At 41.1% G+C, this 43,065-nt stretch carries 56 protein-coding genes; 4 read left to right on the top strand and 52 right to left on the bottom strand.

The genetic code is table 11. The features are described 5' to 3' along the window. From BUA78_RS17625 to BUA78_RS17535, 20 genes are all read right to left on the bottom strand, one after another. The coding region (locus tag BUA78_RS17625) for a S24/S26 family peptidase (RefSeq protein WP_175549068.1) at positions 1 to 361 on the bottom strand (361 nt) is incomplete at its 3' end. A gap of 8 nt (positions 362 to 369) precedes the next feature. Continuing rightward, positions 370 to 732: a hypothetical protein gene (locus BUA78_RS17620; RefSeq protein WP_072917176.1), complete on the bottom strand. Its 363-nt coding sequence runs from the start codon at positions 730 to 732 to the stop codon at positions 370 to 372. Between the two features lie 243 nt (positions 733 to 975). After that, positions 976 to 1,113, bottom strand: a complete 138-nt coding sequence (locus tag BUA78_RS20355) for a hypothetical protein (RefSeq protein WP_175549067.1) — start codon at positions 1,111 to 1,113, stop codon at positions 976 to 978. Then, on the bottom strand, positions 1,113 to 1,400 hold the full coding sequence (locus BUA78_RS17615) for a hypothetical protein (RefSeq protein WP_072917174.1): 288 nt from the start codon (positions 1,398 to 1,400) through the stop codon (positions 1,113 to 1,115). The genes BUA78_RS20355 and BUA78_RS17615 overlap by 1 nt, the downstream gene beginning before the upstream one ends. A gap of 12 nt (positions 1,401 to 1,412) precedes the next feature. Beyond that, positions 1,413 to 2,705: a tail fiber protein gene (locus tag BUA78_RS17610; RefSeq protein ID WP_072917172.1), complete on the bottom strand. Its 1,293-nt coding sequence runs from the start codon at positions 2,703 to 2,705 to the stop codon at positions 1,413 to 1,415. An 11-nt stretch (positions 2,706 to 2,716) separates the two neighbouring features. Continuing rightward, positions 2,717 to 3,514, bottom strand: a complete 798-nt coding sequence (locus BUA78_RS20505; RefSeq protein ID WP_207650515.1) for a hypothetical protein — start codon at positions 3,512 to 3,514, stop codon at positions 2,717 to 2,719. Positions 3,515 to 3,526: 12 nt separating this feature from the next. Further along, on the bottom strand, positions 3,527 to 3,850 hold the full coding sequence (locus BUA78_RS17600) for a hypothetical protein (RefSeq protein ID WP_072917170.1): 324 nt from the start codon (positions 3,848 to 3,850) through the stop codon (positions 3,527 to 3,529). Further along, positions 3,843 to 4,391 (bottom strand): YmfQ family protein, encoded by a 549-nt coding sequence (locus tag BUA78_RS17595; RefSeq protein ID WP_238456865.1) that lies wholly within the window; start codon positions 4,389 to 4,391, stop codon positions 3,843 to 3,845. The genes BUA78_RS17600 and BUA78_RS17595 overlap by 8 nt, the downstream gene beginning before the upstream one ends. A 35-nt stretch (positions 4,392 to 4,426) precedes the next feature. Beyond that, positions 4,427 to 5,539 (bottom strand): baseplate J/gp47 family protein, encoded by a 1,113-nt coding sequence (locus BUA78_RS17590; protein ID WP_084082490.1) that lies wholly within the window; start codon positions 5,537 to 5,539, stop codon positions 4,427 to 4,429. Next, complete coding sequence (locus BUA78_RS17585; RefSeq protein WP_072917166.1) at positions 5,536 to 5,985, bottom strand: DUF2634 domain-containing protein; 450 nt, start codon at positions 5,983 to 5,985, stop codon at positions 5,536 to 5,538. Before BUA78_RS17585 ends, BUA78_RS17590 begins: the two co-directional genes overlap by 4 nt. Then, complete coding sequence (locus tag BUA78_RS17580) at positions 5,986 to 6,393, bottom strand: hypothetical protein (protein WP_072917164.1); 408 nt, start codon at positions 6,391 to 6,393, stop codon at positions 5,986 to 5,988. Further along, positions 6,380 to 7,381 (bottom strand): XkdQ/YqbQ family protein, encoded by a 1,002-nt coding sequence (locus BUA78_RS17575; RefSeq protein WP_072917161.1) that lies wholly within the window; start codon positions 7,379 to 7,381, stop codon positions 6,380 to 6,382. Before BUA78_RS17575 ends, BUA78_RS17580 begins: the two co-directional genes overlap by 14 nt. After that, complete coding sequence (locus tag BUA78_RS17570) at positions 7,378 to 8,010, bottom strand: LysM peptidoglycan-binding domain-containing protein (protein WP_072917159.1); 633 nt, start codon at positions 8,008 to 8,010, stop codon at positions 7,378 to 7,380. The genes BUA78_RS17575 and BUA78_RS17570 overlap by 4 nt, the downstream gene beginning before the upstream one ends. A 53-nt stretch (positions 8,011 to 8,063) precedes the next feature. Continuing rightward, positions 8,064 to 9,503, bottom strand: coding sequence for a lysozyme family protein (locus BUA78_RS17565; RefSeq protein WP_072917157.1), 1,440 nt, complete (start codon positions 9,501 to 9,503; stop codon positions 8,064 to 8,066). 163 nt (positions 9,504 to 9,666) lie between these two features. Further along, entirely contained in the window at positions 9,667 to 10,074 is a 408-nt protein-coding gene (locus tag BUA78_RS17560) for a phage tail assembly chaperone (RefSeq protein ID WP_072917155.1), read from the bottom strand. 11 nt (positions 10,075 to 10,085) lie between these two features. Further along, on the bottom strand, positions 10,086 to 10,496 hold the full coding sequence (locus BUA78_RS17555; RefSeq protein ID WP_072917152.1) for a phage tail tube protein: 411 nt from the start codon (positions 10,494 to 10,496) through the stop codon (positions 10,086 to 10,088). Between the two features lie 12 nt (positions 10,497 to 10,508). Further along, positions 10,509 to 11,960 carry a phage tail sheath family protein gene (locus tag BUA78_RS17550; protein WP_072917150.1) on the bottom strand — a complete coding sequence of 484 codons (1,452 nt, stop codon included), beginning with the start codon at positions 11,958 to 11,960 and terminating at the stop codon, positions 10,509 to 10,511. Next, entirely contained in the window at positions 11,960 to 12,145 is a 186-nt protein-coding gene (locus BUA78_RS17545) for a YqzN/YkzM domain-containing protein (RefSeq protein ID WP_072917147.1), read from the bottom strand. Before BUA78_RS17545 ends, BUA78_RS17550 begins: the two co-directional genes overlap by 1 nt. Beyond that, positions 12,145 to 13,125 carry a hypothetical protein gene (locus BUA78_RS17540; RefSeq protein ID WP_072917146.1) on the bottom strand — a complete coding sequence of 327 codons (981 nt, stop codon included), beginning with the start codon at positions 13,123 to 13,125 and terminating at the stop codon, positions 12,145 to 12,147. The genes BUA78_RS17545 and BUA78_RS17540 overlap by 1 nt, the downstream gene beginning before the upstream one ends. A gap of 262 nt (positions 13,126 to 13,387) precedes the next feature. Then, a complete protein-coding gene (locus BUA78_RS17535; RefSeq protein ID WP_072917143.1) occupies positions 13,388 to 13,912 on the bottom strand; it encodes a hypothetical protein in 525 nt (174 codons plus the stop codon). Positions 13,913 to 14,305: 393 nt separating this feature from the next. On the opposite strand from BUA78_RS17535, the gene BUA78_RS17530 reads away from it, so the two are divergent. Then, positions 14,306 to 14,968: a helix-turn-helix domain-containing protein gene (locus tag BUA78_RS17530; protein WP_072917141.1), complete on the top strand. Its 663-nt coding sequence runs from the start codon at positions 14,306 to 14,308 to the stop codon at positions 14,966 to 14,968. 76 nt (positions 14,969 to 15,044) lie between these two features. Here BUA78_RS17530 and BUA78_RS17525 read toward each other — a convergent pair whose 3' ends face one another. From BUA78_RS17525 to BUA78_RS17390, 30 genes are all read right to left on the bottom strand, one after another. After that, a complete protein-coding gene (locus BUA78_RS17525) occupies positions 15,045 to 16,346 on the bottom strand; it encodes an FAD-binding oxidoreductase (RefSeq protein ID WP_238456864.1) in 1,302 nt (433 codons plus the stop codon). Positions 16,347 to 16,590: 244 nt separating this feature from the next. Continuing rightward, positions 16,591 to 18,933 (bottom strand): EAL domain-containing protein, encoded by a 2,343-nt coding sequence (locus BUA78_RS17520; RefSeq protein ID WP_072917139.1) that lies wholly within the window; start codon positions 18,931 to 18,933, stop codon positions 16,591 to 16,593. Between the two features lie 716 nt (positions 18,934 to 19,649). After that, the gene (locus BUA78_RS17515; protein WP_072917137.1) at positions 19,650 to 20,051 is read right to left on the bottom strand and encodes a nuclear transport factor 2 family protein; all 402 of its coding nucleotides are present in this window, start codon (positions 20,049 to 20,051) and stop codon (positions 19,650 to 19,652) included. Between the two features lie 226 nt (positions 20,052 to 20,277). Continuing rightward, positions 20,278 to 20,625 carry a hypothetical protein gene (locus BUA78_RS17510; RefSeq protein ID WP_072917136.1) on the bottom strand — a complete coding sequence of 116 codons (348 nt, stop codon included), beginning with the start codon at positions 20,623 to 20,625 and terminating at the stop codon, positions 20,278 to 20,280. After that, positions 20,622 to 21,314 (bottom strand): zonular occludens toxin domain-containing protein, encoded by a 693-nt coding sequence (locus BUA78_RS17505; RefSeq protein WP_072917134.1) that lies wholly within the window; start codon positions 21,312 to 21,314, stop codon positions 20,622 to 20,624. Before BUA78_RS17505 ends, BUA78_RS17510 begins: the two co-directional genes overlap by 4 nt. Before the next feature lies 1 nt (position 21,315). Next, a complete protein-coding gene (locus BUA78_RS17500) occupies positions 21,316 to 21,654 on the bottom strand; it encodes a hypothetical protein (RefSeq protein WP_072917133.1) in 339 nt (112 codons plus the stop codon). A gap of 151 nt (positions 21,655 to 21,805) precedes the next feature. Further along, a complete protein-coding gene (locus tag BUA78_RS17495; protein WP_072917131.1) occupies positions 21,806 to 22,150 on the bottom strand; it encodes a hypothetical protein in 345 nt (114 codons plus the stop codon). A gap of 299 nt (positions 22,151 to 22,449) precedes the next feature. After that, complete coding sequence (locus BUA78_RS17490) at positions 22,450 to 24,507, bottom strand: Kelch repeat-containing protein (RefSeq protein WP_072917130.1); 2,058 nt, start codon at positions 24,505 to 24,507, stop codon at positions 22,450 to 22,452. Positions 24,508 to 24,773: 266 nt separating this feature from the next. After that, on the bottom strand, positions 24,774 to 25,226 hold the full coding sequence (locus BUA78_RS17480) for a hypothetical protein (protein WP_072917127.1): 453 nt from the start codon (positions 25,224 to 25,226) through the stop codon (positions 24,774 to 24,776). A gap of 55 nt (positions 25,227 to 25,281) precedes the next feature. After that, positions 25,282 to 26,439, bottom strand: a complete 1,158-nt coding sequence (locus BUA78_RS17475) for a hypothetical protein (protein WP_072917126.1) — start codon at positions 26,437 to 26,439, stop codon at positions 25,282 to 25,284. Between the two features lie 142 nt (positions 26,440 to 26,581). After that, complete coding sequence (locus tag BUA78_RS17470; protein WP_072917125.1) at positions 26,582 to 27,604, bottom strand: fibronectin type III domain-containing protein; 1,023 nt, start codon at positions 27,602 to 27,604, stop codon at positions 26,582 to 26,584. Between the two features lie 12 nt (positions 27,605 to 27,616). Beyond that, positions 27,617 to 28,225, bottom strand: a complete 609-nt coding sequence (locus BUA78_RS17465; protein WP_072917124.1) for a lytic transglycosylase domain-containing protein — start codon at positions 28,223 to 28,225, stop codon at positions 27,617 to 27,619. Positions 28,226 to 28,236: 11 nt separating this feature from the next. Further along, entirely contained in the window at positions 28,237 to 29,763 is a 1,527-nt protein-coding gene (locus tag BUA78_RS17460) for a fibronectin type III domain-containing protein (protein ID WP_072917122.1), read from the bottom strand. Positions 29,764 to 29,871: 108 nt separating this feature from the next. Beyond that, positions 29,872 to 30,138: a hypothetical protein gene (locus BUA78_RS17455; RefSeq protein ID WP_072917119.1), complete on the bottom strand. Its 267-nt coding sequence runs from the start codon at positions 30,136 to 30,138 to the stop codon at positions 29,872 to 29,874. A gap of 185 nt (positions 30,139 to 30,323) precedes the next feature. Then, positions 30,324 to 30,482, bottom strand: coding sequence for a hypothetical protein (locus tag BUA78_RS20350; protein WP_175549066.1), 159 nt, complete (start codon positions 30,480 to 30,482; stop codon positions 30,324 to 30,326). A 734-nt stretch (positions 30,483 to 31,216) separates the two neighbouring features. Continuing rightward, a complete protein-coding gene (locus BUA78_RS20345; RefSeq protein ID WP_175549065.1) occupies positions 31,217 to 31,372 on the bottom strand; it encodes a hypothetical protein in 156 nt (51 codons plus the stop codon). Positions 31,373 to 31,561: 189 nt separating this feature from the next. Then, the gene (locus tag BUA78_RS17450; RefSeq protein ID WP_072917116.1) at positions 31,562 to 32,062 is read right to left on the bottom strand and encodes a hypothetical protein; all 501 of its coding nucleotides are present in this window, start codon (positions 32,060 to 32,062) and stop codon (positions 31,562 to 31,564) included. Beyond that, a complete protein-coding gene (locus tag BUA78_RS17445) occupies positions 32,055 to 32,456 on the bottom strand; it encodes a hypothetical protein (RefSeq protein ID WP_072917114.1) in 402 nt (133 codons plus the stop codon). The genes BUA78_RS17450 and BUA78_RS17445 overlap by 8 nt, the downstream gene beginning before the upstream one ends. A 25-nt stretch (positions 32,457 to 32,481) precedes the next feature. Beyond that, the gene (locus BUA78_RS17440) at positions 32,482 to 33,654 is read right to left on the bottom strand and encodes a hypothetical protein (RefSeq protein ID WP_072917112.1); all 1,173 of its coding nucleotides are present in this window, start codon (positions 33,652 to 33,654) and stop codon (positions 32,482 to 32,484) included. A gap of 665 nt (positions 33,655 to 34,319) precedes the next feature. Continuing rightward, complete coding sequence (locus BUA78_RS17435) at positions 34,320 to 34,730, bottom strand: single-stranded DNA-binding protein (protein ID WP_072917109.1); 411 nt, start codon at positions 34,728 to 34,730, stop codon at positions 34,320 to 34,322. After that, a complete protein-coding gene (locus BUA78_RS21125; RefSeq protein WP_084082489.1) occupies positions 34,724 to 34,894 on the bottom strand; it encodes an aspartyl-phosphate phosphatase Spo0E family protein in 171 nt (56 codons plus the stop codon). Before BUA78_RS21125 ends, BUA78_RS17435 begins: the two co-directional genes overlap by 7 nt. Positions 34,895 to 35,183: 289 nt before the next feature. Further along, a complete protein-coding gene (locus BUA78_RS17425; RefSeq protein ID WP_072917107.1) occupies positions 35,184 to 35,408 on the bottom strand; it encodes a hypothetical protein in 225 nt (74 codons plus the stop codon). Between the two features lie 98 nt (positions 35,409 to 35,506). Then, positions 35,507 to 36,586, bottom strand: a complete 1,080-nt coding sequence (locus BUA78_RS17420) for an NAD(P)/FAD-dependent oxidoreductase (protein WP_072917104.1) — start codon at positions 36,584 to 36,586, stop codon at positions 35,507 to 35,509. A gap of 113 nt (positions 36,587 to 36,699) precedes the next feature. Next, a complete protein-coding gene (locus BUA78_RS17415) occupies positions 36,700 to 36,912 on the bottom strand; it encodes a hypothetical protein (protein ID WP_072917103.1) in 213 nt (70 codons plus the stop codon). Between the two features lie 405 nt (positions 36,913 to 37,317). After that, entirely contained in the window at positions 37,318 to 37,572 is a 255-nt protein-coding gene (locus tag BUA78_RS17410) for a hypothetical protein (protein WP_072917100.1), read from the bottom strand. A 3-nt stretch (positions 37,573 to 37,575) separates the two neighbouring features. Then, positions 37,576 to 38,217, bottom strand: coding sequence for a MerR family transcriptional regulator (locus BUA78_RS17405; RefSeq protein ID WP_072917098.1), 642 nt, complete (start codon positions 38,215 to 38,217; stop codon positions 37,576 to 37,578). A gap of 76 nt (positions 38,218 to 38,293) precedes the next feature. Beyond that, positions 38,294 to 38,605 carry a hypothetical protein gene (locus tag BUA78_RS17400; RefSeq protein ID WP_072917088.1) on the bottom strand — a complete coding sequence of 104 codons (312 nt, stop codon included), beginning with the start codon at positions 38,603 to 38,605 and terminating at the stop codon, positions 38,294 to 38,296. Between the two features lie 17 nt (positions 38,606 to 38,622). Continuing rightward, positions 38,623 to 38,781, bottom strand: coding sequence for a hypothetical protein (locus BUA78_RS20340; protein ID WP_175549064.1), 159 nt, complete (start codon positions 38,779 to 38,781; stop codon positions 38,623 to 38,625). Positions 38,782 to 38,806: 25 nt separating this feature from the next. After that, complete coding sequence (locus BUA78_RS17395) at positions 38,807 to 39,067, bottom strand: DUF7678 domain-containing protein (protein WP_072917085.1); 261 nt, start codon at positions 39,065 to 39,067, stop codon at positions 38,807 to 38,809. An 84-nt stretch (positions 39,068 to 39,151) separates the two neighbouring features. Further along, a complete protein-coding gene (locus BUA78_RS17390) occupies positions 39,152 to 39,376 on the bottom strand; it encodes a helix-turn-helix domain-containing protein (RefSeq protein WP_072917083.1) in 225 nt (74 codons plus the stop codon). Positions 39,377 to 39,537: 161 nt separating this feature from the next. On the opposite strand from BUA78_RS17390, the gene BUA78_RS17385 reads away from it, so the two are divergent. Both BUA78_RS17385 and BUA78_RS17380 read left to right on the top strand, forming a co-directional pair. Continuing rightward, positions 39,538 to 39,891, top strand: a complete 354-nt coding sequence (locus BUA78_RS17385; RefSeq protein ID WP_072917080.1) for a helix-turn-helix domain-containing protein — start codon at positions 39,538 to 39,540, stop codon at positions 39,889 to 39,891. Between the two features lie 164 nt (positions 39,892 to 40,055). After that, complete coding sequence (locus BUA78_RS17380; protein ID WP_084082487.1) at positions 40,056 to 40,652, top strand: restriction endonuclease; 597 nt, start codon at positions 40,056 to 40,058, stop codon at positions 40,650 to 40,652. Positions 40,653 to 40,699: 47 nt separating this feature from the next. Here BUA78_RS17380 and BUA78_RS17375 read toward each other — a convergent pair whose 3' ends face one another. Next, positions 40,700 to 40,987, bottom strand: a complete 288-nt coding sequence (locus tag BUA78_RS17375) for a helix-turn-helix domain-containing protein (protein ID WP_072917078.1) — start codon at positions 40,985 to 40,987, stop codon at positions 40,700 to 40,702. Further along, positions 40,984 to 41,343 carry a type II toxin-antitoxin system RelE/ParE family toxin gene (locus BUA78_RS17370; protein ID WP_338011634.1) on the bottom strand — a complete coding sequence of 120 codons (360 nt, stop codon included), beginning with the start codon at positions 41,341 to 41,343 and terminating at the stop codon, positions 40,984 to 40,986. Before BUA78_RS17370 ends, BUA78_RS17375 begins: the two co-directional genes overlap by 4 nt. 119 nt (positions 41,344 to 41,462) lie before the next feature. Between BUA78_RS17370 and BUA78_RS17365 the strand changes: the two genes are divergently transcribed. Beyond that, on the top strand, positions 41,463 to 43,022 hold the full coding sequence (locus BUA78_RS17365) for a recombinase family protein (RefSeq protein ID WP_072917074.1): 1,560 nt from the start codon (positions 41,463 to 41,465) through the stop codon (positions 43,020 to 43,022). Positions 43,023 to 43,065 lie beyond the last annotated feature (43 nt).

Below are 43,065 nucleotides of genomic sequence, written 5' to 3'. Positions count from 1 at the left end.
CACCGGTATTTACATCAACATCATAGGCACTCCAGTTATAATTACCATCTACACTCACAACCCTTAATTTATTACTCGTTATGGCCTCTGCAGACTGTAACAAATGGTCATTTGTTGGACAATGTAATTTTTTTTCAATTCTTCCTAAAATTACAGCATCACAGAGCTTAAATATAGCACTTACCTTGATGTTATCGCCGACTAACTTATCCCCAACCACTCGTTTAGCTACATTTCTAGACCCTACTCGTGCAACTACTATATCCCCATTCTGCCACTGATCAGATACGATCTCAATAACATCCCCATTATCTAACGTCGGCATCATTGAACTACCACGGACTTGATATAACTTATCCATAACAACACCTACCACAAAACAACATATTTAAATGATGTTGTTGCTATACCCGAACATTTTACAGAAAAGCTATTTGCCGCCTGTTCAACCCAAACCTCACCCAAATATCCAGCAGGGTTGGCAACTGGGGTTACCCCAACGAAATAGTTTGTATCTCCTTTTGTGTGGGGTATAACGGTTCCAATGGCACCATTAAAATTAGCTGTACCATTCAGTTTAGGATGTATAACCTGAGCCAAGTGTTCCGATAAATCAGTTCTTTTAGCAGCATGTTGGTCTACAATATCCAGGTTTTCAACATATGCTTGCCGACTAACTATTTCATTACCTAATGGTTTAATAAGGCCTAAATTAGGTGTTACATTAGGCATTTAGTCACCTCCAGTTTTAAATCAATCCGGGTTAACCCCTTTCGCAATGAATAACCTGTGTAAAGTCAATCCCTTTACACCCGCCAAGATGTGAGGCTACTGAAAAAGCCCTGATTTTACTAATACATACTACATTTAATTTCAACATGACAAAGGAACCACTAGATTTGTAGTGGTTCCTTGATTTTTTTAAGTTTCCCTTTTTCAATGGCCTCTATGGTGTTAGTGCACACTTTAAGTCTGTTATGCAATAATTAAATCCGCTTTCTCTTTTTCTGTTAGGTAGGTATCAATACCTGCCTTTAGATCGGGACGTTTATTAATAACATAATCATAGGTATAAGCACCATCAATAATACGCTGTGCCATGTATGCTGCCATTATAAAGCACCTCCTAAGATAAGTTCATCAAGTGCAGCTTGCATTAACGCTTGATTTCTTCTTGCTTCTTGTAATTTCTGAACTAGGTAACTAGCATATGGTGCTTGCCTAACAGCAGAGAAAATAGGTTGTTCGCCTTCAAAGGTGACCTTTATGCTGTAAGTTAATTCGTCACCTTTGGCAAACATTTCAGTCTCAATAACATCATTTCCCAACGGAACTTCAGAAGGAACCACATCATGAATTGACAACACCAAACCGGTAGCCTTATCAAACTCTAAATACACATAAATACCCCCTTATTTCATTATAAATCCACCAAGGCGAACATCTACAGCACTATAGGTGCTTGGTTGATAAGCATGTAGGCGAATATAATAATAGCCAGATAAAGCAGAAACGTCTAATTTAACAAGTTTCATAAAAGTAGAAGTATTAGTAACTTCAGACGTTGTATATGCTATTTTTAGCATAGCATCATATTCAGTATATTCACCCATTTTATTAGTAGATGCAATAAAGTAACAATCTCCATTACACTTCATTAAAACACCTACTTTATTGATTCCAGTTAAATTGACAGGTAAGTCTGTTACAACAGCATTATCATAACCTTTGTTAGAATAGATACTTATAACTTTATTTGAACCAAGCCAATCAGCGGGATTGTTATTAGAAACGTTAAAGTTAACAGAGCCAGTTTGGGTCTGACCACGAACTAGAGGTATTGCAGCCCAATCACTAAACCATATTGTTTGTATGTCAGCAGGTGGAAGTGTACCAGTAACACCAAATATATTTAAACCTTGTTTGATGTTTTCTGGTATTAAATCATTACTTTTAACATAGACATATGAATCAGTAGCACCATCATAATAACCAGCAGGTGGTTTAATTAATGTACCAACAGTAGGGTTGTTACCAATAAAAGTACCAATGTGCCAACCACCACTTCTATTTACCATAGTACCTGCCGTTCCTGCAATGGTAGTGCCAGTAAGAACATTGGCCGCAGGAACAACAACTGCTGATACCTTGCCAGCCCCACTATGATAACCAGCAGTAATATTCTGGTCAGTGGCACTTGGCGTAATTGTAATTGCCCCACGGTTGACCATGGTACCCGTCAGCACAGTACCGCCACTGTTAATAAAGGTCTTACTTGCGAGAACATCGCCAGCGACCGCCGTACCAGCAGGAGTTACACCCGTGTTAATCTGACCAATTTTAGTCGCCAACTGGGAAAAAGTATCGCCACCGGTTGCCGAAACACCCTTGCCAGTAATAGCGGTAGCGACTTGAGTCTTACCATCACTGGCTTGCGTAAAAGCCTGTTCAGCCTTGTCATACGCCTTCTTCACTGCATTTGCAGTTGCGGCTGTGGTTGTGCTAGTGCTGTTTACAGCATCATTTAGTTGGACATGTCCATTTTTAACAGTTGACGCAGTTTCAGCCAAATGTTCACTAACTTTTTGTTCAACTGACTTACCATCCTGCATTACCACATTAGCTGCTTGAGTTATGGGATATAGACTATCCCATCCGGTGTTGGCAGTATTTCGTTTTTTAAGTTCAATATTGTAATTGGCCATTTTCTCACCACCTAACTAAGTATTTCAAAAAAAAGTTCACCTGCAGCAGGTGAAACTGGAGCCGTGTTGCTAATTGTTATAGCTTTTTGTTTGGTATTCCATCCTGCCTTTTCAGTATCCGTTACGAACCGATTATTAGCATCTTGGGTAATGATTGATGCTGGGTGATTGGCTGGATGGGTGTAGTTATTCGCCCCGGTAGCTACGCTGTCTAGTTTAGACTTGTCAGCCTTGGCCATTAATCCATCGGCAGATGCTGTAGCAACCGGAATGGCATCAGAACCACCGGTCAGGTGCGTGTCTTTGTGGGCAGTGGGGGTGCCAGATGCGTGCGAGTGGAAGCTAATAACACCGGTTAAAACAGCTTCTATCTCTGCTTTCGTATGAGCGTGGCTTGCTGGTGCAGCGCCCACATCAGTAGCCGTTAGTGTACCCCAGCTTATACTCCCTGCTGTGGCCCCGGCCTTTAGGACTTTTCCATTATTCGTAGTACCAGTTGCTGCTACGTGCAGGTTTCCATCCCCTGTAGGATGCGTATAGTTATTTGCTCCGGCAGCAATACCATCTAATTTAGCTTTATCAGCCTTGGCCATCAAACCATCGGCAGCCGTCGTAGCTGTTGTTTTTTCCGCCTTATTCTGCCAAGCGGTTCTTTCTGCACCAGTTATATGTTTTGCCGAGTCTGCAATATGCTCAGCCACAGTACTACCGCCAGTTTCTACAAGCTCCGCCTTTGTCTTTGGATATAAGTTATCCCATCCGTCATTGGTTTCATTCCTTTGTTTTATCTGGACATTTTTATCCGCCATTTCTACCCCTCCTTATATTTTTTGAAACCAGTAATCAGTTGCGGGTGGACTATCACCGGTGGTTGCATTTGCTATAACAACACCTCCTCCCCCGCCTGAACTAAAATTTACCGGAGCTTCTCCATGGTTTACCAACCACAAGGTATTTTTATTGGGGTTTATCGGCTCCTCAGCACTTAAGATTATTTTTGCTTCTTCGGCCAGAAGTGCAGTAAGGTCAGCCTTTTTAGCAACGTTTTGGTCAAGCAAATCCAGGTTTTCATTGTAAGCTTGTCGGCTAACATTTTCGTTTCCTAATGGTTTTTTTAGTCCCAAATTGGGTGTTAGATTAGGCATTTAGCCACCCCCCTGTTTCAAATTCATTCCAGGTTACGTTCTTATTGTCTAGTTGATCCCAGGTTAGGTTTTTGGCATCCAGCTCATCCCAAATCAAGTATCTAAACTCATACTTAACTGCCAAATGGGCCGGTTTAATGGCCTCGATGGCTGCCTTAAGATCATCAAGATTTGGCGGGATACCTCTGGTATCAACAAACTTGACGGTAAATTGGTATAACGCTGGCTGATCGATGACTTCTACGGTACCGCCATCATAGCTCTCAGCGACATTTTTAACGAGGTTGATAGTAACAGTCCCGATGCCGCGAATGTTGGATTTGATTACGGCTCTGCGCTGGTCAGCCGGTTTGCCTACAGACGATCGAATACCTAGTTCCTGTTCCCAAATGTCTAGACCCCAGGTAGCCGTGTTTACAAAAAACTGCTCTAATACCTCATTCATAGCTTGCCGAAGGTTATCAAACTCGGTTCCTTCTGCTTGCAGAAGGGATTTCATGACCTTCGAGGTCTCATAAAAACGGGGCAGGTATGTTGCCATTTCCTGCCCCCTGGTGCTGGTTATTGAATGAATACTCATGCCAGCACCACCGTCCTTTTTACGGCCACCTGACTTTGATCAATTGCGACATTGGCGGTGCCATTGTTTACCGTCAGCTGGGTGTAATCCTGCACACCTTCTGTGTCCAGCAATAAAGAGCCAATCCGTACGTAGCGAACCGTTGGCTCGGTCGCAAAGGCAATGCTGCCTAGGTATTCGTCCAAGGCTTTGACAAAGGAATTCTGCACGTCTACCATTGTTTTTGTGCCCGTCAAGGTTACTGTGGCGGATACATCAATCTCGACAGCTGTAGCGGGTGTTACCGTTACTTTTGCCCCAATAGGTGCCTTGCCGTTACCCATTTCCGGGTCGGGTGCAATATAGTCCTGTACTTTACCGACAGTGGTTTCATTAGCAGGGCGTTTATCTGTACCCAACAAAACCACCTTCACGGTTCCCGGGCCGTCCCACAGGGGAATAACCTGCACCCCGCCAACCCCCGGCACATCCAAAGCCCAGTTAACGTAATCGGCTTTGTTGCCACTGGTTCCCGGTGTCCGTACTTTGGCATAATATCTGGTCAAAAGAGCTGCATCATCTTCTGTATCATCTCCACCGTTTAAGGCATTGGCATTGAGTACGGCGGATACTCCACCCAGCGGGGTAATCATAATGTTAATGGTTGCCGCCCCTACATTGCCTTCCTTACCTGCTTTAATAGCTTCAATATTTGCATAACCCACACCGGTTTGGTCTATGGTTACATCAGTTGTTGTTATAAATTCCGTTGAGGGATTATGGGTAGTTGGGTCTGCCGGTGTGGCCACCACCGTTCCGGTGGGGATAACAGTTCCTGCCACTCCCGTAAAAGTAACTTGCCCGGTTGCCTTGACAGCTTGCCGCCGACTAAGGCCGTGCTCATCACATCTTAAATCTAGGTAGGTTCCAAAGGTAGTGCCAGCAAATCCCCTTTGCAAAACATCCTGGGCCCATAAGGCGGCTAGAGATAGCTCGATGGCAGCAGGAGATAGGGTGTCCCAAATAAAACTACCCTCGGACTTGTCTATATCCGGGGGTAGCGATTCCAGCATTCGCTGTCTAATAACATCTAAGGTCTGATCTGTTAAATAATTCGGTAATGTTGTCACATTTTCACCTCCCCGTTAATTTGACCGTTTTCTCCTCTCACACTGAGGACCTTGCAGGTAAAATAAACCCTGTCATCCTCCCAATGAAAGGTAAAATCCTGTACACTGGCAGTTCTCGGATCAACCAAAAGGCACTCGGTGGTCATCCTGGTAATTTCGCTCTCATTACCTTCGCGAGTTAAGTGACTGCCAATCAGATCATCATATTCCTGTCCGAAACTCCTGCTATAAACTAAGTAGCGATACCGTTCGGTATTTAACGCCTTTTGACACCACTCCAACCAGGCATCTAGATCAGTACTCTGGGCTATTTTCCCTGTGGGAGTCATGATAAACTCCCCTGAATTAAAATCAAAGCGAACACTTCGGCCAAATTGCACTTGTTTTTGCTTGGTTTCTGCCATTGCTAAAGGTTCAGCGGGAATGGTTGGAAAAATACTCGGCATTTATATCACCACCTTGGCCAGGATAATTGCCTCCTGGCCATTATTAACGGGAATTGCCAGGACCCTGTCTCCGGCTTTCAGCCCCGGTTTTAATTCAAGCCGCACTTCTTGAACTTCTCTGGCAAAAAAATCGTACCGGGTTTTTGGAGAAGTAGTGGCTCCGGGCAAATTTTTGCCGTCATTGTCCACTGGGCTTGTGGCGGTACCCACTAAAGAAAAAGCCGGGAAGTGCACTTTTACCAGCCAATCGGCAAGCAGGTAATCCTTTATTTCATGTTTAAAGGTGTCCAGTTTTAAACCGGTGGCTGTCATGGTTCCTAGCTCACTGGGAATACCCGACAAGGCTTGGTTGGCCTGGCCCTTTATACGCATATCCAGTAAGGTTGCTAATTCTTTATAGGGATCCATAATATCGCCTCCTTACATAATCAGGAAAGGCCAATTGTAAGGACATCTTGCCGGGATTACCTAATTCGTGACTTACGGATGTTACAAGCAATTCCATTTCGTTTAGCAAAACCTTGTCTCCAGCCCGCAGAGTATTGATATCAATCGCGGTTACCGTAAAGGTTTCCTCCAGACCAGCAAGGTGCTTTGTACCCTTCTCTTTGGCCTGTCCTGCATTGGTAATGGTACTGTCTTTAAGTACCTTTTGCAGGGTACCATACTTGTCAGTTTCCCCCTTGACAATTGACAGTACGGGAGCACGTTTTTCTTCGGAGGCATTACCCAGGACCTTGACCTGGGTTACGGCCCTGTCGATGCTTCGCCGCTGGTTTATTTCCTGAACGTTTTGATTCAGTTCCAATACCCATACTTTTTGATTACTGCCCAGTTTAAATAACTCCAGCCCATTGGGAGTCATGCGAGGCTGGTACATCTCGCCGCCCTTTTCCACCGTCTCCTTCAGGTCGGACATGATCATATTGTAGATGGTCATTTCCCGATAGCGACTACCCGTTTTTGCCAAGGGGATACCCGTATCGGGTACGTTGGCAAGTGTTATATCCCAATCGCTAGCATACTGCCTAAGTCTCTGACTGGCTGTTTGTCCCGCTGGAAACACATAATCATCTTGGGATTTTGAGAGGTAGATCGTTCTATCGTATATCGTGACTGTCAGTTGCTTTAATCCCCCGGTTGTACTGTCTACTTCCCAGACTACGCCGGGCTGTAGCAGATAAACCATACTGGTTTCACCAAAGGGAATCCCGGATACTCTAATTTCCTGCCCCGGTGCAATGCCTGGAAAATCAGGAGTAACAACCATCTTCACATCGGCGCTGTAGGCCATGTCATCCAGTGATTCCTTTAAGGTGATACTTTCAATAATTTCCCGCAAAAAATGTTGGTTAGCCAACACCACTTCGTAGGAAGTAAGTCCGGGGTTGATCATAGGGGCATCACCAACTTCATACCGGGCTGGATCAGGTTTTTATCTTTACCAATTAAGGCTTTGTTGGTTTCGTAGATCGCATCCAATTTGCTGGCATTTCCGTACTGTAGCTGGGCAATTTTCCATAGGTTATCTCCCGGTTTTACGGTGTATATCTTAGGTAGCGGTTTTTCATCGGCCCGGTTGCTTTGCTGTGACCCTGCTACAGCTGAAGTAAGCTGCTGCACCGTTACACTGCGATAGGTTCGACAAGTGAGATCAAAATAGATGTCCCCCGGCTCACCGCCTTTAAAGGTACTGGTATGTGCCGCCAGAAGGACCGCTACGTTAATGGGCCTGCCTACTAATAAGCGTAAAACGGTACGGCCCGTAGTCCAATCTGTAAGCTTTTTCATCGCCACTTCGGGGTCTAGAATATTAGGATACCGGCAGTAAGATGAATCGTATTCTTTGGGAAAAAAAGAGGAGAAAGTAATTTCTTTTACCTTCTCCTGGTTGGGAAAATCAATTTCACCAAGTTGAATGATATTCACCGTCTCAAACTGTTTTTCACTCCTAATTTGTATTTCCTCCGGATTTACCGGGAACTGGAATTGCTCTCCTCCCGGTTCACTGAGGAAAATGTCCATCCTGCATCACCTCCACAACTCCTAACAGGAGTAAAATTACTATAAACAACCCACTAGCCAACTTTGTTTTCCAGGGCATTTTTAACACTTTTAGCGATTCTCCAACCCACTTCATTCTTGATGGTTTCGTAATCGATATTTTCACTGCTAACTTGTAAATTTACATTTACAGGAACCGTCACATTTACTCCACCGCCAGCCACAATAGGAGTTGGCATTATCCCGACCAAGCCGCCTGTCGCATAGGGTCTTACGCCTAGGTATTCACCGGCTTGTTGCCAAAGCCCCAAAGCCCGGCTACGCATGCGTGAAGACAAAGGAATAATGGCCTCGGGCCCAGCCTCGGCCACTAAACCAAGATGGGGCCTGTATAATATTCCGCCGTTGGCATGTCCATCTACCTCTTTAGGTAGAAGTTGAATACCTGAAAAAGCGATTAATTTGGCACTGGCAAAATCCACGGCCTGAACAAGGGTGGTGAATGCTTGCATAAGGTTATCCTGGCTATTAATAACAAAGCCGTTCGAGGTAGTGATCTTATTCTGGCTATCAAGATATACCTGTCCGACAGTTGCCATAGTTTCCTGTTGCTTGGAAAGCACCTTCTCAGATACCTGTGTCGTAGCTATACTGCTACTCTTCTGGGCGACATCATCAGTTAAATTGCCTCTATCAGTAGATTTTTCAATTTCGTCCTTCTTTCCAAAAACCTTATCATACACAGATCCCGCAAGGAAAATGCCCGCAGCATTACCACCAACTACGCCTGCGGGAACGCCAATACCCGATGTGAAAAATCCGGCAGCGGCACCTCCCAGGCTTGCTCCGATAATTCCACCAATAAGTTCTGCTGTAGCTTTTCCTTTATCATCGGATCGGACAATATTCATCCCTCCCAAAAGTAACCCTGCAGGCCCAAATAACTTTAATCCTGGGCCAAACCGTCCCAATTTAGGTGCTATTTTTTCTATCAATGAATTAAAGGCTATAAAATAAGGGGGGGCTGCAACCAAATACGCCAGGTTCTGTCCAGTTTTCTCAGATATAATTTCGGAATTTCCGCTGGTTTTCGGGGTTGGTCTTCCTACACTACCTTCCCCCTTTTTCTGAACTTCTCGAACTTCTTCCGTCTGAGCAGCGGAATCGAGGACGGAAAAATGGGGTAAAACACCCATAGTGATGTCTTTCATTCTTTTTTCAACGTTGTCAGCTAGTTTGGCAAATTCTTGTTCCACCGCAGACAAATCGATTGTAACCGGCAACAGAGACAAACTTCTTTTTACTTGGTTACTTAATCCTTCAATCCATTTTAAAGCATCCGTTGCGTTATCTGTAATCCCTATTTTAGGGTTTATTTTTAACCTGTTAAAGGTATCCAGCCGCTTTTTATATTGATCCATCAACCGATCTAATGTCTTGGTTGTTTTGGTTAGGACAGACTGAAATTGAGAGGTATCCCCCTTGACCTTAACCAGCGTTTCAACGGTCGTCATCTTTTAGCCACCTCCCTCCGGGCTTTTTCCATTTGTTCTAATTCAATATCTGTAAAAGCTAACAAAAGTAGTTGTTCTCCTCTGGGTAATTGCCAAAACAATCCGGGGCGGAGGTTATGCTGTACCCACATGGAGTACAGCATACCTGTTAAGCCGCCGGATTTTACGCGTTTTTTAGTTCTTCAAGGTCAATATTAAAGCCGCTCAGGTCAAGCACTACATCACCTACAGCGGCTAATTCTCCGGCTAAAAGGATACGTCTGACCACTTCCTCCGGGCCGGAAGCCTTGAACTTAGACAGCAGTTTGGCATCTCCCCAGTTCGGTTTTACGGTGGCTGCGGCTATGAGAGCTGCATTAAACTGCTCTTCATCCAGTCGCTCAACGACCTTGCCGCGCTTTTCGCTACGCTCGGTACAACGTTCCCGGATATTGGATACTTTTTTGCCCGTTAATCCCTGCAGTGTTACCGGAATCCCCAGGCGGGGTAGGGTAACCGTTCTCTCAGGCAATTTGTCAGCATCCAGCAGCCTATTTAGTATTTGTTCATCGGTCAAATTCTGAATATCCATCGGTTATCCCCCTATTTTTCCACGATTGGGTCTAGCAGTTCATAGCCTTCAAAGGTAAAGGGAATTTCTTCCTTTACTTCTTCTCCGGAAGTCCAGTTAGCCAGTTGGAGCTCATCCACCATCACATTCTTTAAGCGGACTCTTTCATGTCCATAGGATTCAGGATCTGCCAGCTTGCTAACCAGCTCAAATTTACTGAAACCCCGCTGCAATAGGTCACTGGTTACTTTAAAACCACTCATGGTCCCAGTACCTTTTTTAGGGCCCATCTTATGACGTACCCAATCGTCACCGGATAAATTTAATTCGCGTTTTTGGACAGCAACTTTCGCTTCTAAGTGGTTGATGTTCGTTTGCCATACACCGTCGATGAACATCTGGCCATAGGTACCTAATATTACTCTACTTGCATCAAGAGCCATTTTCTCTCCTCCTTATTTCACCATAAAGGTGCCAAAGATTTTTTCCATACCGTCAGTAATTCTGGCTTCCCACTTAGGGTACACCTCATCCGGCGCAGCCAACGGGGGATTGCCGTGGTAAGCAGGATTTAAATAGACCACATAGTCATTTTCCACAATGCCACCCTGAACCAGGGTATCCATGTACTGCTTGAAAGCATTGATGAGCGCCACTTTACCGTCATCGTTGTTATTGACCTTACCAATATAGTTGTCACTGGCGGCTTTCAGCAGATCATTGTTAATGGCATCCATGGTCCGAATAGCCCGAATCTTTTTCCACTGGTTATTTTGACCCTGACGCAAACTGCTTAGCGTGTTGATGCCCTGTTCAACTTTAACCTTTTCGCCATCGTGAACCAGCACCAAAGACCCGGCCTGCAGAGCGGCAATTACCTGATTATTGGTGAGACGGGGATAAACATCTTCAAAGGGGCATTGAGCATAGGTAATACTCTCGCTCAATTTTTGGGCAGCGATCAGACCAGCCACAAAGGGCGCCACTTCAGCGCTGGCATAAGTCTTGCCACCCAGCACAGCACCAACCATAACATTCACCAGACCCTCATGGTTAAAGCTGATAGACCTCTGATTCCCCAAATTAGGATCGGCATCGTCCGCAGCAGATCCGCCAAAGACGCCGATAACACCGTTCCCTTCATTGCGTAAACGCTCAATCCAGGATTTAAACGAAATCTGCAGGGAGCTATTGGTCATGCCATCAAGGGTAAATAAATTCCAAACCCGTGCCTCAAACATAGCCTGGGCTGCAATATAATCGGCATTCACTACGCCTTCTATCCCATGGTTACCACCGGTAAAATCCCGACTAGTAATAAGGACCAGGGTACCGTTGCCATCCGCTAGCTTACTGGCTGTTACCCATTCGTTCCCGGCATCGTTGTTAATAGCCGCTACAGCATTGTTGACGCCACCTGCACCGGAAGTAAAGGTAAATGTCCGCAATAAAGTGGACCCATTGTAAAGCAAGATATCTTGCTTGGTGGAATCTACCAGGTTTGTCCTTGTTGAAACCTTAAAGGGACGGGTGGTTTCGTATTTGGTTTCCAGTTTCAGTACATTAACGGGGCTACCTGCCGCATCTTGCAGCGTGATGCTGGCTTTGGTCGCATTGCTGTCGGCCAAGCGATAGGCTAACACAGTCTTTGCTCCCCCCAACAGGGCCATGCGAATGGTCTGGTAGGCAGTTGCTCCGGCTACGGTGTCCTCGCCATAGGCGGCCAGCAGTTCCGCTTCGCTGGTGATTTCCTTAAAAGTTCTCACCGGACCCCAGTCTGCTTTCACTGGGCAAGCCACAATGCCGCGGGCTCCCGGTTTAATTGCAGCCAATGCTGCGGCCTCAAAGTTTAGATAAAATCCAGGTCTTACTTTTTGCTCGGTAGGGCTCCATGTTCCTCCTGCCATTATTTAGCTACCTCCTCTAAAAATAATGTAACCGCCTGCTTTACTTCGCTGACGGTTAGTTCTTGGGCACTGTTATGATGCAATGCCCCAAGGATAACTTCAGGTTTTACCTGAAATAGTATTTCAGAATGATCAATCAGTTCCTGTCTGGGATAACACTGCTCTTGTTTTATTTTTGCAGCCATTATTGCCAGCTCCCTTCGGTTTTTATTTTCATCATTAAGGCGATTTCTTCTTGAGGTCGACTGGTTTTTTCAGTTAGGGTTACTGTAACCTGCCCTTTACTAATCGAATTTAGGGGAATTTCCATCTGCGGGGTAACCACAGTGGCATATTTTTTGTTAATGGTATCCAGGGCTATTTTGACATCCCTGCTTAACCCCTCCATAATTGCCCGACAACCACTACTATGCTGGTTGGGCAAAAGACCAAAAACCTCGGCGGTAAACTTTTTGCTAACTTCAAACAATGAACTGGTTATTTGTTTGGTGCTTATGCCAACCAAGCTCCAAATTACCGCCGGCCTTTCAGATACTTGCGGGTAAGCACTATCACTTACTGCCCATCCCTCACCCAATTCGGATTTTGTCCATAATCCGAGTGCCTCCAGCCACGGGTCACTCTCCCTAACTTCCGGTGTTGGTGACGATATCCACCAGTGTACATTATAGGTAAGCAGGATGGATTTATTGGCCGGATCATTTGGATCTTCCAGTATTTCCTCCACAGGGGACGTGGCAGGATTCACCTCAAACCAGATCTCACCGGCCTTTACTGGGTTTTCTGGCTGGGTCCAATCATACCGGGGAAGCACAAGCCCACTTTGTTGTGAACCTTTTAAGGCGTTGTAGACTTTGTCTCTAAACTGTTGTGCGGTATCCCATAAAAAATCATTATTGCTATCCGGGGATCTGGTTTTGACTTCAAACCGCATCTGAGTCAGAAAACGTTCCATCTTGGCACCCGTTATCAAAAAGCCGCCAAACAGGCCATCACTTGGATTGTTAGGAACTGTTTTGATTGCATTGATGATTAGCCATTTGGCACCATCGGGCAGAGTTTGTTTGGTCTTTCCTATCACCTTAAGATCGTCCGCAGACGCTAAACCAAATGTGGAAGCATGATTCACAACATAGTTACGGATTGAAGTCATTGTGTTATACATTAGATCACCTCCTTTATTTGATTTGCTTCTTCCATTCTTTGACTAAATAATGGATGTTATTTATATTTTCAGAAGCCCCTTCTTCTAGAACATAAATAACAAAACCGCCACTTGTTAGGGCGGTTCATTCTTTCTCTAATACCATTATATTTTTTTCCTACTACATTAACAGGACAGGAAAGGGACATTTGGGGGCTGTGGTTTTGAAATTAAAAACCGCCTCTCCTGGCGGTCTTAGTTTTTAAAACTAGATTAAATTTTCTTAGGCAGTATCTTTAAACCCTAAAATAATTTTAGCCATGTAATTAAGTGCTTTATCCCTAACCCGTTTACAATGTCGTTCTTCATACATAACTAATTCTGCTACTTCAAACCACTTAAGATTCTGAATATAAAAGCTCTTAATAATCTGTTGTTCTTTTTCTGTTAACGAAGCGATTGCATTATCTATCTTTTTTAATACCCTGACCAGATTATCTCGTTCTGCCTCTGCCATCATTTTATCTTGGGCTCTTAATGATGCAAAATCATAGTTAATTCCCTCGTTATCCTGTCTGTAAGTTACTGCCACATTGGACGTACGATCACTTACTACGCCAAATGAATATGATCTATTTTCTAAGGATCTCGCAAAGTATAGCGCTTCGATGGTTTCCTCCGGCGTCTCTCTTAAAATGGGTGCATTTAGCTGTTCAATGTCAATCTCTAGGTTTTTCACCCTCGCCCACATCGAGTTATAATCCTTTAGTAAAGTCTCTACTTTTTCAAAGAAAGGATGCTTTGCCAAAAAAATTACCTCCTTACAATCTCTCTTTCTATTGAAACAATGTTCTCCCATTCTAACCGATAAATTTAAAACCACTCTCCTTCTATTTTTCTCTTTTACTTATTGACATTTGTGGACCTAAAGTATATATTACGGGTGGCAATTCTTATTATTTTCAGAAGTCATATCTACTTAAGGTAACCATTACGGTTTTCTGTCCTGGCCAAATAGTCTTATTCTAGGTTTGAGACAAAAAATATGTACTAAAATGTACTCAATTGCCTTGTCTGTGCTTAAACTATATACTATAAGTACACGTGTACACAAGGTACATATTTGCCTGCATTTTAGCAAAAATCTAATTTATATCTCCATTTCTTTGGAAATTACATGTTTTTAAAGTGAGGGAAAAGAATGAATAGTATTGGTAAAAAAATTGACCAGATAAGACAAGGCCTAAGTTATGTGGATTTCTCGAAGAGAATTGAGGAAAAAACAGGATATGAGATTAGTCCATCCAGTTTACATAAATATGTTACAGACCAAAGAAAGCCATCTTATAAAATGCTCGAGGTAATTGCTACCTATGCCGATTTACCAATATCGTCCTTTTTTGAAGAGAATGATCAACTATATGCAAAAGTAAAGAAGCTTGATACCTTTAAACTTTTGCAAAAGGAATATCATGAAATAACCAAGATTAAAGAAATACCGATTATTGATGCAAAGCTGCTACAAACATTAAAAAGTGTAGAGACACACGAATTTGAAATATTCTATCCCATGCCGTTGGCTGTCTTTAATGGAGAATCTTATGGAGTAAAAATTGACAACAACTCCATGTCCGACATTGGTATGCAACCGGGAGATTTAATTTTTATTCGCTCAGAAGCGAACCCTAAAATTGGCCAAACCATTTTAGCCAAAATAGGCTCTGACCTGGTCTGTAAAAGATTTTATTTGAAAAATAATTATGTCGTTCTTGAACCCATTGATCCAAAATATAAAAACCTTAGCCCTCATGAGGTAGAGATTCTAGGAACTGTCACAAAGTTAATTCGCGATTTTGAATTATAAACATGAACAGATTAGAAAAGCTAAGCCTCCGCCAGTCTTTAGCTACCGGCGGAGGCTTAGTTTATGCAGGTACGGATCAACAGCAGCCAGGTTTAATACTCTGTGGAAAACTGAATACATTACAGGGGTCATATTTTTTCTTAACACACGCCAACCTTGCAGCATAGTCACCATAATAAGCTACTTCATAGTTAGTTAACCTATTATACGGAAAATTTACATACGAGCCTGTGGTTATACTTTTTATATATTTAAACCCTTTGGCTACCCATGCTTTGTGAATCGAAGCCTCTTCTTCATTTTCCCAGTCCGATGTAATGGCCATAATGTAATTCGCAGATCTGTAGAAAAAAGTTGTACTACTCTGTTCCAAATCCCTAACCGCTCCACCTAATGAATACACCGAGATATATGAATCATGATTAGTAGGAGCTTCATCCATTATATTGATCAGCTCCTTTAGCTCACCCTTGGAAAAATGATGCTCCACAAATCTTCCTGTAGCTTGAAAGGCGGTGCGTTCATATGCTCGTCCGATGATCGTAACGGCCTCTATAAAATCAATGTATTCAATATTCCTCAGGGTTAATCCGGGTATACTCAATAGGGGTTCTAGTATTTCTCTAGCCTCTTCGGGTTTCCCATAAAAGAAGGCGTTTACCGAAGCACCTTGTTTATAAATCCGGCCAAATGCACTTATCCTTCTATCTAAATTTACCAGCCAATCCTGCCATCTTCTTAAAAATTCAAATCTGGCCGGCTTATTGTTATTCCACGCCAGTTGAATGAGCGTTATTTTATCTACCTTCTTTTTCAATTTAAATTTATAGGAGGTTACAACGCCAAAGTTGCCTCCGCCCGCTCCCCTTAACGCCCAGAATAGGTCCGGGTTATGGCACTGGTTTACTAGTAACTGGTTGCCATCAGCATCTACCATTTTTGCTTCTATTAAACTATCTGCCGTAAGTCCTAGATAACGCATAGATAAGCCTATCCCGCCTCCTAAAACCAATCCCGATATGGCTACAGTGGGACAAGTTCCTCCTGGGAACGCATAGCCAAATTCATAAAGGGTTTCGTATAAATCTTTTAGTCTTGTTCCGGCCTGAACCTTTACTATATCCTGCTCAGTATCCACTTTTATACCATTCATAAGTGTAGTGTCAATTACCAATTTACCAGTACCGGTTGAATATCCTTCGTAATTATGTCCCCCGGAACGGATACGTGGTACTATACAGTTTTTTCTTGACCAATGTATTGCGTTCGCCACATCTTGAGAAGTATAGCAGTATACAATCGCTATCGGAAATTCATCTATCGCTTTGTTATACTCCTGTCTGGCCTTTTCATATTCAGGATTAAAGGGTGTTATCACTTTGCCCGTTAGCCCTTCATATCCCATAAAATCACCTTCTTTTTTACTTTTGTTATTTTATGGGAATTATCTGACGGTTGTGCCCTAAAATCCCACAAAAAAGCCCGCTCCCTCCGTTTTCGGACGGGACGAACTTTTTGTACAAGAAAACCGGACGTAAGCCAAAGAATAATTGGCTTACCATGTCGGGAAGAAAATTGAATTCCTCACTCCGTGACAGGGCCGTTTTCCCACTCTTGCCCGGTTATATCAAATCTCGGATTTCTGCCTCCGGCACCGGCCTGCTAAAAAGATATCCTTGGATGGCATTGCAACCGCAGGCGGTCAGATAGGTCTGCTGTTCCTTTGCTTCCACGCCTTCGGCGATAACCTTCAGCCCGATTTCCCGGGCCAGGGATACGATTGTTTTCACGATCCGCCCTTCGACCCCATCTGCAGTAATGTTATCGATGAAAGACTTGTCGATCTTCAACACATCGATGGGCAGATTTTTCATATAGTTGAGTGAGGAATAGCCCGTACCGAAATCATCTAGATAAATCATGATGCCGTGGGCTCTCAATTCTGCTAGCTTCGCATAGGTATCGCCGAAAGACTCCACCAGGCAGGATTCTGTGATTTCCAACGCCACGCTGCCTTTTCTGAGGCCAAACCGATCAAAGGCCTCAATAACATCCTCCACAAAGCTACTTTGCTTCAACTGCATCGAAGATACGTTGCAGGAAACGCATATCCCCTTATCCATCAAACTCTGAGCAAAGGCAAAGCTGCTCTCTATGACCCATTTACCAATTTCATTGATCAGGCCCATTTCCTCTGCCACAGTAATAAATTCACCCGGAAAAATAAGCCCATAGGACGTACTGTTCCAGCGGATCAGTGCCTCAATGCCTACAATTCGGCCGCTTTCTGCGGCGATTTGAGGTTGATAGTGCAATATGAACTCGCTGTTTCTGTAAGCCTCCCGCAAGCGCTTCTCCAAATTTGTCCGCTGGGCTAGCTCGGTTACCATGCTGCTGTCATATAGAACATATTTATCTCTGCCCCGACTTTTCGCCTTATACATTGCCAGATCGGCGTGCTTCAGGAGCTCCTCCACCGTCCTGCCGTCCCGAGGGTAAACGGCGACTCCTATGCTACAGGTAATATAGAAACTGACATTTTCGATGCTGATAGCCTCCTTGAACAATGCAAGGATTTGATCCCCCAGTTCCAGAACCTCCGCTTCTTCGGTCTTGGCGGAAAGGACTAGAAATTCATCGCCGCCCAGCCTTGATAAGGTCAGGTGCAGAGAAGACAGCGTACTCAACCGCCCGGCAATCTCAACCAGCATCCGATCCCCAAAGGAATGTCCATGGGTATCGTTGATGACCTTGAAATTATCCACATCGATGAAGAAGACGGAGCCGATGGTGCATTGATCCAACCTTTCCTGCAATTCTTTCATAATGTAAGCTCTGTTAGGAAGGTTCGTTAGGCTGTCAAAATAAGCAAGGTGATGAATCTTTTCCATGTACTGCTTCCGCTCCGTAATATCCCGCACGGCTGCTACATAGACGTTCCTGCCGGACCATTGGGTTTTTCGGAGCGCAACCTCTACGTCCAAAGTCGTTTCTTCCAGCGGCCTCACCGATTTCCACTCAAAAATGATGAAGCCCTGGTCTGCAATTTGTTCATTCACTTTTTCACGCCACTGCTTTGCCATAGCCGGATCCGCTGATATGTCTGCTACCCTGTAATTTAGCATATCCTCGCGGCTCAGCCCATACATAATGCCTGCCTGCTTGTTTATATGCAGAAACCTACCGGTCTCGTCGTGAATTATAATGGCGTCGTGGATAGTGTTAAAAATGGTCCACAAATTTTTCTCCGCGTAGATGCGTTCCTGAATCTCCCTTTGCAGGCGTTGGTTGCTCTTCAGGAGCATCCACACATAGAACAGTAATGACGCCAGAATAAAAACTGTCATGGCTAGATAACCACTGCTTTGTTTCTGGAGAATTGCTTCGAGCATCCTGTAAGTACTTTCAACATACATGCCGGTACCTATGTAGGCCTCAATTTCCGGTATCCCCATGACAAAAGAGAGCTTTTCTTCCGCAGCCGACCGGTCCGGCAGATAATAAGCATAGGTCACGAAGGAACCCTCTGGCTTTGCTTTTGCGGCATGCACCAGCTCCTGTATTATATATCTGCCGCTCGCGTCCCGAAGCAGCCATTGATTGGTGCCTTCCTTTTCCTGCTCGTAAGGCTGAACCAGCATAGACCCGTCGTAGGTACTCATAAAAATATAATTGGGACCGAATTCATCCTCGTAGGTCATTTCCCTGACAAGATCGCTGATCTTCCTTCTGGCTTCTTCGCGGCTCACTTCACCCTTTTTCAATTGGTTAACCAAGGGTTCGACGGCGTTGTAGCTCAGGTGAACCATTCTACTAACAGAGTTCTGTCTTTGCTGTGCCATATGCCGCTTAAAATCCGATGTGATGCTTTGGGAAAATACTAACGGGAAAAGTACAATCAGCAAAGAATAAACGGCCAGAACCACAACCCAAGCCCGTATTTGTTTCTTCGATACATTTTCCATCCTTGTGGCCTCCGTCTAAATCCCTATCTATATTTAAAGTCCTGGACAAAACGAGGTTTATCCAAAATATGGGAAGTCCCCATATTTTGGATAAGTTCATTATAACAAACATTTCGACATTCTTATAGAACCATTTCCACGTATTCCTGTTAGGCCACCTCAGGCATCAGGCTTCCGTCGGAGAAAACCCGGATACATTTCAAGTTCGCCTTTACTGCCTGTGAATCAAATTCAAAAATATCCAACATTTTGTCCTCCGGAATAGAAGGAGCATGGTGGCAAATGTTCTTGGGAGTAATGCGCCAGTAAAAGCGCTGCATTTACAAATTAAGAGGCCACTCAGTACATCCTTGGAGTAGTACTGGGTAGCCTCGTTTATTACTGTCCTCATTAATATTTATGGCGCTTTCCTTTTTTAACCCGTACCGCAAAGCAACCATCAAAACTGACGATTCCGTTAAAATACTTTTAGGTAGGCTACTTTTGAGTAAGCCCCATGTTTTTTATTGAGTCGATTATGGCTTGAATGATGTTATATCTATAAAGAAATTATCCACAATTACCTTGAGAAAGGAATTGTGGATAAGGAGCTATTACTATTTACTTACGCTTCATATACTGTGGATATGTATGGAAAGTTAGGTCAAAAAAGATGCCATAGCTAATTCGTATTATATAAAAATGCGCAATACCAAATTACAAGATTATCGAAATTATTAAAAAAAGTTTTCGAAGCAATCATAATTTCGTTGCTTTACAATTTTACCATCTCTGAATTCAAAAAATTGCGCAAAATATGCCTTCATTTCATCACCGGTTTTCAGCTTTCCTAATGGAATTGCTAGCCTACCAGTCCAAATCGCTTCAATAACAACTGTATCTCCACAAGAATATGTTTTTATAATCTCGTAGTTTTGAATTGAAATAACCTGCTGCCCTTTTATTGATGCATCCTTTATAGCATCCAGGTTTCTCTCAACAATCTTTTTTGTTAATAAATTAGGATACTCAATTTGATTTGCGGATTTATCATAAAAATTATTAAGTTCCTCTCCTATTTTTCCTTCACTTACTGCCTTAATAAATTCGATTGCCAATTCAACATTTTTGTTTTCCACTTTCATCCCCCCTTTGAAAACTTCAAACATCTGTAATACTGCACAATATCATACTAATACGTAGAATATTAATCCACATTTATACTTTACCATATAATATAGAAAGAAGCCCACCGCAACAGCAATAGACTTCTTTTCGACAAATGGTGGAGGCGGGGCGTACCGTGCCATATCCACAGTACCTAAGCGGACGTAACACACGTGCATAAAAAGGATACTCACCTTCTTAACGACGAGTATCTTTTTCGTGTTGTTGTTTCATCTCTAAAATTTCCTTCTGCTGCCGGTGGACTGAATCCCACCACTCTTGTCGGGCTTTTTTATCCGCTTCTCGCTGCTGAATATAACGCTCATGGGCTTCCTTCACCACGTCCCTTGGGGGTGTAGGTGTTGATTGATTATCTAGAGGGGTGGGGACTATTACAACTGGCCTTTGTTGTGTCTTTTCCTCGGAACCTTTACTAGGACTCTCAGTTGTTGCGCTTGGTGTCTTTAGAGGTTCATGGTGACCTGTACAGCCTACTACTAGCAACAATACCAAGGATAACATTACCATCATGCTAACCTTTTTCATATGGCTACAACCGTTTTCTCTAACTCTAAAACCTCTGGCATTTCTTCGAGTAGTTCACAAATCATTTCATCTTCCATTTCCCTTTTTTCATCGTAGGTTTCCGAACGAATTTGAACAACCTTTTCCAGGAAAGAATCGAAAGCCCTTTCGTTGTTCGGAAATTCTACATTTCGTACGATCGCATGACTATTGTAGATTTTGCACTTGAATATCTCCTTGGCAACATGCCGGGGCATGTAGGCTGTTCGTAGAAGTCGCTCTCCTTGCAAATCCCAAAACTGGTACCGAAACCCGCCTCCCCATTTATTACAAATTACCAGAATATTGGTAAGCATTCGCATCCGGCTGTCTAGATTACGAATGTTTGGAGTGGTCATGAAGAGGCTACAGCATAATTTCCTTAAATAGAAAAAAAACTGGGTCATATAGATATTCGATCCCTTGCCAAAAAGTCTACTATCCAGATTTACATGGGCTTCGTCCAGCACCACGATGCTATTGGGAGACTTGGCTACTCTGAAAAAATCTTTGTAGCTTTTAAGCTCTTTGGAGTCCTGCAGACCGTAATTGCTGTATAGGTCAACTGGAACACCTAGTCTTTTTGCTCTGGATGCAAAATAGTGTGACAGTACGCTGGCACCAAGTGTTTTCCCCTCACCCAGATTGCCCTGAAATAGCCAGACAAACACGTTACTTACCCCCGTTCTTTATCGCGTTATTTAGCATACGTTTATCCACGATCTGCCCGGTAAAAAAGCTGTTTATGACATCCAGGAATACTCTTGGTGGCGTTAAATCCTTGGCCATTTTTGTCAATGTGGTAATAATCGGTTTGAATTCTTTGTGTCCTCTCTTGGCTCCAAGATATTCCAGTAGGGCAATATTTTGCACCTGCATTTCTGTAAGAGGGGTTCCGTGGTGCTCCATAAATTTTAGGGTTCCAACCAATTCCCCGATTTGTGGATTGGAGCTAAATAATTCCCCGGACATGATATCTTGTAATGATTTTCCATCGTCTCTTTCAGCCATTACCTATACCTCCTGAAAGTACATTTCATATCTCCACCTAGTTCCCTAGCAAATACAATATTTAGGCATTGCTTACATAGAGGTTTAGAGGTGCCCGGCAAAATTATAGCACCGGGTTTACGGCACCAAGAGCAATATACTATCATCCTCTTTACCCCCTTAAAAGGAACACAGTTATAATTAGCGCAGCCATCATCACATAAAACTGTATATTGGTTGCTCGTGATGAACTACCGAAGTTAAACATACTTTTCAGGGCTACACTTTTTTCTAATTGGGCTATACTCTCGCTCTCGGCCAGGTAATTACCTTCCCACCCATAAATAAAGGCTCGACCACCTTCTGGATAATACTTTATCTCTGCATCTGACCTTGGTAGAGTTAAATCTCCGGTTTTAACCGATTCTTCGGTTAGTTCCGTGATAGGTATAACCCGAATTTCCTGCTCTGATATAAGGATTACATCATCTATGACAGATTTTTTTTTGCCAAACATTAACTCCTATTCCTCCCCCCGAAAAATCTGTTGTAGATGTAAATGGACGGCAATACTGCACAAGCAATGCCAGCTGAAATACCAAAGGCCGTGGCGAAGAAAAAACTCACAACCATTCAATCCCCTCGCTTCCTAATATTTACCTACTTAAATTTTATAGTTTACTGGACCGAATGGTAATGTACAAAAACTGCAAACTTTTTGCAAAAAAGAAAACTCCCAGGGGATATCCCAGGAGTTTTAAAAATAATGCAAATCTGCGGTTCTGCTGCGTCTTTGCGGAACTGCGGTTTTTGTAGTTACTGAACAGTTAATATGCCAGACCATTGTCCTCTACTGTGGTTACCAGCTTTTACACGGCAGAGACAAGGTTTCGGTACCGTTGCTGACGTGCTCGTCACAGTGGATTTTTGCCATGTGGCACCGTCATCTACACTCACCTCGATCTGGTAGCCGCTAGCTACTCCTAAAGGGTTCCAACTAATAGTTGCAGTGTTACTATTACTACTTATTATTCTTAGCCCACCTGGGGCCTGATATGGTCTTTCCAATCCCGCCCAGTCAGACTCTGCTATTACCTGCCAATCCCATGTACTCGGGTTATATACTCTTATTTGATATTTGTAGTTAATACCCACCGTGACGTTTTTATCAACCCAACTAAAGTATTTTTTTTCTCCATCTGATATGTCTTTGACCTGCATCCATGTATCTAATGATGTATCCTTTTTCCACAGTTGTACCTCGCCTGATAAGTCCTTGTCACCCTTCGTCCAGTCAATCCTGACATTTCCTTCGTCTTTTGGCCAATACACACTAAATATAGTTGGTTCTGGCGGCTTAATGTTTATAGTAACTACGTTTGAGTATGGTGAATGTTGGTTGCCAGATACAGCTTTAACCCTGTAGTGATACGTTCCTTTTGGTAAGTTTAAGTCCTTATATGATGTGGACGTGGACAATATTTCAGCCAAAGTTGTAAAGGTAGCTCCATCAATTGATTTCTCTAATACATAGCCTGTAGCATTATCTATGGTTGTCCATGATAAGGATACGTTAACATCACTATTCATATTCCCAATTAATTGAGGTTCCTTCAAAGGCGGTTGAATATTTATTGTAACTACATTTGAGTATGGCGAAGCTATGTTACCAAATACAGCTTTAACCCTGTAGTGATACGTTCCTTTTGGTAGGTTTAAGTCTTTATATGATGTAGTTGATATTTCAGCTATCGTCGAAAAATTTACTCCATCAATGGATTTTTCTAATACGTAGCCGGCCGCATCATCTATAGTTGTCCATGATAAGGCTGCATTGATATCATTATCCACATTTATACTTAATTGAGGTTCCTTCAAGGTATTCAGAGGCGTATATCTTAAGATTTGTTTTATAACACCACTACTTAAATTTTTCCCCCCAATAATGTAGATACTATCATCTAAGGAAACCGAAGATGTATAATACCTAGCCGTTGGAAGTGCTTCGGTCATTTTCTTAATATCGTAGCTATTTGGGTTAAATTCAACTATGCTATCATATTCAAGGGCCGTTCCGCTCATAACTGACGCCCCCCCAAAAAGATAAATTTTACCATTCAACAAAGCACTAGACATACAATATGTTGGGTTAGGTAATTTTTGTATTAGATTTGTAATAGTTTTTGATTGAGGATCAAATTCTAGAATACTATCAAACGTTACTGTATAATCGTATCCACCAAAAATATAGATTTTACCATTAGGAGCTGTTTCAACGGATGGATATGTTATTTTACTAGGCAACTTTGTTGATATTATCGTAACTGTTTTATTTTGAGGATCAAATTCTAAGATATCATCATACATAACAGCTGATCTATCATTACCACCAAATATATACACTTTCCCATTTGGTGCTACCGCGCTAGCCATGCCTAGTATGGGCTTAGGTAGTTTAATATTAAGCTTTATAAGTAATTCGCTTGTTGGATCAAATTCATATATGTCGTCTACTGCACTATAGACAGACCCGCGTAGATAATGACCACCAAATAGATATATTTTATTATTAGTAGCAACTGCCGACATGTGAGAAATAGGGTCTGGAAAAACAATAGGGAGTACCGTTTGTATTAGTTTATCGCCGCTCTTTTCTATTTTAATAATATTATTACTGAACCCCGAGCTTAAAGCACCACCAAAAACATAAATTTTATTATTAATTACTACCGCTGGTGCATTACTTTTTGCTGGAGACAATTCTCCAGCGGTGGTTATTGTTGCATGTGCTGGTTGACTGTATCGACTAATTAATATGACAGCAATAAGTATTATAGATATTACTTTACTTTTATTTTTTAATCTTACCACCATTTAACACCATCCTTTAAAGCCAAGTAAATACCATAACACTTTCTCGTTACTAACACGGTCAGTATTATAAATGCCCCCATAACAACAGATGTAATTAATAATCTCCATTGAGGCCCCAACATTGACACTGGCCCTAAAAAATAGTCAAGATTTAATCCCCTTGCAGCCATGTGAGAAGCGTAATCTAACCTATCTCTTGTTGCTAAAAGAATACTTATTACTGGGCTTAAAAATGTGTCCACTATCCTCTGAAACAATTTATCTCACTACCTTTCTGACCCAGCTATGCGTATTATCGCATATGCTGTAGCCATCCAAACAAACACTGCTATAATAGCCGCCAAAGTGTTAAAGCCTGTCTTTGATAACAATTTTATAACCTCATCCCATCCACTTTGATAAGCATGGGGAAGGTAATAGTAATCTGTACTACCGGAAAAGCCCATTAAAGAAGAAAAGGTTTGGAAAATCCCTGCCACTACTCCCCATACCAATTTGAACAATCCAAATATAACCTGTACAACTAGCACAACTATGTCAAAAACCTTTGCTATTAAATACCATACCCCTTGAAAAAATAAGATTACTGTTTCAAATAACTTAGACAAAAAGTTTTTTAACGCTATCCAAATATCTTGAATGATGCCACTAAAAAAATTAGCTATAGAGACAATGGCATTGACTATTTCCCTTCCAAGACCACGAAAAAATTCATACATGTCTAATTTCCCCTTTAACTGGTCAGCTATCTAATTAGGGAAGCTGATCTTACTATTATATGGGCGGTGTTGGTGTGAGTGGTGGATCAGGTCTTAATGGTGTATCTCTAGCTATTGGATTATCTCTGTTTATTGGTTCATCCCTTGTTATCGGATTATCCCTTATAACTGGGTCACGAATTATAGGTCTATCTTTAATAACCGGATCTTTGTTTAATGGATTATCCTTTATTACTGGATCACGGGTTGCTGGGTCATCTTTTATGACAGGCTCCTTCTGTTTTGGTGCATCTTTATAGACAGGATCTTTATCCAATGGGTTGTCCCTAATGGTTGCTGGATCGTGAGGCATAATAGTTGGATCTGGATTTATAGGTAAAGGGCTTGGGCTGTCAATAAAAGATGGTAAATCTTTTTCAGGTCGATTGTAGTTATATGGTTGCTGCGGAGGGTCATTTAATGGTGGTAGTGTTGCATCAAAAGTTGGCCTATTTAAGCCAGTAACTCCGATAGGTTCTACACTTCTAGGAGTCGTAATATATCCTTTTAACTGCCCTAAATCGCCTTGAATCACATTTAAGTGCGAATTTGATGTATCTAATCTATCTATAACATTACTTAGTCTGTTATTTGCAGTATCTAACCTATTTATAACATTGCTTAGATTGCTATTCACAGTATCTAACCGATCTATAACATTGCTTAGTCTGTTGTTTGCAGTATCTAACCTATTTATAACATTACTTAGCCTAGTATCTATATTATCTAAAGCTGTTAATGTATGTTCTTGATTTCTTGTAACCTTACTAAAATTAGTCGTCATAGCATATACAGCATCATATTGGTTACTAATAATTCTCTTTAGTAATTTTATTTCTGTGTCGCCCGGTTCCGGTTCTGGGTCTGGGCCTGGATCTATTCCCCCGCCAGCATCTGATGTATTCGGTTTATCAAGGAAAACTGTGTAGTTATTCGTGTTGGTACCAGAATTAAACCAAGCATATCTAACCCCGGTTGAACTACCTGTTGTCAGTTTGATGTAGGCAAAGAAAGCATTCCCAGGAGCTGTTATATTGCCACCTGTCGTAGTAACTTCGGAAAGTAAGGTAGTGTTATCAGAGGCGTAAAAAACAACTTTAACATTATCACCGGGCCTTAAACCCGCTGTCTCTGTATTAACAGTTGCTAGGTAGGGTGGCGGTGGCCCATTCATGTTTGCCCTAATACAGTTAGCACCAAATACACTACTATTAGGTATGTCTAATCTAGCATAAGCACTATCTGCTAGGGCTGGTGATTGAATACCTAATGTTAATAATATTGCTATTAAAATTATTACATGCTTTTTGATACAATCACCACCTTACTCTACGTACAAATGATAGTTTCAACAACGCAGTTATAGCAAAGGTGCAAATAACGACAAAAAGGATTTTTATATTAGGCATGATATTTTGCACTTCTGCAAAGATATCTTCTTTAATTGAATCAAGCGTTAGTGGTACCGGAGCGGGTAAGGTTTTTGCCATAAGATTGGCTTCTAGGCTTTTATTGCCGTCTGCAAGGTTGGCGCAGACACTTAGGGTATAGACGGTATTTTCTTGCAATTTATTGATCTCAAATTTTGTTTTAGCGGTATCTATAATTAAATTTCCGTCAACAAAAACACTGTAAGTGGTAGCATTTTTCACTGGTTCCCATTGTATCCATATTTGGTCGGCTGAATGGTTGGTCATTGTAAATCCTGCCGGGGCGGTTATTTCGGAGCAGGTAAACTCCAATACCGTGGATAATGGACTTTCATTATTTTCGTTTAAGGCAGATACAGCCACCGCATGTCTACCAGGGGAGAGGTTAACTAAATCAGCCGCCTGGATGCCTTCTTGTGGTTCAACGTCGGCGACGGCTCGCCCATCAACGTACAGCCGATAAAAAAATATGTACTCTTCCGGTTGATTAGGTACCCAGCTTAATTTGACATTGTCCTTTTTTACCTCGCTTACCTTAATTCCCCTTGGTGCCGATGGAGCTGGTGGTAAGGTATTAAAGGTAACGATGGAGGACTGGCCGCTGTAGCCACTAGAGTTGTGGGCTACTACATAAATGTCATGCACCATAAATGGTCTTAGTCCGGTCAGTGTGGCTGCTGGGGAGCTGCTGGCTGTATACTGCTCCCCGTTAACGTACACGCTGTACTGGGTAGCTGTGGCCACGGGTAACCATGTTACTGTGGCCGTGGCATCGGTTATGCCGGACACTGTAATGTTAGTAGGGGTTTCTGGTTGTAAAGTTGGTATACTACTTTCTTCCTGCGATTCTGCCCATGCTGGCACTGACAATAATAAGCAAAGCATGATTGCCAAGATTATTTTCCTCATCCCTTAATCCCCCTATCTAATGCTGGTCATGATGGAGTGTACATATTTTTGGGTTTCCTTGTATGGTGGAATTCCATTATATTTATCTACCGCCCCAGGGCCAGCGTTATAGGCTGCCAATGCTTTTGGTATATTCCCCTGGTAACGATCTATTTGCTGTTTCAGATACGTGGCCCCACCAAAGACATTTTCTTTGGGGTTATATGGATTGACCCCCAAGGCTTTGGCAGTGCTGGGCAGCAGTTGCATAACCCCCACAGCTCCTTTAGGTGACCTAGCTGCTTGGTTCCCAGATGATTCCGCATTAGCTACAGCACCCAATAGTCTAGGGGATATACCTACTTCGTTGGCTGCCCAAATGATTAATTCATGGATATCATGCCTAAAGACATTTACTTTGCTTAAGATTCTTTTTGAAACCTCTGGTACATAGTTTAAAGACTGTTCCTTTGCATTAACTTCCGCAGGTTTTACTAAGGTTTTATTGAGACTGATACAATCAACGCTGGCAACTTTACCTATACTAGGACTTATGACTCCACAATCAATTTGATTTGCAAATGCTACATTGCTTATTGCTAAAGTAACTATAATTGAAAGGATGAATACCTTCCCCCTCATAAATTGCCTCCTTATAACCTAAGAAATAGACTTCGTGCTAGACTTATCAACAAAGGACTTGCCTTCAACGCCAATCCAAAAGCAATAATACTACCTGCCGGTTTTACCATCTCACTAACATTTTTTACAATTTCCGAAACACTTACATCGGTTAAAATTATTGGCGAAAGTCTAATTTCCACTTTATTCGAAGGGATTAGATATTCTTCGATAGAAGCTACAACTTCAAAGGTATAAGATACCCCTGCCTTCCCTATGTAGGTATAATTTTTACCATTAGTAGTACCTATTTCTTCCCCATTTACATTTATTAGGTAATAATCTGCTACTCCTGACCAAGATAAATTTATATTGTTACCCTTTGCTGACGCTCTTAATTCTGGTTTAGGATAAGCTTCTGTAATTACCATTTGCACTGGACTCATAAGACTCTTTTCGCCGTCTGAATTATAGGATTGTATGGAGTAGGAATAGATTGTGGCTGGGGTTAGTTTTGGGTCAGTGTACATCGTTTGTGATCCATTAACCCAGGCAATTTCCTGTCCGTTACGATAGATAATGTACCCCGCTAACCCAGGATCGGAGCTGGCTTCCCATGATAGTTGTACTTCTTCATGGGAGTTTGGTATTGCCATAAAATTTTCAACCGGTGATAGCATAGTTTTTGCGGAAACTGGATCACTGCTTTGGATGTCTTGATCACTAAATATGGCCTTGATGGTATAGGAGTATTCGCTATTCCCTTGCACTTTTGTATCTACATATTGAGTGCCGCTAGCTCTGGTAATTTCCACACCATTTCGAAAAATGATATACTCCGTGGCTTTTTCTAAGGTATACCAACTTAGTTGGATAAAATTATGGGATTTTTCGGTTATTTTTAATACTATTGGTTTTTTAATAACCTCATTAGTGTCGGACAATACTAATCCAGATTTTATATATAAAGTTGGTCGAACAGGACTACTAGCTGTGACGGTACCCACCTTACAGGTATTACTAGCACTATCAGCATTCCATACATACCTAGAATCGCTACTAACGGGAGATCTTGTCCATGCATACAAAGGGTTTCCATTTAGGAACAATGATTTATAACTAAAAAATTCTTCGTAACTGATTAATCCAATTTTACATTTAACGTTATTTTGTACAATTCCCCTATCATTTTTTATAACCCACAAGTAATCTTCTATTAGTTCTTTTTGAGTCAAATTATTATAAAAAGTATTATTAAGATAATATGCTATGTTAGACGCTCGATTTGGATCAAAACGTTGTCCCCATCCAGAATCAAAGGGTCGATTACCATCATTATTATTAAGTATGATATAGGTTGTTTCATCTGTATGATCTAGTATCATCCACTGTTTTCCTGAAAAGGTAATTACCCTCCCCGGTTCAGCCTCACGTAATAGAGTTTCCGCAAATGATACAGTAGGGAAGGTAATTAATATTGCCATTATAAAAAAAAATCCTAAACATTTTTTCACTAAACCAATTTTAATGCTGTGTCTTCCACCAACCTTTTTTCCCACAAGTTAACACCCCATATAATGTTATTTGTATCTAGATAAAGAAAAATGCCCCATTTCTAGCCAGATACGACAACCTACAAAACCAATAATTTCAGACATGATTTTACATTATTTTCGAAACCAATCACGAAACGGATCATACCCAATAAAGTCATAGAATTTCCATTTAAAGCCTGACCCTATTCCACCCCAGTATGAATGTCCATCACGTATATGATACTTTTTTGCCTTCCAATGGACATCCCTAATCAATTTAATTAAGTCTGGTGCAAATACTAATACTATTGAAAATAAAATATAATTCGATATATCACCACTCTTAAATATTTCTTTAACAAACACAACAAAGTCTGAAAAACTTAGACCTAGGTTCATCAAAATAACCCCTTTCAATTTGCAATTAATACAAAATGCGACCAATTGGCCGCATTTATTAAACCCATTTATTTACTTATCGGGCACCAACGGCCCAGATATGTGCCCGCTTTTTTTGTACTCACTAGAAGAGTAGCGTAAACGCCACTCTTCTAGTAGCATTTAGGGATGAGGGATTACATTTATTATCTGTGGGCAAAAACAGACTTTATTACGCCGATAAGCTTAGGGACAACCAGCAATCCTAGAGCAAAGGCAATAAAAGGCCCTAAAATCGTGAAAAGTTCTGTTACATGCGGCCACATATCCGCAATTGAAATACCTAAATCTAAACTAGTACCCATCTGAAATTCCTCCTTATTTTATAGTTTTTCTAATTACAAAAATCAGCCTCGGAGTCACCGCAATGGCCAATATAGTGACCATGAAAGGTGCAAAATAATAAAAGATAGTATTGAGATAGCTGAACACATCGATATTATTAATGTTAAGTTCCATTCATTGTAAACACCTCTTTTATTGGTTAAATTTTCTAAGAATATTTACTATACCTGTTATAAGCAATACAGCTAAAGATATACCAATATATGGAACCAATACAGGCCAAGCAAATTTAAATATTTCGATCACTTGTTCATAGAAAAGGTTCGTGTCTAACATCGGTAGAGACATAATCATTACCTACTTTGATAATTTCTTATTATGTTAATAAGACCCCCAAAGACAAATAATGCTAGCAAAGCCCCTATAAAAGGGAATAGTAACGGCATTAAACTGCCAAATACGTTTGCGAATTGTCTTATAACCTGTGTCATGTCAATGTCAAAAGACATCCCATCACCTCCCGAACCTTAGAAGAGCCGCCAACAAAGACATTCCCAGGGAAACAATTCCCACCGCTTTTATCAACAGCGGACTAGAGAAAAACCACATCACGGCAGCAGAGAAGTTGTAATCCATAGTTCCACCTACCTGAAAACCCTGGCTAGTCTAGTAACTAGGTAAGCAAAGACAAAAGGTGTTAAGAAAATAAAACTGTAAACTGCTAGCAAACTGTTACCATCCATTATCGGTTGCATTAAATATAACCCTCTTTGTCGGCTATTTCGTAAATTGTTTTAAACCCAAGTATAGTGGCTATTACAACCAGTATGCCAGCGATTAACATTTCTCCGTAGGACATGCTCTGGATAACCAGAAAAATACCATGAAGGGTTTCAACTTTATATTCCATGATTTATCATCCCTTGGTAATATCTTACTTTTAGTAGCTATTATAAACAATGTCATGATTCTGTATTGTTTCTGCACCCTAATTTAACGATTTTTTAAAATTTTATATAGTCTTAACCTTAATTTAAAACACCAAATATAATACTGTTTAACAAAAAAAGAGCTACTCATTATTAGTAGCTCTTACATCTTAACTTCTAGTGGCCTTCTGGTGGAAAAATTCCCCACTATAAGTAGGAATACTATAAATTCTTGCGGGGCGACCTTTAGTATGCTTTTGGTTGCATATTATATCACCTGAATTAACTAGGCTTTGTATTACTTCACTTATTTCTTTTTTTGTGCAACCGCATCCAACTATAATGTTTGTTAATTTGTAATGTCTTAACGAGCCAAACCTCTCTAAAACCGTAATAATTCTCTTTCTCATTTTATCATAATCACTTTTGTTATTATTTGTATAAAAATCCCATCTGTCAATAACTAAGTCCCGTATGTTGTAAATTGATCTTTCTGAGTAACCCATTTCATCAGCAACGGCACTAATATTCATACCTTCCAAGTATCTCTTTTCCGCAAACTTCTGGCAAGGATCATCAAGTAAACTTACAAAGCTCTTAACCTTTTCTTTAAGATGTTCCGGTAGGAACCGGAAGTTCTCTAACATAACTGGATCTTTCCTTCTAGACATCCCCCGCACCCCCTTTATTATTAGAAGAAACTTCGTTTCTAAGATTCTTCGACATTTCTTCCTTGAAGTCTAGGTACCGTTTAAGCAGCCCCTTGGACATTTCGCTTTGCTTTATCAGGTAGAAGGATAGTCCCCCGGCCATAACTCGCCTGTCGCTATAGCCGTCCCGCTTGGCTTGTCTTAGCAGTAATTCGCTTGGGACTACTTCAAAGCCGGTTATTGGTGCAGTTTTGATCAGGGCAACATATATCCTATTTTGTAGATATTGCTGGCACCACTTGGCAAACTGAACCAGAGTGTATTTGCTGGGGTTAAAGTAAAGGCAACGGAATGGGTTTATGCCGTATTTGGCAATTTTGACGTATTTTTCAATTGTAGTGTCTATATTAGTCATATTTTCACCTTCTTTCGTTAACTCCTTACCCTTGGTGGTACCTCTCCAATATGGGCTTATTGGATGCTAGTCTGTTTTCCTTCTCCTTGACCTTATCCGTAAACTTTTGCTCAGCGTAGTAGTTTCGTACGATATCTATGGCAAAGTCCATACCCACGGCTTCGCCGTATTGGTGTATTTGGGAGTAATCAACAGCCAGCTTAGAGAGTAGCCCATATATCTGATTTACTGTGGCTTCAAACGCTTGTGGCATTTTTTCGGTAAATTTAACAGTGTTTTTTACTATGAACTTGACCGCCTGTATTTTTTTCCAAGCCTTTCTTGGTTTTGTGCGCTCGGTGTGCCATTTATTTTTTGCCTGGATAAACCGTAGGCATTTGCTGGTTAAGTACTCCCAAAGAACGTTTAGACTTTCGCTATTTAGTTGGCTAAATTCTGTGATTCCCAAATCTTTAAGCTGCTGGCGTTTCAGTTCAAATTCTACTCGCCAGATGTCTTTTTCTATTCGCAATCCCATGTCCTGCCACCACTGGAGTAGGTAGTCCTTTTCCGATACCCGTATTTCAGTTTTTTTCAGGTACACCCGGCTGTAGATTGACTTACCACGCCTACCAAAAGTGAAGCCAGTAAACTGCCGGTACCGCTCAAAGCCTTTGGCATCCAGGGGTAATAATTTTTCATAGTCATCTTCGGTTGCCGGGGTGTGAAAATCGGCGTGCTTTGATGTCCGTATAAAGTATTTTAGATGGGCAGGGGTTAGAAAAAGTTCGTCTGAGTCACAAAATAGATCCATCCGGCTTAAGCGTCTTGAAGAAATGTCCAGTTCGAGTATGTATTTGCAAAAGTAGTCTACTTGCTCTATGCATTTTTCATAACCATGTTCGGCTAGAAATTTTGATGCTAGCAGGATATAGAGAGGAGAGGCCATATCCATGACGCTTTCTGTGTGGTACATGCCTACCTTGAAATCGTCGTTGCCTACTACGTATTTGTACTGGGTGTTTTTGATGCCTGGGTATATGCCCAGTGTCAGGCCTGTTTCGCCTGACACTGGGCTGCTGCGGATGATTGTTTTGCCCATTTTTTTTAGTTCGGCAATGTGGTCAATCCATTTTTTCAGGCTCACTTTTGATTCATCTTTGATGAAAATGGAATAGTAGATTGTATCTATCCCCCCGACAACCGAAATGATTTTCACCTCCTCTGCCCATGATGCAGATGCTAGTTACTGTTAGATGAAGATGAATTCATGTTTAGGTTCTTGGTCTGGCCAGTTTTCGATATAGGTTTTGGTTACTGCTTCAAACGATTTTTCCACTATTTAGGTTCCTCCTTTGCGTTATCAAAATGAGTCCAAAAAAAGTGCGCTTAACGCCTTGTGTTTAATGGGCTGGTAGGTATTTTCTGTGGCGTTTGGAGGGGGGGGTTTTACTATGAACCCCCCCACTATTTTTTTGAAACCTTTTTTTAAAAATGAAGGCTGGATTTTGGCGGTTAAAGGGCGAAGGTATTTGATCCTTCCATCAAGGGACAGCGCGCTTTCAGCGTCTTAGCTATCCCCTGGTGGTTGCTTCGCCCGTTTTGCGGTCCATGCGGCTGCCGCCGCTTGGTTCTTAGATAGATTTCTTTACCAATGCGGGAATGTGATTCGTTAGTTAGATGGTCAACTGTCGGATACTGCACGCTAACGGGACAACTTCTTGGGTCTCCTGTAAAGATTGATTGAGTCTTTCTTTTCTTGGCAATCCCATTCTGTGTGGTGTTCTAATCCTGGGCATCTTTTAGGCCAAAAAAAGCACTCTTGGCATTTGGTTGCTATATTGGGAAGGAGAAACAATTTACTCAAAAGAATCTACCTCCTAACTAAAAGGGGATATCATCACCATTAAAGCTAATTTCGCTGGCAAAACCGCTGTTAGTGGAGTCGCCACCCTGGTTGTCCTTATCCTTATCCTTGGGCCAATCAAGGAATTTAACATTTTGTGCCAATATTTCGGCAGCTTTACGGCGTATTCCCTGATTGTCGTCATAAGAGCGGATCTGCAAACGACCTTCCACAGCTATTAAGCGGCCTTTTGCTAAATTATTGGAGCATATTTCTGCTAATTTTTGCCAAACAATAACATCAATAAAATCTGTCTCTTTATCACGTTCCCTGTTATAGTGAGGACGATCTACTGCTATGTTCATTTTTCCGACTGCTTTGCCACTCTGGGTATATCTTAATTCTGGGTCACGGGTTAAACGACCGATAACGATAATTATATTTAGCATGATAAACCCCTTTCTAGCTTCGACAACATTTTCTGATATGGAAGGATTAGCCTGTCCAAGTACTGGCTATACCGTATGGCCTCCGGTGATGATAAGCCGTATTGTTTGACTACAACAGGCAACTTTTTTTTAGCTATCTCTATTTCTTTTAGCAACTTTTCCATTTTCCACCTCAATCTTTTGTGGTAAAATTCAGGTTAGGATATTTAATAAGTTTTTTCTTTTGCCGTATAGCCTTTGGCTAATACGGCATTTTTTTATTTAGTTAGTACAAACTTTTACTGGGTGATCAATACCACACCAGTGGCCCCATTCTCCGAGGACCAACCCTGGAATTAATAAGCAAGTAAACACCCCGCCTCCTGCAGCATCTGGCTTTTCCTGCAGCTTTTCGCATCCATAGCAGGTGTCTTTTATAACCATCACCCCTTTACTTCATGATTGTGTTGCGAACTAATTTTTGTACATCCATTTTTCACATGTTTGAATAATTGCTAAAACTTCTGGTTCTAATCTGGTGTTTTCAACTACCGTTTTTAATGTTTGAATTAGAGCGACCTCACAATATACTTCTCTATACATAGCTTTGTTTATATTGTTTAAATCTGAGAAAAGTTGAGCATGTAAGTCCATAAGTTTCTCTAATTTTTTGTTCCTCCGCAACCTATAAGACTTCATTTTTTCACCTTCCAGTGACGAATTTGAATGTTATGTTCACTAATATAATTGTTTAAGCAAAGACAAAGGGCAAGTCCCCAATTATTAATTGTGAGTTCTTATAATACTTTTTTAAGTATAGTTCCAACTATGTCTAAAAAATTTAGCCTAGTATTGTAAATGAGTTGTTTAATACCTGGAGTATCCGTAATCGCAACCATTTTATCAAAGCCATCGTTATCAAGTTTCTCAAAGATTTTACGAAAAGCAGATACATTTTCAATATGAGCCTGTAGTGGCTTTACTAAGGTTTCATAATTCTTGTTTTTAATAATTGCCCTAGCCGCAAATATACCACTACCTAAAGCTGCAATTGCACCTGTTCCTGTAAGTCTTTCCGTTAAGCCTGCTGTACGCCCTGCTAATAATACATTATCAACCTGAAACTTCTTCACCTTACCTGTTGAAAAGGGGGGTAGAAGCATTTGATACTTTAATTCTAAATGAGATAAGCCCCCTTGCTTTATAAAATTGTCAAATAGCTTGTCTGTTTCAAATTTATCCTTACCAATATTGTAGAGGTCAACGATGGCATGAAATGAATCAAAGGGAGTAAGTCTAGCATAACCTTCACCTGCATATTCAGTATTAAAATAAATGGTTGTAGAATCGGTCTTAAAATGTCCTAGAGTAAGGGCACTCCATATATGAACTTGCCCAGAATCCTCCCAGACACCCAGTTCCTTTGAAATTTTTTCATTTCCTGTAGCAACAACCACATAGTCATAATTTTGAGAGAGTTCCTTATAGTCGGCTGGCCGATTATAAAAGACGGGGGTATTTTTAAGCATATTTAGAAGCTGATTTTCCAGGGAACTTTTCCTTTTACCACGAGAATAAAAATAGCCTAGATTTCCTGTTATCTTTACCTGTTGGTTTGGTGACTTCATAATCAATTCTGTGCAGGGCGAGATTGGTTGAATGTCAATTTTATATATGTCCTTAATGTATTCTCTAATGTTACCACCCATAGGAACCTCTAAAATATTGAGAAGTAAAATTACAGAGGGCCACTCCCAGCCAACTGTTTCACCACTCTCAAAGAGATGGGGAATAACGCCCAGCCTCTCGCATTCTAATGCACATGCCAAACCCGTCGGCCCTCCACCTATTATTGCTATTTTAGGAAGTTTATTCATATCATCTACCCCGTGAAATGTTAAGAATGCTTTAACATATTTTTTCACGGATTTTGCTTTTTTATTTCACTGTTATTAGATAAGATTGTGACGCATTTTTTAGCTAATATTCACTAATCTATTAAATAGATTTTAAAAACCTTTTTTTCGCCAGATCCCCTATAATTAATTACATAACGATAATAATGGCCTTCTCCATCCACACCATAAGAACCAAACCAATCATTTATAACTGTTTTAGGGTTAAGGTAATAATCTAAGACTAACTTGTATTGTTCTTTGGTCATTTTCCCACTTTCTAAAATATTTAAGATTTCATTTGGCATTTTAATTAGCTCCTTTGCCGTTCCATTTAGCTGGTACGTCCCTTACTTGTAATATGCAGTAATTAATACGATGGACAGGTAGTATCACAAGCACCACAAACAGACTTTCCTACGCAAAGAGGTTTAGGTGGTTCATCCAAATCCATGCACTTAGAGCTTGGGTTTCCGATTCTAATTCTTTCTTTACTACAAATGCCATTTTTATTGTGGTCACAGCGAATTTTCCCACATTCAACTGTAGTCATATCACCACTCCTTTACCTCGTCACATTTAGCAAATATGAACTACTATCGATTAAATCTAGGAAAAACAATACAAATTAAGAGGCCGGAAAATATACAGCCTATAACAAATCCACCCCAAAAAATCAACGCTTTCTCATAACAGGTATTTTCCATAAGTCATTACCCCTTAGTTCCGCTACATGCAACTGGCGGCTGTGGTACCGGGTGTATAACGCCCTTTTCAAATTGCCACTCAAAAATGATAGAGTCAGCACTGTCTGTTATGATAACCCGTTGAATAATTCCGATTTGAGCAGCTGGACCCTTAGTTAATCTTAGTACAGCAAATTTTGCTAGTTCTAGGTCATGGACTAGATATATTTCTACATGTTGATTTTCGTCCTTATCCCACCAGTAAACCGAAAAACGTTCCATAGGTTACCCCCTTATCATTTTAGTGAACCAGTTATCTAACATGTTTTTGTGAATCACATAACCCCTCCCTGTCCTAGTGCAGGGTATACCTGTTTTGCTTTGGAGGTATTGACGACAGTGTTCTTTTATGGACTCTTGAGAGATTCCGGTTCTAAAAGATGCCTCTTTGACCGTTAGGTAGATTTTCTCAGTCTCAGGAATTTTATTTTTAATTAACATTTCCACGATAGCTAACATATATTGCGGTTCCATCGCGGTTACCGCTAAGTTATTGCGGAATTGCGATTCCGCGGTTAATGAAAGTTTTGGTAATATTGTTTCTTTATCGCAATGCGGTTCCACTGTGGTTACTACGGAATGGTTGCGGCCTTGCGATTCTACCTGTGCTGCTTCATCTACGATAATGGGGTTGTGGGCGTAATTGCTGCTTAAATAATGCAAAATTTCCGGTTCAGCCAATCCCTTACTGGATAGGTTAGATATTTCCTCAAATATTTTAATGGCTGCCGGTTCATACCTGCGCTTTCTGCCCTCTCCCCTGTAGGGAATGTAGTTATGAAACTTATCGCGGTAGAATCTTACGGTACTTTCGGGAAATCCTGTCACCCTTGAAATATCTGCAATGGTTAAGCTAGTTTTTTGCATAGCCTGTCCCCTTTTTCTTTAGTAGGATATTTAATAAATTTTTTTGCCGTATGGCCGCTGGCAGACACGGCATTTTCTATAAATGTTTGGGCCTACTTTTTGGTCTTTTTCCATACAGCATGGTAAGATACTCTTCACAGATTCCCTTGTATCTTTCCTCTGGTAATTCCAGTAAGATAACTAATAAGGCATCATAATACGAAATAGCCTCTTTAAAGCTCACTTTCTCTGATAAATGATCCCCCTTTGCCGCACATTCTGCCGATCTATTGGCCGCACGCATAAGGTTTTTATTAACTACTTGAATCATATTTTTGGAAACCACGACATCATGATCTGGGAGCTTATATCCCATAGTTAGTTTCTCTTTGACCTGGCCACTGGACAATGTTTTCACCTCCCTTCTTAACTCGATAGCTTCAGTACAGCAGCAAGATACTCGGCAGCCGGGGTTAAATACTCTTCCAGGGTTTTCGTAGCTGGTCGCTCGTTGATTAGGTAACGTTCTTTTTCCTCGCCGGTTTTCTTGTCCATAACGATTACTAGGGTTGCTTCATAGGACATTTTTTAGATCACCTCTGTTAGTTAGCTAACCAATAAGGCTCTTAATCCTTTCCAGAACTTCCCTGCGGCCTTTACTCTCTGGCTTAACGTCCCAACCACGGTCATAATGGGCAATAATCTCGCCGCCACGCTTAATGGTTAGTTTAGAAATTCTGCCACCGTCTATGCCATTAGTGGAAGGATGATCATAAACTTTGGCTTCAAAGTCGTACCCCTTAAGCTGTCCATGAACCCAACCTGATGGTTTAAAACGCCCTAAAAATAAATTTTTCAAAATATTTTGCATTGAGTTACCCCCTAATGGAAAAAATATACAGGAAGATTTCTGTTACTATAGAAACTTATCTCTATAAATAGCGGGATTTAGATACTAGCCTGTCGCAGTTCCAAGTTTAGTTGACGGTCTGTAAATCCTATAGGCATGTAAAATAACATCAACACCAACTTTATACACACTGCTTAATTTTTCAGCAATATCTAGTGACATTCTGCGTTCGCCTTTTTCGATCAAAGACAGGTAACTTTTAGATATCCCAATGGTTGCTGCAACTTCTTTTAACGTTCTATTTCCACGCAAATCTCTGAGGCTTTTCAACAATAATCACCACCTTTGGTTTGCACTTTGTCAACTAATTTAAACTAAGTATAGTTTGCTAATTGTCAACGGTCAAGTGTTTTTTGCATAAAAGTACACACTTTGTAAACCGTTGTTGAGTTTGCAAATAGTAAACAATATAATTGTTCTGAGGTGTTTTTATGAGTAAATTTCCTGAAATACTTAAGGGATTAAGAGAATTGCGGGGACTTTCCCAAAAGGAATTAGGTTCTTTTTTAAATCTAAGCAAATCTACTATTTCTCTGTATGAATCTGGGAAAAGGGAACCTGACTATATTACGCTTGATAAGATCGCTAACTTTTTTGGTGTAACTACTGACCTCCTGCTGGGAAGAACTGAGGATACTAGGATTATAGTTACCATGCCTCCGGCTGTTTCTCCTGAAAATTTAGCATTCTGGGAGAAAATAAAAAACCTCCCGCCTGAAAAGCGGAAGGCTATTGAAATTTTGCTTGGTGCAGACGACCAGGCTGCCGCTGCTGAGGGAAAATAATGGTTCTCGATAAAAGCCCTCCCAGTGGCCAAAAGACTTGCTAGGCAAGCAGTAAATCAAGCAAAGTCGTTACTACGGCAACCAAAAAAGTAAAATAATCAACTAATTAACTAATAATCATAATAGACACTACAATGGAGGGATATTATCAGGGGGAGTAAATTATGTTAGATTTAGGATTCACTGTGTTTGATTTGATTTATCCACTTTCAGTTATATTTGGAATATGTTTAGTTGCAATTTTAGCAAGAAAATTATTGCTTTCAGTAACTGAATTTATTGCACTAAGCATTAAAAGGCTTATATTTAACCCTATCTCCAATCATTTTGAGGAAAAGAAAGAACTTAAGTTAGAAAACGAAATAAATTTCAAGCCATCTGATGACATAGAGGAAAAACTCCGGGAAGTAGATCAACTGAAAGGTGATAAATTTGAGATATTTCTCAAAAGAATGTTTAAGGACCTTGGTTATTATGTTGAAATGACAGCCCGTGTTGGTGATTATGGGGCTGATTTAATCCTGCTTAAAGATGGCTATAAAATATCGGTACAAGCCAAAAGATACAGTAAAAATGTAGGCTTACGGGCTGTTCAAGAGGTTTATGCCTCCTTGGAAAGATACGTTTGTGATAAAGGAATCGTTGTTACCAATAGTTACTTTACCCAAAGTGCCAAGAATCTTGCAAATGATACTAAGGTAGAGTTATGGGATAGAGAAAAATTAAAAGAGGTTTTGCTTTCTATTAAAAAGGCTGGTTAGAAAAGAAAACAGGTAGCCTGTCAAAAGGCTGCCTGCTCTTGTTCTGCCTACTGATTGCCCGTCGGAAGAAATTCAACCTTTAACTTCATACCCATGCCGGAAGCCAGCCGCTGGAGCGTCCGCAAGGACGGGTTAGCATTTCCGCTTTCCAACTTACTGATATCGCCCTGTGCTATGCCGGTCTTTTCGGCAAGCTGCTTTTGAGTAAGCCCCATGCTTTTCCTTGCGTCTATTATGGCTTGAATGATGGTAAACTCCGGCTCCAGCGCATCATATTCTGACCTAATCTCAGGGTCTTTAAGTTGCTCATTCAGGAAGTCATTAAACTTAGTCATTGCTTATTCTCCTTTCTACTGAGGTATTCAGCCCGATAGCGTTTAGCTTTCTCAATCTCGGCGGTGGGGGTCTTTTGTGTCTTTTTGATAAACCCGTTTGTAAGGATAACCCGACTGCCCACAAAGAAGAAGTAAAGAACGCGGGATATATCAGAGCCGACCTTTGCCCGTAGTTCAAAGAGACCACCTCCAAGCGGCTTAGAACACGGTTCTCGCAGTTCTGGGCCGTTGTCTGCAAGCATTTTAACGGTTCGCAACATCTTAGCTCTCATTTTCTTATCAAGGCTCAGAATAAAGTCTTTCGCTGGTTCCGTCCCATCTTCTTTATCATAGAAGATCACTTCAAAATCTTGCACCATCCACCCACCTCTAATATAGGATTTATCATATAATGATTATATAGTATATATCCTATATAATCAAGCGTTTTAGAAAATATTTTGCTCTTAGAGGCAAACTTAATGGGGGACTCCAAATGCTCAAGGGTGCCATCTACGCTAGATACAGTTCCGACAATCAACGTGAGGAATCTATTGACGCTCAGGTATTTGAAATTAAAGAATATGCTAGGGCAAATAACATCGCAATTATAAAGGTTTACACCGATGAAGCCAGGTCTGCCACCACAGATAACAGACCCGGCTTTTTAGCCATGATCGCCGATGCTAAAAAACGGTTATTTGATGCCATTATTATACATAAGTTAGACCGATTTGCCCGGAATCGCTATGACTCTGCCGTCTACAAGCGAGAATTAAAAAATGCTGGTGTTAAACTAATCTCGGTAACTGAAAAATTGGATGGCAGCCCCGAGAGCGTGATACTTGAAAGTCTCCTTGAGGGCATGGCAGAATACTACTCTAAGAACCTGGCCAGGGAAGCAATGAAGGGCCTAAACGAAAATGCTAGGAATTGTAAGCACAACGGTGGCCTTCCTCCTCTGGGCCTTGACGTTGATCCCTTCACCAAACAATATATTCCCAGCGCAAAGCAAAAAGAAATAGATGCTGTTAGATTAATATTTACGATGTTCCACGATGGTAAAGGATATACCCATATTATTGAGGAATGTAATCTGCGCGGATACACTACTAAGCTAGGAAACCCATTTGCCAAAAATAGCTTACATGCAATCCTCAGAAATGAAAAGTACATAGGAACATATGTATATAACCGCAGCGCAAGCAAGGACAGCAGTGGCAAACGAAATAACCATCAAAATAAATCTGATGATGATATTACCAAGACTACAGATGCTTTTCCGGGAATTATTGATAAGGAGTTGTTTCTTACTGTGCAAGAAAAGATGGATGAAAATAAAAGGCAAACAGCAAGATACAAAGCAAAGGCTAACTATCTACTCACGGGTTTTATCTTTTGTGCTGAATGTGGGGCGGCTTTGGTAGGTAATTCCAGTTCGTATAAAACAAAAGAAGGCACTACTAAAAAATACTATTACGACTGTAATAAAAAGAATCGTCAACGGGATTGTAATAACCCACAGACAAAGAAAGATTTGGTGGAGAATATGGTTCTTGAAAAAATGTATCAAGAGATATTCAACGAAGACCAGCTTTCAGTTATTTGTAAAAAAATAAATGAATACAATCAATCTCAATCCAAAGAAGTTAATGAGGAATTAAGATATTATAAAAATGAGCTGTCTGAAACTGATAAGCAACTGGATAACCTTGTAACTGCTATTGCAAGCGGTGCTCCTTATGAGCTTTTTAATGAGAGGATTAAAGATCTGCAAAATAAAAAGGCAAACCTTGAAACGAGGATTTTAGAGGTAGACATATTATCGCGCAGGGAATTGATTACTGAAGAAATGATTAAAAACTACCTAGACCAACACCGCCAAGCCGTTGAGGAAAAGGATATTGATGCCTGTAAAAAATTTATCCACAACTACGTTGAAAAGGTAATCGTGGATAAGGATAATATCACTATTCATTTACACTTTAAGTACTGTGGATATGTTGGTGGAGGCGGGGCGTACCGTGCCATATCCACAGTACCTAAGCGGACGTAACACACGTGCATAAAAAGGATACTCACCTTCTTAACGACGAGTA

Source organism: Desulforamulus aeronauticus DSM 10349 (assembly GCF_900142375.1).
GTDB lineage: Bacteria > Bacillota > Desulfotomaculia > Desulfotomaculales > Desulfotomaculaceae > Desulfotomaculum > Desulfotomaculum aeronauticum.
Note: the sequence above shows the minus strand (reverse complement) of the source record. Positions and strands in the feature narration are given on the sequence as shown.

What these genes read in the sequence shown, in the direction of transcription:
- BUA78_RS17620 (WP_072917176.1), bottom strand. Translation starts at nt 732, where the DNA reads ATGCCTAATGTAACACCTAATTTAGGCCTTATTAAACCATTAGGTAAT.
- BUA78_RS20355 (WP_175549067.1), bottom strand. Translation starts at nt 1,113, where the DNA reads ATGGCAGCATACATGGCACAGCGTATTATTGATGGTGCTTATACCTAT.
- BUA78_RS17610 (WP_072917172.1), bottom strand. Translation starts at nt 2,705, where the DNA reads ATGGCCAATTACAATATTGAACTTAAAAAACGAAATACTGCCAACACC.
- BUA78_RS20505 (WP_207650515.1), bottom strand. Translation starts at nt 3,514, where the DNA reads ATGGCGGATAAAAATGTCCAGATAAAACAAAGGAATGAAACCAATGAC.
- BUA78_RS17600 (WP_072917170.1), bottom strand. Translation starts at nt 3,850, where the DNA reads ATGCCTAATCTAACACCCAATTTGGGACTAAAAAAACCATTAGGAAAC.
- BUA78_RS17595 (WP_238456865.1), bottom strand. Translation starts at nt 4,391, where the DNA reads ATGGCAACATACCTGCCCCGTTTTTATGAGACCTCGAAGGTCATGAAA.
- BUA78_RS17585 (WP_072917166.1), bottom strand. Translation starts at nt 5,985, where the DNA reads ATGCCGAGTATTTTTCCAACCATTCCCGCTGAACCTTTAGCAATGGCA.
- BUA78_RS17580 (WP_072917164.1), bottom strand. Translation starts at nt 6,393, where the DNA reads ATGGATCCCTATAAAGAATTAGCAACCTTACTGGATATGCGTATAAAG.
- BUA78_RS17575 (WP_072917161.1), bottom strand. Translation starts at nt 7,381, where the DNA reads ATGATCAACCCCGGACTTACTTCCTACGAAGTGGTGTTGGCTAACCAA.
- BUA78_RS17570 (WP_072917159.1), bottom strand. Translation starts at nt 8,010, where the DNA reads ATGGACATTTTCCTCAGTGAACCGGGAGGAGAGCAATTCCAGTTCCCG.
- BUA78_RS17565 (WP_072917157.1), bottom strand. Translation starts at nt 9,503, where the DNA reads ATGACGACCGTTGAAACGCTGGTTAAGGTCAAGGGGGATACCTCTCAA.
- BUA78_RS17560 (WP_072917155.1), bottom strand. Translation starts at nt 10,074, where the DNA reads ATGGATATTCAGAATTTGACCGATGAACAAATACTAAATAGGCTGCTG.
- BUA78_RS17555 (WP_072917152.1), bottom strand. Translation starts at nt 10,496, where the DNA reads ATGGCTCTTGATGCAAGTAGAGTAATATTAGGTACCTATGGCCAGATG.
- BUA78_RS17550 (WP_072917150.1), bottom strand. Translation starts at nt 11,960, where the DNA reads ATGGCAGGAGGAACATGGAGCCCTACCGAGCAAAAAGTAAGACCTGGA.
- BUA78_RS17545 (WP_072917147.1), bottom strand. Translation starts at nt 12,145, where the DNA reads ATGGCTGCAAAAATAAAACAAGAGCAGTGTTATCCCAGACAGGAACTG.
- BUA78_RS17540 (WP_072917146.1), bottom strand. Translation starts at nt 13,125, where the DNA reads ATGTATAACACAATGACTTCAATCCGTAACTATGTTGTGAATCATGCT.
- BUA78_RS17530 (WP_072917141.1), top strand. Translation starts at nt 14,306, where the DNA reads ATGAATAGTATTGGTAAAAAAATTGACCAGATAAGACAAGGCCTAAGT.
- BUA78_RS17520 (WP_072917139.1), bottom strand. Translation starts at nt 18,933, where the DNA reads ATGGAAAATGTATCGAAGAAACAAATACGGGCTTGGGTTGTGGTTCTG.
- BUA78_RS17510 (WP_072917136.1), bottom strand. Translation starts at nt 20,625, where the DNA reads ATGAAAAAGGTTAGCATGATGGTAATGTTATCCTTGGTATTGTTGCTA.
- BUA78_RS17500 (WP_072917133.1), bottom strand. Translation starts at nt 21,654, where the DNA reads ATGGCTGAAAGAGACGATGGAAAATCATTACAAGATATCATGTCCGGG.
- BUA78_RS17495 (WP_072917131.1), bottom strand. Translation starts at nt 22,150, where the DNA reads ATGTTTGGCAAAAAAAAATCTGTCATAGATGATGTAATCCTTATATCA.
- BUA78_RS17490 (WP_072917130.1), bottom strand. Translation starts at nt 24,507, where the DNA reads ATGGTGGTAAGATTAAAAAATAAAAGTAAAGTAATATCTATAATACTT.
- BUA78_RS17480 (WP_072917127.1), bottom strand. Translation starts at nt 25,226, where the DNA reads ATGTATGAATTTTTTCGTGGTCTTGGAAGGGAAATAGTCAATGCCATT.
- BUA78_RS17475 (WP_072917126.1), bottom strand. Translation starts at nt 26,439, where the DNA reads ATGAATGGGCCACCGCCACCCTACCTAGCAACTGTTAATACAGAGACA.
- BUA78_RS17470 (WP_072917125.1), bottom strand. Translation starts at nt 27,604, where the DNA reads ATGAGGAAAATAATCTTGGCAATCATGCTTTGCTTATTATTGTCAGTG.
- BUA78_RS17465 (WP_072917124.1), bottom strand. Translation starts at nt 28,225, where the DNA reads ATGAGGGGGAAGGTATTCATCCTTTCAATTATAGTTACTTTAGCAATA.
- BUA78_RS17455 (WP_072917119.1), bottom strand. Translation starts at nt 30,138, where the DNA reads ATGAACCTAGGTCTAAGTTTTTCAGACTTTGTTGTGTTTGTTAAAGAA.
- BUA78_RS20350 (WP_175549066.1), bottom strand. Translation starts at nt 30,482, where the DNA reads ATGGGTACTAGTTTAGATTTAGGTATTTCAATTGCGGATATGTGGCCG.
- BUA78_RS20345 (WP_175549065.1), bottom strand. Translation starts at nt 31,372, where the DNA reads ATGGAATATAAAGTTGAAACCCTTCATGGTATTTTTCTGGTTATCCAG.
- BUA78_RS17450 (WP_072917116.1), bottom strand. Translation starts at nt 32,062, where the DNA reads ATGTCTAGAAGGAAAGATCCAGTTATGTTAGAGAACTTCCGGTTCCTA.
- BUA78_RS17445 (WP_072917114.1), bottom strand. Translation starts at nt 32,456, where the DNA reads ATGACTAATATAGACACTACAATTGAAAAATACGTCAAAATTGCCAAA.
- BUA78_RS17435 (WP_072917109.1), bottom strand. Translation starts at nt 34,730, where the DNA reads ATGCTAAATATAATTATCGTTATCGGTCGTTTAACCCGTGACCCAGAA.
- BUA78_RS21125 (WP_084082489.1), bottom strand. Translation starts at nt 34,894, where the DNA reads ATGGAAAAGTTGCTAAAAGAAATAGAGATAGCTAAAAAAAAGTTGCCT.
- BUA78_RS17425 (WP_072917107.1), bottom strand. Translation starts at nt 35,408, where the DNA reads ATGAAGTCTTATAGGTTGCGGAGGAACAAAAAATTAGAGAAACTTATG.
- BUA78_RS17420 (WP_072917104.1), bottom strand. Translation starts at nt 36,586, where the DNA reads ATGAATAAACTTCCTAAAATAGCAATAATAGGTGGAGGGCCGACGGGT.
- BUA78_RS17415 (WP_072917103.1), bottom strand. Translation starts at nt 36,912, where the DNA reads ATGCCAAATGAAATCTTAAATATTTTAGAAAGTGGGAAAATGACCAAA.
- BUA78_RS17410 (WP_072917100.1), bottom strand. Translation starts at nt 37,572, where the DNA reads ATGGAACGTTTTTCGGTTTACTGGTGGGATAAGGACGAAAATCAACAT.
- BUA78_RS17405 (WP_072917098.1), bottom strand. Translation starts at nt 38,217, where the DNA reads ATGCAAAAAACTAGCTTAACCATTGCAGATATTTCAAGGGTGACAGGA.
- BUA78_RS20340 (WP_175549064.1), bottom strand. Translation starts at nt 38,781, where the DNA reads ATGTCCTATGAAGCAACCCTAGTAATCGTTATGGACAAGAAAACCGGC.
- BUA78_RS17395 (WP_072917085.1), bottom strand. Translation starts at nt 39,067, where the DNA reads ATGCAAAATATTTTGAAAAATTTATTTTTAGGGCGTTTTAAACCATCA.
- BUA78_RS17385 (WP_072917080.1), top strand. Translation starts at nt 39,538, where the DNA reads ATGAGTAAATTTCCTGAAATACTTAAGGGATTAAGAGAATTGCGGGGA.
- BUA78_RS17380 (WP_084082487.1), top strand. Translation starts at nt 40,056, where the DNA reads ATGTTAGATTTAGGATTCACTGTGTTTGATTTGATTTATCCACTTTCA.
- BUA78_RS17375 (WP_072917078.1), bottom strand. Translation starts at nt 40,987, where the DNA reads ATGACTAAGTTTAATGACTTCCTGAATGAGCAACTTAAAGACCCTGAG.
- BUA78_RS17365 (WP_072917074.1), top strand. Translation starts at nt 41,463, where the DNA reads ATGCTCAAGGGTGCCATCTACGCTAGATACAGTTCCGACAATCAACGT.